Source organism: Lactobacillus sp. ESL0246 (assembly GCF_003692965.1).
Taxonomy (GTDB): domain Bacteria; phylum Bacillota; class Bacilli; order Lactobacillales; family Lactobacillaceae; genus Lactobacillus.
Genome location: NZ_REHC01000003.1, coordinates 57,517 through 115,187, shown reverse-complemented (window position 1 = coordinate 115,187; position 57,671 = coordinate 57,517). Strand labels below are relative to the sequence as shown.

The 57,671-nt window shown below is 33.5% G+C and carries 47 protein-coding genes and 1 CRISPR repeat array (2 of these 48 only partly in view); of the genes, 7 read left to right on the top strand and 40 right to left on the bottom strand.

Annotation, left to right across the window (positions count from 1 at the left end; genetic code table 11):
- On the top strand, positions 1–399 hold the final stretch of the coding sequence (locus F5ESL0246_RS01265) for an NAD-dependent succinate-semialdehyde dehydrogenase (RefSeq protein WP_122017749.1). 978 nt of this gene lie to the left of the window's left edge; the window shows 399 of its 1,377 coding nt (coding positions 979–1,377); its start codon lies beyond the left edge, outside the window; its stop codon occupies positions 397–399.
- Positions 400–506: 107 nt separating this feature from the next.
- On the opposite strand, the gene F5ESL0246_RS01260 is transcribed toward F5ESL0246_RS01265, so the two are convergent.
- The 17 genes from F5ESL0246_RS01260 to F5ESL0246_RS01180 all read right to left on the bottom strand — a co-directional run bounded on the left by F5ESL0246_RS01260 (position 507) and on the right by F5ESL0246_RS01180 (position 19,386).
- The gene (locus F5ESL0246_RS01260) at positions 507–1,517 is read right to left on the bottom strand and encodes a zinc ribbon domain-containing protein (RefSeq protein WP_122017748.1); all 1,011 of its coding nucleotides are present in this window, start codon (positions 1,515–1,517) and stop codon (positions 507–509) included.
- Between the two features lie 112 nt (positions 1,518–1,629).
- Entirely contained in the window at positions 1,630–4,494 is a 2,865-nt protein-coding gene (locus tag F5ESL0246_RS01255; protein WP_122017747.1) for an MMPL family transporter, read from the bottom strand.
- A gap of 14 nt (positions 4,495–4,508) precedes the next feature.
- A complete protein-coding gene (locus F5ESL0246_RS01250) occupies positions 4,509–5,072 on the bottom strand; it encodes a TetR/AcrR family transcriptional regulator (protein WP_122017746.1) in 564 nt (187 codons plus the stop codon).
- A gap of 161 nt (positions 5,073–5,233) precedes the next feature.
- Positions 5,234–6,157 carry a serine hydrolase gene (locus tag F5ESL0246_RS01245; RefSeq protein WP_122017745.1) on the bottom strand — a complete coding sequence of 308 codons (924 nt, stop codon included), beginning with the start codon at positions 6,155–6,157 and terminating at the stop codon, positions 5,234–5,236.
- A gap of 15 nt (positions 6,158–6,172) precedes the next feature.
- The gene (locus tag F5ESL0246_RS01240; RefSeq protein WP_122017744.1) at positions 6,173–7,090 is read right to left on the bottom strand and encodes a magnesium transporter CorA family protein; all 918 of its coding nucleotides are present in this window, start codon (positions 7,088–7,090) and stop codon (positions 6,173–6,175) included.
- Positions 7,091–7,208: 118 nt separating this feature from the next.
- Positions 7,209–8,513, bottom strand: coding sequence for an extracellular solute-binding protein (locus F5ESL0246_RS01235; protein WP_122017743.1), 1,305 nt, complete (start codon positions 8,511–8,513; stop codon positions 7,209–7,211).
- Between the two features lie 351 nt (positions 8,514–8,864).
- Positions 8,865–10,175 (bottom strand): extracellular solute-binding protein, encoded by a 1,311-nt coding sequence (locus tag F5ESL0246_RS01230; protein ID WP_122017742.1) that lies wholly within the window; start codon positions 10,173–10,175, stop codon positions 8,865–8,867.
- 48 nt (positions 10,176–10,223) lie between these two features.
- Positions 10,224–11,519: an MBL fold metallo-hydrolase gene (locus F5ESL0246_RS01225; protein ID WP_122017741.1), complete on the bottom strand. Its 1,296-nt coding sequence runs from the start codon at positions 11,517–11,519 to the stop codon at positions 10,224–10,226.
- Positions 11,503–12,327, bottom strand: coding sequence for a carbohydrate ABC transporter permease (locus F5ESL0246_RS01220; protein WP_122017740.1), 825 nt, complete (start codon positions 12,325–12,327; stop codon positions 11,503–11,505). The genes F5ESL0246_RS01225 and F5ESL0246_RS01220 overlap by 17 nt, the downstream gene beginning before the upstream one ends.
- The gene (locus tag F5ESL0246_RS01215; protein WP_122017739.1) at positions 12,328–13,194 is read right to left on the bottom strand and encodes a carbohydrate ABC transporter permease; all 867 of its coding nucleotides are present in this window, start codon (positions 13,192–13,194) and stop codon (positions 12,328–12,330) included.
- On the bottom strand, positions 13,194–14,279 hold the full coding sequence (locus F5ESL0246_RS01210; RefSeq protein ID WP_122017738.1) for an ABC transporter ATP-binding protein: 1,086 nt from the start codon (positions 14,277–14,279) through the stop codon (positions 13,194–13,196). The genes F5ESL0246_RS01215 and F5ESL0246_RS01210 overlap by 1 nt, the downstream gene beginning before the upstream one ends.
- 333 nt (positions 14,280–14,612) lie before the next feature.
- Positions 14,613–15,485 carry a DNA/RNA non-specific endonuclease gene (locus tag F5ESL0246_RS01205; protein WP_122017737.1) on the bottom strand — a complete coding sequence of 291 codons (873 nt, stop codon included), beginning with the start codon at positions 15,483–15,485 and terminating at the stop codon, positions 14,613–14,615.
- Between the two features lie 100 nt (positions 15,486–15,585).
- Positions 15,586–16,539, bottom strand: coding sequence for an exonuclease domain-containing protein (locus F5ESL0246_RS01200; RefSeq protein WP_122017736.1), 954 nt, complete (start codon positions 16,537–16,539; stop codon positions 15,586–15,588).
- Between the two features lie 9 nt (positions 16,540–16,548).
- Entirely contained in the window at positions 16,549–17,373 is an 825-nt protein-coding gene (locus F5ESL0246_RS01195; RefSeq protein ID WP_122017735.1) for a Sir2 family NAD-dependent protein deacetylase, read from the bottom strand.
- 12 nt (positions 17,374–17,385) lie between these two features.
- Positions 17,386–18,021, bottom strand: a complete 636-nt coding sequence (locus F5ESL0246_RS01190; protein WP_122017734.1) for a DUF421 domain-containing protein — start codon at positions 18,019–18,021, stop codon at positions 17,386–17,388.
- Positions 18,022–18,032: 11 nt separating this feature from the next.
- Positions 18,033–18,482: a DUF3290 domain-containing protein gene (locus F5ESL0246_RS01185; protein WP_122017733.1), complete on the bottom strand. Its 450-nt coding sequence runs from the start codon at positions 18,480–18,482 to the stop codon at positions 18,033–18,035.
- Between the two features lie 163 nt (positions 18,483–18,645).
- Complete coding sequence (locus tag F5ESL0246_RS01180) at positions 18,646–19,386, bottom strand: PAS domain-containing protein (RefSeq protein ID WP_122017732.1); 741 nt, start codon at positions 19,384–19,386, stop codon at positions 18,646–18,648.
- 165 nt (positions 19,387–19,551) lie between these two features.
- Here F5ESL0246_RS01180 and F5ESL0246_RS01175 point away from each other — a divergent pair, with 165 nt between their 5' ends.
- Positions 19,552–20,451 (top strand): proline-specific peptidase family protein, encoded by a 900-nt coding sequence (locus tag F5ESL0246_RS01175; protein WP_122017731.1) that lies wholly within the window; start codon positions 19,552–19,554, stop codon positions 20,449–20,451.
- Positions 20,452–20,916: 465 nt separating this feature from the next.
- Positions 20,917–22,104 (top strand): glycosyltransferase family 2 protein, encoded by a 1,188-nt coding sequence (locus F5ESL0246_RS01170; RefSeq protein WP_158592780.1) that lies wholly within the window; start codon positions 20,917–20,919, stop codon positions 22,102–22,104.
- A 316-nt stretch (positions 22,105–22,420) separates the two neighbouring features.
- Positions 22,421–24,700: direct repeats of the CRISPR family, unit length 36 nt; unit sequence GTTCTAATCATCATTGATCTAACAACCATCTAAAAC.
- A gap of 32 nt (positions 24,701–24,732) precedes the next feature.
- Here the strand turns inward: F5ESL0246_RS01170 and csn2 are convergent.
- From csn2 to cas9, 4 genes are all read right to left on the bottom strand, one after another.
- Positions 24,733–25,401 (bottom strand): type II-A CRISPR-associated protein Csn2, encoded by a 669-nt coding sequence (gene csn2, locus F5ESL0246_RS01165; RefSeq protein ID WP_122017729.1) that lies wholly within the window; start codon positions 25,399–25,401, stop codon positions 24,733–24,735.
- Positions 25,398–25,703 (bottom strand): CRISPR-associated endonuclease Cas2, encoded by a 306-nt coding sequence (gene cas2 / locus F5ESL0246_RS01160; protein ID WP_305021738.1) that lies wholly within the window; start codon positions 25,701–25,703, stop codon positions 25,398–25,400. Before cas2 ends, csn2 begins: the two co-directional genes overlap by 4 nt.
- The gene (cas1, locus tag F5ESL0246_RS01155; RefSeq protein WP_122017728.1) at positions 25,681–26,592 is read right to left on the bottom strand and encodes a type II CRISPR-associated endonuclease Cas1; all 912 of its coding nucleotides are present in this window, start codon (positions 26,590–26,592) and stop codon (positions 25,681–25,683) included. The genes cas2 and cas1 overlap by 23 nt, the downstream gene beginning before the upstream one ends.
- Before the next feature lie 228 nt (positions 26,593–26,820).
- Positions 26,821–31,011, bottom strand: coding sequence for a type II CRISPR RNA-guided endonuclease Cas9 (gene cas9 / locus F5ESL0246_RS01150; RefSeq protein ID WP_122017727.1), 4,191 nt, complete (start codon positions 31,009–31,011; stop codon positions 26,821–26,823).
- 185 nt (positions 31,012–31,196) lie between these two features.
- Between cas9 and F5ESL0246_RS01145 the strand changes: the two genes are divergently transcribed.
- Positions 31,197–32,138 carry an aldo/keto reductase family oxidoreductase gene (locus F5ESL0246_RS01145; protein WP_122017726.1) on the top strand — a complete coding sequence of 314 codons (942 nt, stop codon included), beginning with the start codon at positions 31,197–31,199 and terminating at the stop codon, positions 32,136–32,138.
- A 104-nt stretch (positions 32,139–32,242) separates the two neighbouring features.
- On the opposite strand, the gene rpoN is transcribed toward F5ESL0246_RS01145, so the two are convergent.
- From rpoN to F5ESL0246_RS01110, 7 genes are all read right to left on the bottom strand, one after another.
- Entirely contained in the window at positions 32,243–33,502 is a 1,260-nt protein-coding gene (gene rpoN / locus F5ESL0246_RS01140; protein ID WP_122017725.1) for an RNA polymerase factor sigma-54, read from the bottom strand.
- An 18-nt stretch (positions 33,503–33,520) separates the two neighbouring features.
- Positions 33,521–34,225 (bottom strand): MgtC/SapB family protein, encoded by a 705-nt coding sequence (locus F5ESL0246_RS01135; protein WP_122017724.1) that lies wholly within the window; start codon positions 34,223–34,225, stop codon positions 33,521–33,523.
- Positions 34,226–35,053: a PTS system mannose/fructose/sorbose family transporter subunit IID gene (locus tag F5ESL0246_RS01130; protein ID WP_122017723.1), complete on the bottom strand. Its 828-nt coding sequence runs from the start codon at positions 35,051–35,053 to the stop codon at positions 34,226–34,228. It lies immediately after the preceding gene.
- The gene (locus tag F5ESL0246_RS01125; protein ID WP_122017722.1) at positions 35,050–35,889 is read right to left on the bottom strand and encodes a PTS sugar transporter subunit IIC; all 840 of its coding nucleotides are present in this window, start codon (positions 35,887–35,889) and stop codon (positions 35,050–35,052) included. The genes F5ESL0246_RS01130 and F5ESL0246_RS01125 overlap by 4 nt, the downstream gene beginning before the upstream one ends.
- Positions 35,890–35,910: 21 nt before the next feature.
- Entirely contained in the window at positions 35,911–36,402 is a 492-nt protein-coding gene (locus F5ESL0246_RS01120; RefSeq protein ID WP_122017721.1) for a PTS sugar transporter subunit IIB, read from the bottom strand.
- An 11-nt stretch (positions 36,403–36,413) separates the two neighbouring features.
- The gene (locus F5ESL0246_RS01115) at positions 36,414–36,830 is read right to left on the bottom strand and encodes a PTS fructose transporter subunit IIA (protein ID WP_122017720.1); all 417 of its coding nucleotides are present in this window, start codon (positions 36,828–36,830) and stop codon (positions 36,414–36,416) included.
- A gap of 136 nt (positions 36,831–36,966) precedes the next feature.
- A complete protein-coding gene (locus F5ESL0246_RS01110) occupies positions 36,967–39,534 on the bottom strand; it encodes a sigma 54-interacting transcriptional regulator (protein WP_122017719.1) in 2,568 nt (855 codons plus the stop codon).
- Positions 39,535–39,978: 444 nt separating this feature from the next.
- Between F5ESL0246_RS01110 and F5ESL0246_RS01105 the strand changes: the two genes are divergently transcribed.
- Genes F5ESL0246_RS01105 through F5ESL0246_RS01095 form a run of 3 tightly spaced genes read left to right on the top strand, consistent with a single transcriptional unit; the run spans position 39,979 to position 42,673 of the window.
- Entirely contained in the window at positions 39,979–40,947 is a 969-nt protein-coding gene (locus F5ESL0246_RS01105; RefSeq protein WP_122017718.1) for an ABC transporter substrate-binding protein, read from the top strand.
- Positions 40,948–40,977: 30 nt separating this feature from the next.
- A complete protein-coding gene (locus tag F5ESL0246_RS01100) occupies positions 40,978–41,868 on the top strand; it encodes an ABC transporter permease (RefSeq protein WP_122017756.1) in 891 nt (296 codons plus the stop codon).
- Position 41,869: 1 nt separating this feature from the next.
- On the top strand, positions 41,870–42,673 hold the full coding sequence (locus F5ESL0246_RS01095; RefSeq protein ID WP_122017717.1) for an ABC transporter ATP-binding protein: 804 nt from the start codon (positions 41,870–41,872) through the stop codon (positions 42,671–42,673).
- A gap of 692 nt (positions 42,674–43,365) precedes the next feature.
- On the opposite strand, the gene F5ESL0246_RS01090 is transcribed toward F5ESL0246_RS01095, so the two are convergent.
- The 12 genes from F5ESL0246_RS01090 to F5ESL0246_RS01040 form a co-directional block, all read right to left on the bottom strand.
- Complete coding sequence (locus F5ESL0246_RS01090) at positions 43,366–44,994, bottom strand: ABC transporter ATP-binding protein (RefSeq protein ID WP_158592779.1); 1,629 nt, start codon at positions 44,992–44,994, stop codon at positions 43,366–43,368.
- Positions 44,995–46,536: 1,542 nt separating this feature from the next.
- Complete coding sequence (locus tag F5ESL0246_RS08175; protein WP_158592778.1) at positions 46,537–46,692, bottom strand: hypothetical protein; 156 nt, start codon at positions 46,690–46,692, stop codon at positions 46,537–46,539.
- A 70-nt stretch (positions 46,693–46,762) separates the two neighbouring features.
- A complete protein-coding gene (locus F5ESL0246_RS01085; protein WP_122017715.1) occupies positions 46,763–47,509 on the bottom strand; it encodes an aspartate/glutamate racemase family protein in 747 nt (248 codons plus the stop codon).
- Positions 47,510–47,520: 11 nt separating this feature from the next.
- Entirely contained in the window at positions 47,521–49,092 is a 1,572-nt protein-coding gene (locus F5ESL0246_RS01080; protein ID WP_122017714.1) for a UDP-N-acetylmuramoyl-L-alanyl-D-glutamate--2,6-diaminopimelate ligase, read from the bottom strand.
- Between the two features lie 44 nt (positions 49,093–49,136).
- Positions 49,137–50,291, bottom strand: a complete 1,155-nt coding sequence (locus tag F5ESL0246_RS01075) for a cell wall metabolism sensor histidine kinase WalK (RefSeq protein WP_122017713.1) — start codon at positions 50,289–50,291, stop codon at positions 49,137–49,139.
- Positions 50,292–50,294: 3 nt separating this feature from the next.
- On the bottom strand, positions 50,295–50,981 hold the full coding sequence (locus tag F5ESL0246_RS01070) for a response regulator transcription factor (protein ID WP_122017712.1): 687 nt from the start codon (positions 50,979–50,981) through the stop codon (positions 50,295–50,297).
- A gap of 558 nt (positions 50,982–51,539) precedes the next feature.
- Positions 51,540–53,369 (bottom strand): ABC transporter ATP-binding protein, encoded by a 1,830-nt coding sequence (locus F5ESL0246_RS01065; protein WP_369916896.1) that lies wholly within the window; start codon positions 53,367–53,369, stop codon positions 51,540–51,542.
- A gap of 42 nt (positions 53,370–53,411) precedes the next feature.
- The gene (locus tag F5ESL0246_RS01060; RefSeq protein WP_122017710.1) at positions 53,412–55,136 is read right to left on the bottom strand and encodes an ABC transporter ATP-binding protein; all 1,725 of its coding nucleotides are present in this window, start codon (positions 55,134–55,136) and stop codon (positions 53,412–53,414) included.
- 147 nt (positions 55,137–55,283) lie between these two features.
- A complete protein-coding gene (locus F5ESL0246_RS01055) occupies positions 55,284–56,066 on the bottom strand; it encodes a DUF1129 family protein (RefSeq protein WP_122017709.1) in 783 nt (260 codons plus the stop codon).
- Positions 56,067–56,075: 9 nt separating this feature from the next.
- Entirely contained in the window at positions 56,076–57,176 is a 1,101-nt protein-coding gene (gene ychF, locus F5ESL0246_RS01050) for a redox-regulated ATPase YchF (protein WP_122017708.1), read from the bottom strand.
- A 22-nt stretch (positions 57,177–57,198) separates the two neighbouring features.
- On the bottom strand, positions 57,199–57,474 hold the full coding sequence (locus F5ESL0246_RS01045; RefSeq protein ID WP_122017707.1) for a DUF951 domain-containing protein: 276 nt from the start codon (positions 57,472–57,474) through the stop codon (positions 57,199–57,201).
- Positions 57,467–57,671, bottom strand: partial view of a ParB/RepB/Spo0J family partition protein gene (locus F5ESL0246_RS01040; protein WP_122017706.1) — the 3' end only. 683 nt of this gene lie beyond the right edge of the window; only the last 205 of its 888 coding nucleotides appear in the window; the start codon falls outside the window, past its right edge; the stop codon is at positions 57,467–57,469. The genes F5ESL0246_RS01045 and F5ESL0246_RS01040 overlap by 8 nt, the downstream gene beginning before the upstream one ends.

The window sequence follows — 57,671 nt, the reverse complement described above, 5'->3', positions numbered from 1 at the left end:
AAAGTTTACTATCAGTATCCTGAAATCAATTCAGATGGTGCTTTCTTCCGCCCAATGATTTTAACCAATATTACTAAGGATAATCCAGCTTATGATCAAGAATTCTTCGGACCAGTTGCAATCGTTTATGCAGTTGAGGATGAAGATGAGGCAATTACTTTAGCCAATGATTCTAGTTATGGATTAGGCTCTTCCGTCATCAGCAGCAATATTGCACATGCAGAAAAAGTGGCTGCTCAAATTGAAACGGGGATGACCGTTATTAACGGAACTTGGATTACTTCAGGTGAATTACCTTTCGGCGGTATTAAAAAGTCTGGCTACGGCCGTGAATTAAGCGACTTAGGTATGATGGCTTTTGTCAATGAGCATCTAATAATCGATCCGTCAATGAAATAATTGCAAAGCCAAAAAGCTAGGCCAACTGAGGTCTAGCTTTTTTGTATAAAACCAACTAGTAAATCAAACAATTTACTGAGTTCGCATTATTCAATATCTCATTAAAATTAATGAGTCTGTTTCTTTTCTTTAAATAGGTTATAGCCAGTCAATATAGTTGTCATAATGCTTGATAAAACTAAAAAGTAAGTTGATGCTCCAATCGAAACAGCATATAAAAGAATTTCATTTGAAATGTTTTTAAGAATTCCACCCTTAGTCAGTGTCAATGTTGGTAGTTTGAAAATTAAATAAATTAAGAAAACTGATTCTATTAAAGATAACACAAAGGCAACAAAACGACGATTATTACCATCTTTCAATGTGTTATAAATAATAACCAATGGCAAAATTACAATAAGCGCCCATAAAAAACATAATAGCACTCCCGATAATTGCGTTGCACTAGAAGAAAACAAGTGCCCTGCCAACCTAAATGTTACCCGTGTTAACGACATTTTACCCGTGTAGGTGACATCAGAAACCGATGCACCTGAACCTGTAAAAATAACCACTAAATTAATTACAGCCATCAATAAAACTAACAATTGAACATAACTAAAATGTTTTCTCACTGCATGTTCTTCTATATGATCATGGGTTTTGCTTTTTGAATGCACCTTTTGACTAGATTCTTCAACGCTATTAAACATATTTGAACAAATTTGATTAACTTTTTCTGTCAAGCGTTTATCTACCGTATATCGTTCAATTTTTCCATCTTTTACACAAACTAGATAAAGCCAAATTAATAATGCAAAAAAGCAGACCCAGCCAATACTTCGAGAAAAACTCATAACAAGTAATAGAGCAATTCCCAATAAAAAAACAATCATACTATTGTTATGCATCCATTGGAGCATTTTTTTAACAGTTGGATTTTGTTTTTCTGGGTAAAACTGCTGACGATAAAGTTTACGATTTACTATACTTTCGCCGGTTTTTTCATTTTCATAATTGCCTTTCTGATATTGATCGGTAAAAAAAGTGTCCCTATATTTTTGTAAATCAAAGTGACATTTTGGACAAATTTCATCATTATCGGATATCAGGCGGCCACAATTTGGACAAGTAGTCATAAAAACCATCCTTTTAATCATTTTATATTTGGTATCCTAATCATAAAACAAAAAGTACGAGAAAGAAAATCTCTTTATCGTACTTTTTCGTTTAACTTAATAATTTACCTTGTTAATCTTTAACTCGACGATTCTTTTTCAGGTGTATTCCCTCATATGTCAACTTAACTGCGGCTGTTAGAGTAATTGGCATAATAAAGACAAGAATAATCAAGCCGATGATCACCGTTAACGCCACTTCAATCAAAGTTGGAATACCCGAAGGAATTAATGCGGCAAATGTACCACCAAGGATTATTGCTGCTGAAATAACAACAGTTCCAATAATACCACACGCCTTCAGAATTCGATCACTAGGACTTGAGCCTTCCAGTTCACGATAACGAGTCATCAAGAAAATACTATAGTCAACACCTAATGCAATCAATAATATAAAGCCGAAAAATGGTGTATTCCAAGCGAGCATATTATTGCCCATTACTGCTTTCACAATCCATTCACTAATCGACAACGAACTAAAGTAAGCTAATAAAAGTGTCCCTAAAATATATATTGGTTGAAGAAGCGACCTAGTAACAAAAATTAAGGCAATGCCAATACCGACTAACATAATAGCAGCGGTTCTAATAAAGTCTTTGTTAGCTACTTCTTTAATATCTGCTATCTTAGCACTTTGTCCTCCCATAGCTATTGTTGCATTGGCTAATCGTGTACCTTCCAGCGATTTTTGGGCCATCACACTTAAATCTTGTGCCTTTTTAGTCGCTTTAATGCTACTTGGATTGGTATTAAAAACAATCATCAGCATTGCCGATTTTTTATCTGGACTCAAATAATTTTCAATTGAGGTTTGGAAAGTATCGTCTTTGATGAATTCTTTAGGAATATAGAAAGTATCCGCAGCTGACGAATTTGCTAATCCTGTCAAATAGGAAGCACCTTGACCCAAGCCACTATTAACTTTATCTACTCCAGCGGTAATCTTCGGCGTATTATTTGCAAGTTGACCTGCACCTGAATTTAATTGACCAACACTAGAATTGAGCTGACCGATTCCTCCATTTAAACTTGTGGCACCAGAATGCAATTGGTTAGAAGCTGACGCCAAGCGCCCAACACCAGATTGTAATTGTCCCATCTGACTAGCTACATCTGGTAAAGAAGCTGACGCTTGTGACCATGACTTTTCAAGAGCAATTCCGGCTGCCTGCATTGCGGCCATTTTTTGCTGAGGTGATAGTCCGGGTAAAGCACCAATTGTTTTAGCTAAATTGGCTTTGTAGCTACTTTCAAGTGTTGCTTTCATACTTTGTTGTGCTCCAGCAAGTCCTTGAGTACCACTATTTATGCTTGAGTTAAGCCGATTCAGCCCATTACTCATCTGAGCAGTACCACTCTGCAATTGACCAGCACCACTTTGCAGTTGACCTGTACCACTTTGCAATTGTCCTGTACCAGTAGCTAGTTGGCTAGCACCATTTGCTACACTTTTACTTGCTTGACTAAGCTTATTTAGGCCAATCCGAGCCTGATCAACTCCTTGATTAACTGTATTCAACTGATTCTTAACGTATAACTTTTGAATACTTTCTCCATAAGGTTGCGTGACTGAAGTTACCATTGACACATTCTTTGAAGACTGTAATTGTCGGGTCAACTGATCAATTAACCGCAAATCCGCCTCATTATCAAGCCGATGGTTACTCTTGATATAAAGAATAGATGGTTCGGCCATTCCTTTTGAAAAATGTTGCTCAACTATCTTCATTCCGGCTTTAGCAGGTACATCATTACCAATTTCATCAGTATCATCGTAATTTAAATGACCTGAATACATTAAACCAAATGGCACGATTATTACAGCTAAAACAATCAAATAAATTATTGGGTGTGCTAAAGTGCCCTTAGAAATTCCATGCCATAATTTATCTTCTTTTTCACCAGTAAATTTCTTGACTGGCCAGAACATTTTTTCACCCAAGACGGCCATAAAAAATGGATTCAAAGTCAATAAAACAATTAATAAAACAGCTACACCAACAGCTACACCAACAGCTGATTGGTAAATTGAAAATTTAGCTAGGCTCAGAGCGGTAAATCCAATTAAAATCGATGATCCTGAATACAGAATTGTTTTCCCTGCTATCTTTTGAGCATTTTTCATTGCCTGATAGCGATCCATACCCAGTCCTAAATTCTCTTTAAATTTATCGTAAAGTAGAATATTGTAATCCGTTCCAATTCCAAATAACACAATAATCATAAATACTTGGGTGAAATTTGAAAACGGAAAGTTCTGATACTTAACTAGATTTGTTACAATCGCAAACGATGTAATAAAGGAAATCCCCACTGTTAATAATGAAATCAAAGGGACAATTGGTGATCTAAAAACAATAACCAAAACAATAAAAATAAAGACAATTGTAATAGCTTCAGTTTTCTTAATACCCTCTTGAATCGAATTGGAGAAAGCATTTTGCAAAACATCTGCTCCAGTAACATAAGTTCTGATCCCAGCTGTCTTCACGGCTGAATTAATCTGTTCTTCCACTTCATTAATTGGAGCATGATGTTTGGCAACATTTACTTGTGCAATCCATGTTGTATTATCATCTGACTGTAATTTTTTCTTGGTTGCAATATTATCATTGGGTCCCAATATTTGTTTTATGCCATACTTATCTTCATTATCCTTCAAACTAGTAATAGTTTGGTTGATGGCATTTTTATCATCAGCCGTTAACTTGCCATTCTTTTTGTTAAAGACAACTGCAAGTTGATAAGTATTTCTTTGCTTTGGTCCCCAATCATTTTGAATTGATTGCGCAACCTCACTTTGCACATCTTGTGGCAAGGAAATATTTGAGTGCTCTCTAGTTAACCCAGTAACATCCGGCAAAACCACAACAGAAATAATTAAAATTATTACCCATGCAATTAATGAAAAAATATGATTCTTTAATAATTTTTGCACTCTACTTTTCCTTTCTATTTTTGCAAAAAATCTTTTGGCCGAACTAGTTGTAAAATTAGTTCATGGTAGCCTATATCAGCTTCGGTGCCAGTTTCATCCGCAAAGGAATCAGATACATCTAAAAAGACATATCCTAAAACAGCGCCAATTAAAGAATGAAGTGAAACGGTACTATCACTACGTAAATTCAACTTATCAGCCAGCGCAATTATATTCATAATTTCTTGAGTAATTGCATCATCTTTTTGATATTCATTTAAATGATACAAAATACTTATCAATGCTGGATCATTTAGAATAAATTTACGTATAATATCAGCAAACTTAAGTAATGCCTCTTGGCCAGATAATCCAATTATGCTATCCGTTAACTTTTTGATTAAAATTTTGATTCTACTTGCACCTACAAGCGACAATAATTGTTTACGACCAGAAACATAATGATAAAGTGACTGAGAACGCACTCCCAACTCACTTGCCAAACTAGGCAAGGTTGTTTCTGATAATCCATTTCGGCCTATCATTTCTGTTGCCTTTGCAATTACTTTATCTAAGTCAAGACTTCTTTTTTTAACCATTTACTTCCCTTCTTTAAACAGCATACTGAACAATATAACACTACAATCAGAAGAATACAATCTACAATATGTAAATTGTTATCGATTATTTGTCGATTACTACTAACGCATAGTTTTATATACAAAAAAAGGAGTTCAAACTGAATTCCATACTAGTTTTATTAAAAAAAACGATTGACAGTCTGGCCTAATTCAGCCAGATTATGATCACTATTGCTCCAAACACTCACACAGTATGAATTTCCATGTGTTTGAACCAATTCAACGCTTGCTTTACTATCACCAATTGTATAAATAGACCCACTAATACTTTTTGCGATTTTAGGTTTAGCAGAAGATGTATGAAGAGCATTTAAAACTTGATTAGAATTTTGCCGATTTAAAGTTTTATTCCGATACAAGTTAGCCAGCACAAGTGCCATGTCTTTAGCCGTCGTTTGAATATTAAGTGTGTTTTTGCCAACTTTACCAAAAGTTGTGTGTGTTGCACCCATTTTTCGTGCTACTAAAATGACTTGTGTAGGTTTAATTTTACGTAATAATGCTTTAGCTGCCGTCTGACTATTATTCATCATTGCTTGCTCCAGATAAGTAATCCCATACCCTATTCCTGGTTGAAGTAATCTTTCTGACTTCACTTGATCGGCTTTTTTAATTTTAATAACAGACTTACCTGATAGGTTACCATACTGCTCTTGATAAAAAATTGCTGTTAGTAAAAATAACCTAGTTGATTTATTAACAACATGTGATTTAACCGTATTGCCTATGTCCGCAAATTTACCCGAATTTAAATCTTGAACATATACCTGATAAGACCGTTCTTTACCCATAATTTGTTCAATTTTATGTGTCCAAACACGATCACTTCCATGAACAACTTTTATTTGGTTATTATATTCTACATCAGACACATCTGGTTCATGCGAAGCTTCATTTTTATTCTTACTACTATTAAATACTTGGTGTGTTTTGGAACCCACGATTTGCAAACTAGCATTTTCCGTTCGCTTAAGATTAGCTGAATAGAGAACAAATGCGAGCAAAGTGGTAATTAATGAGCCAATTAATACTTTGTTTTTCATAAATCCATCCCCATCTTAAAAGAAATGGTGTCTTTTCATCAAAATTACTAACCAAACCATCAAAATAATTGTTAAAACCATAATTATGATCCAGTCAGATGAACTATGCCCCACTGGTAAACTGACATTCATCCCATAAAATCCGGTTAAAATAGTAGGTATTGTTAATACTAATGACCAGACCGTTAAAAACTTCATGGTATCATTCAAATTATTATTCATCATATTATTTGATGTTGCTGATAATGTCTGGGTTACTTGTTGCGAAATTTTTACCATTTCTGCCGATTGATTTGATTCAATTAACACATCATCAAGCCGTTCACATGCACGCTTAGTAAAGTCCAGTTCAGACACTTTCAAACTATGAAGCATCATTAAATTTGTTTGAATAGAACTTGATAAATATACTAAACTCTTTTCAATATTAGAAAGCTCTACAAGATCCCGATTATTGATATCTCCAGATAACTTTTTATCTAATAGATTGCGTTCATCATCCAGTTGTGTGACTGCTCGTTGAAAATATTGCGAAGAAAAAAGCAAAAATTTCATTAATAGTTCAGTAACATCCTGCGCTTTAGCAAGTTCTCGTCGCATCATAAGATCATTGAATTGATCAAAGACATAACTAGTAGACTCAGTATGAAAAGTAAAAATATTTTTTTCTGATATTAAAAAAGTAACTGGATGAGCTGTAAAATGCTTAATAACCTGCGTTGGCCAGATAGGCACGTCATATACTAGCAAGTTAATATGAGTATAAGTATCATAATCGTAGTGTGGCCGTTCATGACGATCAGAGATATAAGAAATCATATCTGGTGTAAAATTAAAATCATCTTGTAACTGATTACTATCTGTTTCACTTAAATTACTGATGTCATACCATCTATAATTAGTTATTATCGGGAATTTTTGCTCTTTAATCATTTTGGTTACCCCCAGTTGCTGGCTATTAATTTTAACATGCCAATATTATCTTACCATTCAAACAAAAAACGATAAATAAAAAACAGGCTTTGCCTGCTTTTTTATTTATTAACAAACCTTACTGCTTCCATGCAGCATCAAACTTAATATTACCAGCCTTAATTGCTTTTTCAACATTCCGATTTTTTTGAGCAGCTACTAATATTGATTGCATAATTGGTGTTAACTGACTAAAGGTTGCATTTGAATCTTTAATTACGGGAACGCTGTATAAAGAATTCGTTCTTAAAATATCATTTAATCGTGCCGGTAATTTAAATTGCTTTTCTTTCTGATAAGCAGCTTCTTGGGTTACATCAGTATTAATTGGAATATAACCAGTAGCCTGAGCCCACTTAAGCTGACTTTCTTTTGAACAAAGAAACTTTATAAATTTAAAAGCAGCAGCTTTTTGCATGGCAGTCGCTTGACTAAACATATATAGATCTGTTCCCTGTTGCATTGTATATTTACTTGGTCGCGCCGCTACATTATAAGTAAAACTCTTTCTGCTGGTCTGCTTAATCCAAGTTTCTGTTGAAGAAGATGTCAAAAACATTGCCAGTTTATTATTTGTGAATGGGATATAAAGATATTTATCTGAACCCGGCATTCTAAAATAACCCTCTTTTTCTCCACTTACATAGTAATCAATTACGCGGCGAGATTTAGTACCAGTAAAATTGATTTTGCTTGAAAAATTCTGACCCTCATTCTTCATCCCTAAAACATAATAATTATCCAGATTATCAAACCCTGCACCAGCTATCTGATGGTTGCTTTTTTGATAAATTATTTGAGAAGCTGTCTTCAATTCCGCCATTGTAGCTGGCACTTTTTTAATACCATATTGCTTAAATATTGTTGGATTATAAATTAAAACCTCAATTGATTTATTAAAAGGAATTCCATATTGTTTTCCTTGAATTTGAGCTCCAGCTAACATCTCTGGTTTAATTTCTGAAGCAGATTTATTACCCCATCCGACTTCCTTATTATTAATATACGGACTTAAATCGACCAACATTTTGTTTTCTGCTGCACTTTGAAGCCAACCAGGGTAAGCCTGAGTAATTGCTGGTAAATTTTTAGGTGATGGCAAAGTTGAGTTAATCTTAGCCTGTAAATTATCATAGTTACCTTGTTGTTCAAGTTTAATCCGAATCTTCGGATTTTTGTTTTCAAAACTTTGTACTAAACTTTTTAATGTGCTTTCCTGTTTGCCTTGCATTCCGTGCCAAAAGACAACCGTTGTCTTTTGAGTCACTTTAGGAATCTGATTTGAATCAGAAGTTGAAGACGGACTTTTATTTGAACAAGCCGTAATTCCAACAAAAGTTAGTCCTACCATTACCAGAGTAGCAAACTTTTTAGCAAAATTCATAAGATCTTTTCCCTCCCAGAATAGTGATATCGTGGACTTTGAATTATAAGCATAAATTCTTACTAATTGTAAAGCAACTCAGCTTAATACACAATTAAATAAATATAAAAATTCGCCTTTTTTTCAATATTTCTTTGCTTTTTTTGCAAAAGTTCGGCTTTATTAGGAATTACTACAGTTTTACTTTCTTTATGTAAATATGATTAGAAAGAGCTAATACTAAGATTTATGTATCAAAAAAGCGTTAAGCCTGTATCACCGTTAATTACAGGGTACAACTTAACGCTTAATCAAAGTTTTTCAAAAAAATCTTAATTGGACTTAATTTCAAACTTTCAATTGTTATTTAATTTATTGCTTCCAAGCAGCAGCAAATTTTGACTTACCGGAATCAATTGCACTATTGACATCTTGATTCTTTTGAGCGGCAGCTAAAATGTTTTGCATGATTGGATTCAGTTGACCATATGCAGCACCTGCATCCTTAACAACTGGGATACTATATAAGTTCTTCATAGCATCTTCTAACTTAGCAGGCAATTTAATCTTTTTACTGTTTTTGTACTCAGGAGATTCAGCAGCAGCATTATTAACCGGAATATAACCCGTAGCATTTGCCCACTTAAGTTGACTTGCCTTTGAAGTTAAGAACTTAATATAAATAAATGCTGCTGCCTTTTGATCAGCTGTTGCATGTTTAAACATGTAAATGTCAGTTCCTTGTGACATAGTGTATTTACCTGGACGCGGGGCAACATCATAGGTGAACTTATTTCCAACACCTTGCTTTACAAAGCCTTCACCAGCAGACGTACCGATAAACATTGCAACTTTTTGATTAGCAAATGGTCCTGAAAGATAATGTTCTGAACCAGCTACTCTAAAGTAACCAGCTTTGATACCATCGGCATAGTAATTAATAACTTTCTTAGATGCAGCGCCATTAAAATCAATTTTGTTTGAAAAATCATTACCTTCATTCTTCATCCCTAAGACATAATAATTGGAAAGGGAATCAAAACCTGCACCAACCACTTTATGATTACTCTTAGTATAAATAATCTGCGCATCCTTTTTCAATTCGTCCATTGTTGATGGTGCTTTTTTAATACCATATTTCTTAAAGATGTTTGCATTGTAAGTTAATGATTCTATCGACTTATTGAATGGAATTCCGTATTGAACACCAGCAATCTTTGAACCATCAAGTAAGGCTGGCTTGATATCAGAAGCTTTGCTACTACCCCAACCAACATCTTTGTTATTAATGTACGGCGTTAAATCAACCAACATTTTATTTTTGGCAGCTGTATAAAGCCAATCCGGATAAGCCTGTGTAATTGTTGGCAAGTTATTTGGCGACTGCAAGGTAGAATTAATCTTAGCTTGCAAGTCATTATATGCTCCTTGATTTTCCAATTTTACCTTAATCTTCGGATTTTCTTTTTCAAACTCCTGTGTCAATTCTTTTAGCGTTTCCTGCTGTACACCTGGCATTCCGTGCCAAAAGACAATTTCAGTCTTTTTAGTCACTTTGGCAATTTTTTCAGTGCTTTTAGAACTAGACGAAGAAGACTGGTTGCCGCCATTAGAACAAGCAGCAGTTCCGATCAAAGTCAAACCAACAGCAAATACTGCGGTAAGTTTTTTACTAAGCTTCATTTGGTAAACCTCCCAAAAATTAAAAACTAAACAACAATTTTTGATTAACTAAAGCGTAATTGTTTCATTACGCTTAGGTAAAATCCGTTCTCCGAATGGATTCTCTTCCAGCTCCGGATGCAATGTGTGCACCGGAATAAGTGCCTGTGGCTGAACCTCGCCAATAATTTCATTGAGCTCTTTCTCGTCAGCATGACCAGAACAACGCAAAGTTTTAAACTCAATCTGGTTATTTACTAATGCTTGCATGAACAGACCATACGCTGGATCAAAATCACCAAGCGGTTCGGCATTAGAATGGATATATAATCCCCCACATTGCAAGTTATCATAGTTACTATCCACCTGCCAAAAGTAATCACAATCATCAGTTAGCAATTTTTGATAAGGAATTGCTAACTCCGACTTCAAATCGGCAAATTGTTTTTCTTTTGGCAAATAATAGTATGGCGTATCCAAGTCCAAACTCCTTTTTAATAGGTGCGCTCGCGGTGCGTGAAGTACAACTTGCCGCGGTGATTCTGCAATAATCCGTAGCAAACGCTCTACATTGGTTGGATAGGTATTAAAAGTTATTTGCCGCTTAGGGTTCTCTTGCTCAAGCTGAACAATCCGATTTATTAATTCAATTTCATTTTTCGGACCAGTAAATTCCTCACTACTTGGTTCATGTCTCTCTTCTGGCCAAGAGACACCAGTACCTTCAATAATTAGAGCATCACAGCCTTTTGCAGCCTGCAAAAATTGATGAACCCAATCAGGATGATAACCATGAAGGCGAATATCGCCTGTATAAGCAATTTTTTTATCTGGTGTTGTAATTATCAAACCCGTTGCTCCATAAGCATCATGATCACTTGGCCAAATTTCCAAAGTGATCTTTCCCACCTTAATTTGCTCTTTATAATTAGCAGCTATAATTGGTCTAGTATAACTTATATCGTGACCAGCTGCTGGTAACAGAAAATCACCATGCTCATTTAAAACTGGCAACAATTGCGCCGTTAGTTTTCCTGCATAAAGTGGAATTTCGGGTGCCAAAAAGTTTATGGCTTTGCTGTGATCTAAATGTAAATGTGATATATATGCAGCGGCATGTTTCCATTTAACATGATCAAGTGGTTTTCCCGTCAGTAGCGGATCGTAAAAATCGGGCACATCACCAATTAAATGGTGACTTAGTAAAGTTGGATATTTTTCATCAGGTAAAGTTAACTCTGGACGATAAACCTCACCCAAGTCGAAAAGCACATGCGATTTATCATAGGCAACCTCAATCATGGGTCCCCCAATTGTCGTCAATCCATTATAAAAAGTAATGGATGTCCTAGCCCTTGAGATCATTGCGCACTACCCCCTTGATTATTTGTTTTCTAAAAATCAAATACAAAACCAAAATTGGCAAAACCGTTAAGGTTGCTGCAGCAAGTTGCAATTGTGTTTCACTTCCAGCATCTGAAGCAAATGAAGACAATCCATTATTCAATAAGCGCATAGTATCTTCATTAGTTACTAACAGAGGCCAAAGAAAAGAATTCCAACCCGAAATGAAACTAAGCAAACCTACGGTAAATAGACCTCCCTTAGACATTGGAACCAGAATTTTCCAGATGTAGTCCCAATCACTAGCCCCATCAATCATCGCTGCTTTGTAAATTGTCGTAGAAATGGAGCCAAAATAGCTCTGCAAGTAATACATATAGAAAATTGATGTCAAAAACGGCAAAACTAGACCAATATAAGTATTTAGCAATCCCATGTGTGCAATGGTATTGTAGTTAGTAAAAATTATTGCCTCCCCAGGAACCATCAAAAGAGATAATAGAACCAGCTGCACAATTTTCTTACCTTTAAAGTTTAAATTGACCATGGCAAACGCACCCAAAAGTGAGTTAAATAAACTAATTATCGTTGTAATGCTTGCCGTTAAAATCGTATTAAAAAAGTACCGAGCAAAGGGAGCTCTAGCAAAAACCTTCGCATAGTTTGACCATTCAAAGTGATGGGGAAACAATGTCGGCGGAATTGAAGTGGTTTCTTGAAAACTCATTAAGCCACCCAAAATCATATAAATAAAAGGAAAGACAGTAACAATTGCAAAGATGAATAGGATAATATAACTAAGCAAGACGCCCAAGCGAATTCGTTTCATTTAATTTTCTCCTATCTTCTTCATCATTTTCCGTTGCAAAAAAGTTGCAAACAAAATAATTAAAAATAAAATTACTGTTGCAGCCATCGCAACACCAGGTGTCCCAACAATTTGAAATTTATTATAAATATAAAAAACAGCAGTTGTTCCAGAATTACCCACTCCAGCTTGTCCGTTGAAAAGTGCGTAAACCGATGTATAAATCTTAAATGCACCAATGATGTTCATCGTTAACAAAAAAGCAAGCGTTGGAACAAGCTCTGGCATCGTAATCCGCCAAAATTTATCTCTGCCACTAGCGCCATACATATCGGCAATCGTATAAAAACTAGGGTCAATATTTCTCAGCGCCCCCATCAATATGACAATATTAAATGCTAATGACGTCCATATCCCAAAAATAATAATTGTTGTCAATGACATTGCCGGATCATCAATCCAATCAGGTGCTGGTAAATGAATGCTCCTGAGCAAAAAATTGAGCATCCCGTAATCACCGTTGAAGATATAGCGAAAGACAATTCCAATCGCAATCGTTGAGGTAACATATGGCATAAAAAAGGTGGTCTCAAAGAAAGATTTGTGTTTTACCTTGGCAAAAATAATCCACGCCAACATGATAGAAATTGCTAACCCTATCGGAACTGAAATTACCGCATAAAGAACAGTATTCTTAATTGCTAACCAAAATTCAGGATCTTTAAAAATATATTGATAATTATTAAAGCCTGCCCAAGTCAAATTAATTAGTGGACCATTCTGAAAACTCATGCTAAAAGCCCGCAAAATAGGATAAATACTAAACAAAGTTACAAAAATTATTGTTGGTGCTAAGAAAAGCCATGCCTTTTTTTGATTAGTTTTCATTAGTAGACGCGCTCCCCATCAGTTGTAAAAATAAATGCCCGATCTAATCTTATCTTAAGATCAATCTCGTCTCCTCGTTTGATTGAAGATTCCAAGCTCACTAATGAACGGCCTTGGACTTGATCATAATTAAATTTCAAAATTCGCTCACGACCAATTAGTTCAACATCCGCCACTTTTGTATGAAAAACGCCTCCTTCTTCAGGTATAATATTTTCCGGTCTAACAGATAATATATAATCACCATCAACTAACTGGCGTTTAAAACGTTGCTGATTAAGTTTAGCCAAATCCAAAGTAAAGTATTTAGTACGTAATTCATTGGCACTTTTTGTTATCTTGAAATTATTAATTACTGGATTACCAACAAAGTTTGCTACAAAATAATTATTTGGCTCTAAATAGAAGTTTTCACCCAAATCATCCTGTTGGATTACACCATCATTGAACAAAATAATTTTATCCCCAATCGAAAGAGCTTCTTCTTGATCATGAGTCACAAATAAAGTTGTAATTCCAACGGATTTAACCAATGAGCGAATTTCTTCACGGATTTTTAGTCTTAGTCTTGCATCAAGATTGCTTAACGGTTCATCCATTAAGAGGATTTTTGGTTCTTGAACCAGTGCTCGTGCAATTGCTACACGTTGCTGCTGTCCACCAGATAAGTTGCCTGGTTTTTGATCAGCAATATCCATAATTTGAGTTAATTTCATATATTTTTGAGCAATTTCACGTGCCTGAGCTTTTGACTTTTTATTTTTACCCACTGTTAACGGAAACATGACATTCTGAAGTACATTCATATGCGGATATAATGCATAATTTTGAAAAACATAACCAATTTGACGATCCTTTGATGCAACTTCTACTACTGATTTTCCATCAAATAGAATTTCGCCCGACGTTGGATTAAGTAAACCAGCTAAAATATTTAAAATGGTTGTTTTCCCACAGCCTGATGGCCCTAACAAACAAACTAAATCACCTTTTTTAACTGAAAAGCTTACATTCTTAATAGCTTCATGGCCATTATCATATACTTTTCTTAGATTTTTAACTTCGACAAATTTGTTGTTATCCATAAAATTGCACCACTATATCTTGTATCTAACATGTTTTCAATTTTAATTTTAAAATAAATTTGTTATAAACACAACTTTATTTGCCTAATTAAATATTCGGTCTTTGCATAGAATTAAATATCTTAAATCTCAAATATTCGTAATTTTACCTACATTTATTAATTATTATAACTTTTTTTTATATAATGTTCTTATTTTTAAGTATAATCATCATAAGATAAACTCCTGACTTTTCTTACTACTATTACCATATCTAGTATAATTCAATAATAAATCGAATTATCCGAACATTTAGTTATAAAAAGCCACTGCAATAGCAGTGGCTTTTTATAACTAATATTCTTCTTTAACTTGCAGTTCATGATCAATTCGTGCACGACCATTATTATAATCAAAAGAGAATCCTGGCTGTACATTAAACAAGTAAACGTTAAAATCCAAACCCCCATCGGTTGAAATTGCCTGTAAATTTATTCCGCGAGCCATTAATTCATTATTACGAAAAATCGGTGTTGCCTGATAGATCACTCGTTGATTTTGCCGCAATGCTCGACGCACCCTGCTTTCAAAAATTGTCTGAATTTTTTGATTACAAAAAGCCGATTGCGTAAATAAATTTTTGGGATTATTTTGATCACCTGAAAGATTCCTCGGATTATAATTACCCTCTAAATCAATTCCGGCGGAAACTGAGTAGGCTATCATATGACCACGATTATAAATTTGTGTATCATTATGACGGTTATAGTGCCAAGCTGTAGGCTCAACAAATTGACGAACCCTTAATTCGTCGCTAGCAACATTTCTTTTTTCCAAAAAAGCCGTATTTGAATGTGACGTTCTATTTAAATTATCCAAATTTGAATAGATAACTCGATTGACTCTCCAAGCACTTTTAATTAATGTTGAATGATCATTATTTACCGTAATATAAGCTGAATCACCACTTTTAAAATCAAGTTGAGCCAATTTTTTGTAGTCTGACTTTGATAATCCTCCATATACTTTTTCTGCTGGCTTTGCCTGTTCAATTTGATTGTTAATGGAATTATGCTGGTTTTGAGTTATTCGATTGATAACTTGATGACCATTAGGATCGCTTCCACCTTTAGTGGAAATAAACCAAAACAGAAATAAGATGATAATGACAACTGTCCAAAAATTATTGTTACTCTTTCTGTTAGTTCTTCTACGTCTGCGTGCCATCCAATATGCTCCTTGATTAATAATAATCAAGTATAATCAATCGAACTACTGTTTGCAACTAATACAAAATAGCCTACCAGCCAAGCTCACTTTTCAATTATTAATTTCTGGCCCATTCATCAAGTAAATTTAAAAAATAACGTTCAGTTAAACGTTTAATTTTACTACCAGCAAGATTATATTTTTGGGCTTGTAGCCAAATTGGATTATTCTTCTTAAAGAAGTCATGATCGCCCATGACCAAGTAATCTGTATCTGCTTGAACTAAATCTTGAAATTGTCCCCCAAGATTATTTATCATTATAGTAGCTTCAGATTGATCCATATTCAGTTTACCATTTAAAACAACCTTTTTATTACTAATGGGATTATGAAAACCTCTTTCCCATGATTGCAATGGTCGTTCTAATAAATCAATATTTTTAATTTTGGTCTGCGCTTTTTGAAGTAAATCAATTGTAAAGTGATTACGAAAATCATCATACACTTTTTTAGTGGCAATCGAATCTGCTAAGCCATGATGTTCTTCAGTTTCGGCAATCCCCGCTCGTTGCATACAGTCGAGCAGCCGATTATGCTTATAAGGATAATATACTCTAGCCAATCGTAAAACATCAACGTAATCATTATTTAAGATGGGTAGCTTGAATTTTTTAGTAAGATCATACAAAAAATTCAAATCAAAATTTACGTTATAGCCAATAATAATATCTTTTCCAATAAATTGACGAAATAATGTCATTGCTTCTTTAATAGGCATTCCTTGTTCAAGCAATTGCTCTTCTGTAATTCCATTAAGCTTAGTTATAAAAGCAGGGACATGATTTGAACGCGGGTAGACAACTAACTGGCTAAATTGATCAACAATCTCATTATCACGTACCTTAATCGCTCCCAATTCAGTCACATGATCACGATATGGATTTAGACCCGTCGTCTCAATATCAAGCAAGGTATAGTCAGCAATAAAACGTGGTCGTTCTTGACCTTTAGCCCGTATTTGATCTTGTGCACCTGAGACATGTAATATACCGTTTTTAATAAAAATACTCATTACAATTTATTATCCTTTAACTAGGGCTGCCAGTAAGCTTTTACTATCAGCATTAAATGCCACGCTTCGCTTATTGATACTCTCGGGAAGACGCTCTTTCTTTAAATCAGCAGCAACATACGACCACTGCTCATATTCTTCTACCAGGTGTAAAACCGGGTTAAGCAATTGTGGACTCGTTTCATCAACGCCCAGTTCCAAAAAGACAGTTCTTTTATTTTCACTTCCGGTTAAAAACCAACGAAAACGGGCATTGTCATCAGTATCTGGATAAAAATGATCATTCAATGGCAAATGAATTTCCATTGGCTGACCACAAACTGTACATTGAGGAACTAAAGACGCAAGCTCCCTCGTATTATCTTTAACGGATAAAAACTGTTGAACTACCGCAGTATCATCTTGTAAGCCATGATTAACACCACTGGAGCACTGCATTTTAGTCCAATTTCCAAAAATATTAAAAAGGCGTTTTTTATTAAAACCTGCTTTTTCAAAGAAATTAGCAAACGTAGATGTAGCTATGAAATATTCTTTATTTCCCAGAAGTTGTTTTAACTGCCTCATTGTGACACTTGGTTCATAAGTTAGAGAATACTTCTGGATAAATTCACTCCATATTGACCAGCGCTGCTTCCATGATAACTTTTTCAAATCTAGTGCAGTCCCAACTGAAAGAACACCATAGTTTTTAAAAATTTCCGGAAATTCTTGGGAAAAGTTTGTCTGTCCCAGTAAATCCAGGCCTTCAATTTTTGCTAGACCATTGCCCGCTGTAACGACAACTACATCAGCATCGTCAATTAATTGATATGCTTTATTCAAATTATCCATTAATACCTTTTTCTACTTTCGATCATAACCAGTAAAGGAAACTTGACCATCATCGACATCAGCTAAAAAAACATCACTAACATCTTGGTAACCAGCTTTTTTAATCTCTTCTTGTAACCAGTCCTCATCCTTATTCAGGAATTCAAGTGCATCTTGATTAATTTGACCATCATTGATTAATGGAAAATGTAAATTCTTTTCATCCTTTTTGATTACAGTCAATTGGCCATTTTTTTCAAAAATACAGTTCTTAACCTTCTCAACGGAATAAATTCCTTGGCTACGCAACTTAAACATCAACTCATTAGCAGAAATACCAACAGAAAGACAATTTTTAACTAAAACCTTACCATTTTTAATAATTTGAATCGGTTTGCCATCAATCAATGTTCGAATCACATTGCTATGCTCACGTGCATATTTCAAAATAAAGACTACTAAGGTCCAAACTATCAAAACTAATAAAAACTGTAAAACATTAATATTAGCATTGTAGATAACACCACCAATAATGCCACCAAGAACATAGTTTTGTAATTGATCTAGTGCAGTTGTCGGGGCAATATTACTTTTACCAAAAACATTAATCTGAAAAATTAATGTTACCACACCTAAAACAAATTTGATAAAGAGCTGTGTATAATCCATTCTTGTACCTCCTAATTTTTAATATCTACTTGATGGTTAATCACATGTGCCTGTTTTAATGAATAACTATTGTTATCATTATTCAATTCCAATTGATAATCTTTATCTTTTGAGTCAATCCGGACAATAATGCCATTTTCTAAAGTAGTTGAATTTACTAAGACATCCGAGTTAGCCACTTGATAGTCCTTAGCAATTGATTTAATAAACGGTGCGATCTGTTCTGAACGTGACTCAACTAAATTTGTTTGAACATATTTTTCATATTGCGTACCAACAAATAGTAACAAGAATAATAAAGCAATAATTCCCAAATCACGGTATCTTGTGTCAAAACGATGGCGAAGATAAAGAACCGTAAAAGCAATCAATGTCAACGCGGCAATTGCAATTAAAGCATACAGAATTGTTTTATTGGTATTTTGATTTCGCTCAATATACTTAAGTGTGTAAAAAGTCATAATATGTCACCCTTACTAAAAAAACTAGCATCGTTCATATGAGCGGTGTTTAATGAATTAATTTACGACTAGACGCAAAATTACTGAATGATATTTATGCGCTAATAATTATATATAATAATAGTATAACAAAAAGTGAGTAGAATTGAACTACTCACTACTTCTAATCTTTACTTGATGATGCACCAGTTTGAATATCAGACTTCTGCTTTTCTAGTTCTGATTCTGCTTTAGTTGAAGCACCAGAAATTGAATCTGAATTAGAATTTCTTCGATAGGTTGCACCCGAAGTTGCATCAGGATCCATTACTAATTTTTGACCCGTTGTTTCGCAAAAATATTTAACTAGTGGATATAAATCTTGCACCCATTCATAGATACCTGCATAATTGCCTTCATCGTCTTCAACTCGTTTGTAATAATGTAAAACCAGTTCATGTAAGTTTCCTGTTGGGACAGGCATAAAAACTTCATTATGACCATCCTGCTTTTTGCGCAAGGCATGCGCAACTTTTTTAGCTGATGGAATTACATCACGGACATCAGGATGAACTTCTCCCATTGAATCACCAACTTGTTCAGGAATTCTTTTAGCTTTCATTTTAGTTTGAGGATCAACTGGGCGATTATACCATAAAAATTGATTATTATTATCAACAAAAGTTAACTCTCCAATTGTATTACGTAACATCCAATTTAATTGATTAACTGTCAGCAAACCACTATCTAACTTGACGTAATCATCACCACTAGCCGCATGAGTCTTATTCGCAGCTTGCTCAAGCCAGTTAGGGTCATTCTTATCAATTCCTGCAATAGTATACCGACCCTGTCCACTAGCCGTAAAATCTTCTTTTAAATATTCTTCAGCATCCATTTGCCGTAACCAATCTGGTTCTGCCATAATTTCCCTCCTAAAAATTAAACTTCTTCCCTTAAATTTTAGCACGATAACTTTTAATAAAATATGCTATAACTAAATATAAAATTATAATTGATCATTCCATGTTTTCTTTCATCTATGATAAGCTAAAAGAGAAACTGAGATTAATTAATAAAGGAGAAAAATATGAAAACAGGTACCCAAATAATCACATTAAACAATGGTTACCATCTATGGACTAATACCCAAGGACATGGAGACATCCATTTATTAGCACTTCATGGCGGACCTGGTGGCAATCACGAATATTGGGAAGACACCGCAGAACAGTTAGAAAAGCAAGGCTTAAATGTTCAAGTTACGATGTATGATCAATTAGGTTCGCTCTATTCTGATCAGCCAGATTATTCTGATCCTAAGATTGCTGCTAAATATCTTACCTATGACTACTTCTTAGATGAAGTAGACGAGGTTCGTGCTAAATTAGGTCTAGATAATTTTTACTTAATTGGTCAAAGTTGGGGTGGATTACTTGTCCAAGAATATGCTGTTAAATATGGGCAGCATTTAAAAGGAGCAATTATTTCATCAATGGTTGATGAGATCGATGATTACGTTAAAGCTGTCAATCGTCGCCGTCAAGAAATCTTGTCGCAAACTGAAATCGATTTTATGCACGAATGCGAAAAAAATAATGATTACGCTAATCCCCGCTACCAAGAAGATGTTACTATCTTAAATATCAACTTTGTTGATCGGCGCCAACCATCTAAGCTATATCATTTAAAAGATCTTGGTGGCAATGCTGTTTATAACACTTTTCAAGGTGATAATGAATTCGTTATCACTGGCAAACTAAAAGATTGGCATTTTAGAGATCAGCTTAAAAATATTAAAGTACCAACTTTAATAACTTTTGGTGAAAATGAAACGATGCCAATTGCCACAGCAAAAATTATGCAAAAAGAAATCCCTAACTCTAAATTAGTAACTACTCCAGATGGTGGCCATCACCACATGGTTGATAATCCGAATGTTTATTATAAGCATCTAGCTGACTTTATCCGTGAAGTCGAAAGAAATTAAGTTAAAGGTAATAATTCTAAATAACAGCATCACATTTAAATTTTAAATTAGTGAAGTAATACTCAACTTTGATAATTATCAAAGTTGAGTATTTTCGTTTAAACTACAAGCACACACAAATCAGGTTAAATAGCAATAATTTTTATAAAAACATTTTATAATTTTTAATCTATAGAAGTTTATACACGCACATATATAAGTATATATCTATTTATAACTTATTAAAAAACATTCTGTCAAAAATTGCATAAATCAAAATAAATCTGTATAATTACTTATATATCGCTAATATTTAAGTCGTAATTTATAATTTGTAGTATGAACACGCTTTCAAAAAACAACAAATTATTCAAAGCTAATAGTAGTATAAACAAGCATTTGTCTTCACAAAAATTGGAGATGAAAAAAATAAACATTTTTATAAAAATCATATTATTAATTAGCTTTATAGCATTTACTTTAAGTATGGCTTGGAGTATCTATTTATCATTTAACCCCCATATAAAACAAGAAAAATATACTACAAAGCAACGATCATTTAATACAATGCTACTAATAATTCCAGCAATGAATGAATATCATGTTTTACAAAAAAATATGGATGCATTACTTAGTCTTCACGATCAATGCAAAAATAATTTTAATCTTAAATTGGTTTTCATTGATGATGATTCTAATGATGGTACCACAGAATTATTGCAGAAATACTCCTTCATAAATAATGTTTTTGTTATTCATCGAGTTAAGCCCCATGCTCAAGAAGGCAAAGGACCTGCTCTAGAAGATGCTATTAAAAGAATTTCTCATATTGACACTCCCCAAAGTACACTCATAGGAATTGTTGATGCCGATAGTCATTTAAACAGTAATTATTTAATAAAAGTTTGGCATGCTTTTGAATATTCGAACTATGACTTAGTACAAACACGAGTAGACATCTTTAATACTGATTCTAATTTAATCAATATGCAGAATTTTGAACTATCAATTTACAACGGGTTACTACAGATGATTCGTACCAATTGGGGATCAGCATTGGCATCTGGCAATGGACAATTTGTTACTATGTCGATGGCAAAGGACATTGGTTGGTCAACTTCATTACTGGAAGATTGTGAATTTTCATTAAGAGGATTACTTAAAGGATATTTTGGCACTTTCATCAATATTGATAGTGTTCAACAAGAAGGTGTCAAAACTATTAAAAAACTAATTAGACAACGTATACGCTGGTGTCAAGGCGGTTTGCAATGTTTAAACAAATATGGTTTTAAAATCATTAAATCCAATAAAATACCGATTATGATTAAAGTTGATATTATTTTATTTTTAACAATGCCTTATTTGTCGATTATAATTACGCCAGCCTCTATTATTTCCTTTCTTGTCTTAATTTTTTATGCAAATACAAATTTCGTACTTAGTTTCAGTATATTACTTGCGTTGCTATGTATCGAATATACAACTAATACTTTAATGGTTTTAAAACAATTAAAGGCCTCCGAAGGCAATATTAAATTGAGTTTTAATCAAATTATAAAAAGTGTTTTCAGTTTTAGTTTATATCGCTGGGTATTGGCTATTGTTCCCTTTTGTTCAATTGTGAGACAATTAAGTGGACACAATTCATGGGATAAAACCAGCCATTCTTAATTAATACAATACTAGAAAAGCGCTAAACCGGACGTGGTTTAGTGCTTTTCTAGTATCATTAGTTTGTATCAAATAAGATATATAATTTTATAATTAGTCCTTTAAATGTGAATATTACAATATAACTGTAGCTAAAACATCAAGGAAATAATATCCTTTATTTTGTTTTACAACGTCTTTAACTGAAATAGGTTGATGAACAATTTCTACATAATATTTACAATTAAAACATATATTTTTTTCTTTAGTTAATAATACATTAAGTTTTGCATCTTTTCTAAACAACTGGTTAAAACACTATCCACACCATTTTTTGGATTTGATCATCATTGATCTAACAACCATCTAAAACTTGATGCGATTATATCTATCAGCTCTTTTTGTTCTAATCATCATTGATCTAACAACCATCTAAAACAGTTTAGCAACAACGATTATAAGGCTGTGCGTTCTAATCATCATTGATCTAACAACCATCTAAAACGATTAACTTTGGCGGTATACATATTCTTAAGTTCTAATCATCATTGATCTAACAACCATCTAAAACTAGCTAGTTTAAAATCTATTTCATTTTCTGGTTCTAATCATCATTGATCTAACAACCATCTAAAACAAGCTTTCTCGCCTTTTTTCTAGCTTTTTTGTTCTAATCATCATTGATCTAACAACCATCTAAAACTAATTAATACAGAATGCTTCAACCAGTGGTGTTCTAATCATCATTGATCTAACAACCATCTAAAACCCAATTTCGTTCTACCAGATCACGTAGATCGTTCTAATCATCATTGATCTAACAACCATCTAAAACTGGTGACTCTGCATAACCATGACAACATAAGTTCTAATCATCATTGATCTAACAACCATCTAAAACATGGAAATCAGCCAATCAGGCAAAGGTATTGTTCTAATCATCATTGATCTAACAACCATCTAAAACATTTTAAGGTTATTATATATTAGTAAATTAAGTTCTAATCATCATTGATCTAACAACCATCTAAAACTTCACTTACCACGTATATCACTCCTTAACTGTTCTAATCATCATTGATCTAACAACCATCTAAAACCACCGGATTGCAGTTTGCAATTCAAAAATTGTTCTAATCATCATTGATCTAACAACCATCTAAAACATGTTTTTTTCTAATACCTTGAAGTTCGAGGTTCTAATCATCATTGATCTAACAACCATCTAAAACAATTATCAAGTTTTAAAGTACCCTCGGAATGTTCTAATCATCATTGATCTAACAACCATCTAAAACAGTCGAGGTATCAATCTCAGATTGCTGCTTGTTCTAATCATCATTGATCTAACAACCATCTAAAACTTCCGTCTAAATTAATGCGCAAACTAGTAAGTTCTAATCATCATTGATCTAACAACCATCTAAAACAGGAGATATACAAAAAATGATTAATTACGGGTTCTAATCATCATTGATCTAACAACCATCTAAAACATTTTTTGTAATTTTTTATTATCATCAGGCGTTCTAATCATCATTGATCTAACAACCATCTAAAACTGGCTGGATAGCCCAGCTTGCTAAAAACTAGTTCTAATCATCATTGATCTAACAACCATCTAAAACATTGTCATAAGCCGTACTGATTGCAATCGTGTTCTAATCATCATTGATCTAACAACCATCTAAAACGTTTTGCTATTGGGGGCATTCTCAATCCAAGTTCTAATCATCATTGATCTAACAACCATCTAAAACATGTTTGTTGTCCAGTGTTTGTGTCGACAAGTTCTAATCATCATTGATCTAACAACCATCTAAAACATCAATCATTTAACTTAGTATTTTTAACTTGTTCTAATCATCATTGATCTAACAACCATCTAAAACAAGTTTGATTGCTCTATGGGTGGTATTTTTGTTCTAATCATCATTGATCTAACAGCCATCTAAAACAATAAATAAATTTAATTTTTCGTTCAATCAGTTCTAATCATCATTGATCTAACAACCATCTAAAACGCCGATTGTTGATGTTTTAATACTGCTATGGTTCTAATCATCATGATCTAACAACCATCTAAAACCTGTTGCAAGGCAAGTACTTAATCAAGCACGTTCTAATCATCATTGATCTAACAACCATCTAAAACATGAACATGAAAAAGAATTAGATCAGACAAGTTCTAATCATCATTGATCTAACAACCATCTAAAACTGACAAAGTAAGTAATTGCTTGTTTAGTAAGTTCTAATCATCATTGATCTAACAACCATCTAAAACCTATTATTAGTATATCACAATAGACTAATTGTTCTAATCATCATTGATCTAACAACCATCTAAAACAGCAGGAGGTGGGAAAAGATGAACAGATTAGTTCTAATCATCATTGATCTAACAACCATCTAAAACCAGAATAACCCCAATTTACAGGTTTACAATGTTCTAATCATCATTGATCTAACAACCATCTAAAACATAAGATATACTGCTTAATTCTAAAAATGCGTTCTAATCATCATTGATCTAACAACCATCTAAAACTAAACATTAACGCTATTATATTGATATAGAGTTCTAATCATCATTGATCTAACAACCATCTAAAACCGATATTTTATAATAAAGTTTTAATATAGATGTCAGTACAAATCGATTAGATCCTGATCAATATAATAAAATTGCACACCCTCAGGTACAACCAATAAATCTGGGGATGTAAATTCTAAAAGGACTACCATCCTATTCATTTGTTGAGCTAAACTTGATAACTCTATCAATTGATCCCGTTCTAAATAGTGTGTCAAATTACACATCACAGGGATCGATTTCAAGTTACATGATTGATGAATTTTCAGAACCAGATCTATTATAGCATATGGATTCTTAGTAAATTTAGAATCTATGTGTAAATCAACAAATTTTAAAAGTTTTTTCAAATCATCATCAAACTCAATTATTAATGGTAAATCTTCCAGCATTAATGAATCATCAATAGCTCCCTCTAAATTTTGCAATGCAACAAAAATTTGATTTCGATTATTTTCGTTAATATTAGCAATATAACTATTTAAAATATTTGACATGTATTTTTTAATTATATTATCACTCAAAAGTGGATCACCAACAAAATCAAATGTTTTAGCAATATCAAGTGAATCATAACTGTCATCTGCACAAATTAGCATTTCATTCTGACACTGAAATGCCTGCACTAAATTACGAAAAGCAATTGGACTTTGCGTGGCAATAATTTTTATTCCAGAGTTAGTCAGTACCCATTTCTTGTGAGTCAAATACGATAAAATCATAAAATCACTGTCCTATCCGACATATTGCGTACATCTTCTATAGGTTTCCCTACCAAAAAGTGCATATCGTTATATTGCTTTTCCGTGACCATTAATGACTGTACTATACCGCCTTTAGGCAAAAACTTTTTGACTCTCTTTTCTAAAAATTGTGCCGTCTGTCGCGTCACACAAACGCGAACATAAACAGAATACTGCATCATCAAAAATCCCTCATTAATTAACTTCTTACGAAATTGTCTATATTCCTTTCTTTGTTGTGCTGTTTCCGTTGGCAAATCAAACATTATCATTAAACGCATTATTCGGTACCTCATTTGTTAAATTCATCTCCATTTCTGGTAACCCGCAATTATCATTACTTAGAAAAGTTAAACAATGGCGTGTGTAGTCTGCAATCGCATTAGTTAACAACGTCTTTTTACCATTAAAATTAATTTCCAAACTCAATAGTTCAACTAATCCATACTTAATATCTGGCGTTAACTCCTTGATTTTCTCATTAGCCTTAACCCAATAATCGACAAATGGTCTAAATGGTTCCATTAAATCTGATGCCAAATTAAATTGATTTTCTTCAGAGCAGTGATGAATTCCTAAATAAGTAGAATAACCATTAATTGCAATTTCACGGTTAAAACTCGACAGTAGAATTGCATAACCATAATCAAGAGCAGCATTAATTGCACATGGATTACGGCGAACAAAGGTCTTGTCAAACAATATCATAAAATATTTTCTTGCAGCAGCCGCTTCACGATTACTGCAATCATTTAATTCCAATTGATTCAGTTCATCATAAACAGTTTGGGTATTCAAGTGATAATTTTCTAAAACCTTTATCTGATTGGTGATTTTTTTATTAACAATCTTCGTCCAAAGTTTTTCTTTACTATCCTGATCCCAATTGACTTGTTTAATCAACTTCTCCTCTTTCCTAGCACCTGGATAATAATCAACCGTCTCAGTTACTGGATTACTCTTTTCATCCACAAAGATTACTTTTGTCTGATTTTGCGCTAGTTTACTAATCAATGCACTCGAAATTACTGCTTGTGTCGTTGAAACTAGTAGTAGATTAATATCTGCAATTGGTATTTGATTAATACCATCACGCGTTTGTACAACCATCATGTTCATTGTATAAGTTAATTTCGCATGTTGGGTAATAATTACAGAACGCCATCCCATAGAATTCCTCCTTGCATCTTTTACTAAAAATGTTATAATGTAGTCGTCAGGTAGCTCCTGACAGATGATTTCTGATCATCATTGATCTAACAACCAAATTTTAAAATCAAACAAGCATCGTTAGATGTAAGTTTTAACGCGATATTTATCGTCCTACCTCAGCTCTATAGCGGAGGCTTTTTTATACACAAAAAAGGGAACCGGATTTTTCGGTTCCCTTTTTTTACTTTATAAATCCGTAACTTTAACTCTCTTTTCAAATAAACCAGTTGGTGATTGAAAAATCAGCTTAGCATTAGATGAAAGTATAATACCATTCGCTATTTGCATCATACCAAATGGAGTTTTAATTCCAATTGCTTTAAGATTACCAAATTGAGAATTGTCATGTAATCCATTCAACAATTCTTTCAAAATTTTCGCTTTATCGTTAGTTTCGAGATTAATAAATTTTTCGCGCCCCTGGTCTAAACCTTCTATAAACTTATTAATATTATACAATGGTAAATATTTATGAACTTTTGCTAAAATTTCATCATAAGCAGAGATAAATAGTGTATCTTTGTCTTCAGTTTTCTCAATGTGGCCGGAAACAATCCGCATTGTCTCTTGCGATAAGGTCAATTGTTTTGCATTATACATATATGCCGAACTTGACAGTGCAAATTTTCGATCACCATCAATGACTACTTGTTTATTTAATAAATGCCCAGCAAGAATTGTAAAGCTTTTCACACCACGTTTAGGTTTTCCTTTTTTGTCATACATTATTAAGGGCTCTAAGATTTGCTTAAGAACCCCATTATAATTTCCAACTTTTTTAGCCTTCTTAAGATCCGCAAGACCGCGCATTGGTACTCCTACTACCCGATAGATAGTATCTTTTATACTAGTAATTTTAACAAGAGCCATGTAGGCATCAGTATTTCCACTATAACCACCATAAATTTTAGTATCTAATCCTTCACCTTTCGGAATTAGGCTTCTAGTTTTAGCAGTATCGCGCTCAGCACGTGGATAAATAGTCATATTAAACATTGCTTGATCTTCTGAAGTGGTTTCACGTGATACTAACATATATTTATAATTATAAGCTTTTCGTAATTTGTCAAAAATATCTGGATGTTTATAAAAGACGATCTGATTGCTGTTGTTTTCTCGAATCTCTTCCGGTGCTTTTCGCTCTTTAGTATCTTTTTGCAATAATGGCCAAATGAAACTAAAAGTCTTTACCTGTTCAATAGTTTCATCTTGTACTTTTTCACTTTCTTTAAACTTTTTGAATTTTCCATAAACAAAGAACGGTCGTAATTTTGGATAAACTTGATACAAGAAGTTAGCGCAAATAACTGACAGATAAGCATCAAGTGCATGATGATAATCATTAACCGCTCTACTCTTATATAACTGTAACCTTTTACGTAAAGCAGAATTATAACTGGCCTTAACCACAACAATTTCAGAATCAGGATATTTGCTTTGCAATATAACTGAAACCAGTTTAATAATTTGGCTTGTTTCAACTAATTGTCTATTAATAAATCCAGAACGTTGGTATTTACTTATATGGTCAGGATCTAGTAAAAGGTTCCCTAGCTTACGTTTAGTAATTAAGCCATCTTCCTGCCATTTTTTCCACATTTCACCTACGGTCATATTAATATCGGCTATACTTTTATTAGCAAAATGCTTATATGGCACATCATCAGATTTTGCTGCATTTAGTGCCTTAGAAGTTAAAACACGATTATCTAATGAATCATCTTTGACAAATGACTGCGGTAAAATATGATCTATTTCATATCGTGATGTAATTTCATCAATATTAATTTTTTTACCAGTGTATGCATCCCTGCCACCCTGCATGAAATAGAGGAAATACTTATCTTGATCTAGTTTTCGAGCAGTCATGTTATTCTTCAAAGAATTAACTAGGTCTTTATCTACAATTTCCTTTGCAGTATCTTGATAAGCTTTGAGTAATTTACTACCTCTTAATTGGGACAACTTTGGATTTTTATCAGGCTCACGTGTAAATTCAATTGCAAATTGTGCCGGAGCCTTGCCATCAGCTGCTTTGACAACATCATCAACTACTTTTATTACTTGCCTAATTGCCTTCTTATTAGCAGGTGAAGTATATGCATCAGCTAAAATAGCTTCAATTCCATTATCTTCAGTAACTTGGGCATTTTCTTTAGTAATTGCTGCTTTAAAGTCTGGCTGTGTAACAATTTGCATAAAGTTATTTTCACTAGCCCACAACAATTCAATAATATTTTTCTTATTGCTATCATGTAGTTCTTGCAATAATTTCTTTGATAAACGCCCCCAACCTTTTAGATGCCAATTGGCTAAAGCTTTAATTTGTTCTTCTGTTAACCACTTAATTGTATGCAATTCTGCTTGACGTATCTTTTTATCTTCAAAAATCGAAGATAATTCGATTATTTTTTCAAAATCTGCTTGATAATTAGGATCATCAAGTTGCTTATCAAAAAGCTTCATTTTTTTAAGCTTATGATAACTAGATAAACTAGAATTAAATTTTTTAGGATCGGCTAAGCCTTTAATTTCAATGTATTCAAGATGTTGATTTTGTTTTAAATAATTAGTTAATTCTTCAACTTTAACTATTTTGTTTTGCATAAACAAATCATTATAAATAGCCTGCTTTAGTTGGGGATCAAGTCGCTTTTTATTGATTTTAACATTATTAAGTTCATTCAAAACTTCATATTTTTGGTACAACAAACTATTAGCAGGTAAAACATCTTCACCAAGTAAATAGGTATCCTTAATTGTCATGCGTGTGATGAATTTTCTGGCCGATTGATGAGTATCTACTACTTGTTCAAAGTTCCACGGTGTTATCGCGTCATCGCTTTTGCGAATCATCCATGCAAAATTTTTATTTGATGTTTCTTTTTGTTGATCAGTAGTGATCATTGGGCCAACATAATATGGCACTCTGAATCTTACTAACTCATCAAGTTTATAAGGAGCCTGCTTTAAATGCCCTTCAACTGGATTTGATTCAGCCAAAAATGGATAGTATTTACTCTGCATTGCAATAATTTGATCAAGCTCAATTTGATGAAGCTGATAAGGAATTACACCATTACTGTTAATTCGCTGTTTAGGCATAAACTTATCCTGTTCAATTTCTTGGATAATTTGGGTAGATGCTTCAGAATCATCGAGATTATCTTGGACTATTTTATAAAATTCCTCTTTACTTAAAACACCACTACCCTTATGCCATTTTTTTAATGTTGTTTTAGCTTCAAGTAATCGTCCATGACGATAATTAACGTATAAATCATAGGCAAGTCTTAGATTTTCAGCTTTTTGCTTATCATGATGATTCTTATCCACACTTTTAAGTAGCTTGTAATCATTACCATGCTGGTTATATTTTTCCACCATGGATTCTGATAAAGTCATCCCTTCATAAACAATGTTACTTAATGTAATTGCGCCAAACAACTTACGAATTTCGGCAATAATTGTTTCCTCTTGCTCATTTAGCTCAGTTAAAAACGATTCCAATTTGTCATCTGCATCTGCGTCGGTTAGTTTAAATTCCCAACTTCCTTTATCGATTTTATCAATTTCTTTATTTAAAATTGTCTCAAATTGTGTCTTGTAACCCATTATGGCATTGGCAACTTGCTTAGCAACATTCTTAGCTGCTTTGTCACTTGAATCAACTAATAACTGTGCGATCTTCTTAACCTTATCTGACTTATACAGAGTACGCTCATCATCTTGACCGCGAATCACAGCTTCAATTTGTCCTGCATTTTCAATTTTAAACTGAATTGAATCCAGATTCTCATCTGTTAATTGACGATAACTATTATTTAAATCACTTAAAACAGGACCCACATCAATCTTTGAAGCATTAAAGTTATTAATAGACGTGTCTTGCAAGAAATTACCACGATATTTAACAATATGATGAATCGCTAAGAAAATCTCACGCAAATCAAAGCGCTTATCCTCAGTCATTAAAGCATGTCGTAAATGATAAATCGTCGGATATTTCTTATAAAACTCGCTATCTTCCTCTGCCGTTGGAAAAACAATTGCTGGGTACTTGGTACGCATTTTATCTAATGGTGAAATCCAAGATTTATGTAATCGTACAAAAAAGCTCGGATCTACTTGTGCCATTTCCTCAGCAAAAATTTCTTCTAATAGTCCTAAACGCCACTTTCTACGTTTAAGTCGTCTTCTGGTTGTTCTAAAACCACGCCGGTCAGCTGCTGAATGACCTTCCTCAAATAAGTGCGAACCCAAAGCAGTTTTGCCGCGCAATTTCAATAAGTTATTTTTTTTATCAGTAACAGCCCAACCACAAGAATTTGTCCCGATATCGAGACCTAAAATATAATCATCATTTAATTTAGTCATTACAAGACCCCCTTCTAAAAACACATTTAATTTATTTGTTTTTATTATAATAACTCTAAAAGATAACGCATTCACTATTAATTTTTGAAAAACAGCAATTATTTTTACTTTACTTGATAGTTGTTTGCAATCGTTTCCAAATGATTTAAGCAAATTTGGCGTATACTTAAGAAAGGAGGTAAATTATGAAACAAATTAAGATTGGTAACACGAGTTTTACTAGTTCAGCGATTGCGCTAGGAATTATGCGGATGAACAAATTAACTATTGATAGCGCGGTCAAGACCTTAGAAACAGCGCATGATGTTGGCATTAATTATATTGATTCAGCCGATGTTTATGGTCATGGAAAGTCCGAAGAAGTTTTTGGAGATGCCTTAAAGAAGTCCTCACTTAAACGAGAAGATTTTTATATTCAATCAAAGACAGGGATTTATGAAGATCCGACACTTGATTACAAAACAACCCGGTATGACTTTTCTAAGCAATATATTATTAATGCAGTTGATGGCATACTTAAGCGGATGAATATTGATTACCTAGACAGCTTACTTTTACACCGTCCTGATGCACTAATGGATCCTGCAGAAGTCGGTGCTGCATTTGACGAATTGCAAAAAGATGGCAAAGTTCGCCATTTTGGGGTTTCAAATTTCAATCCCTGTCAAGTTGACTTGTTACAAGCTGGCATCAGCCAAAAACTACTGATCAACCAATTACAGTTCAGTGTTATGCATACTGGACCGATTGATTTTAATATTCATACTAATATGACCGACAATCGTAGTATTGACCACGATCGTGGTATCTTTGACTATTCAAAACTGCATCAAATGACTGTTCAAGCTTGGTCACCATTTCAATACGGTCAAATCGAGGGTAACTTTATTGGTAATCCAAAATTTCCGCAAGTTAACGATACCTTAGAAAAATTAGCCAAGCTAAAAGGGAGCTCTAAAAATGCAATCGCAGCCGCCTGGATTTTACGCTATCCAGCTAATATTCAAGTAATTATTGGTACCATGACACCAGAACATATTATTGATAGTGCAAAAGGTGCCAATATTGAATTGAGTGCTCAAGATTGGTATGACATTTATTTAGCTGCAGGAAATGATTTGCCATAAAAATTGGGGAGTACAAAAAACAAATAAAAAGCTGATAATCTTTGTTAAATAAACATAGATTTGTCAGCTTTTCTTTTTTCAGGCACTTTTATATTATTAAAATTTTAGGATTTACGATTATAACTATTAGGAATCCCTAGCTTTTGGCGATACTTTGAAATTACACGCCGGCTCAGATGGACATCTTGCTTGTTAAAAAGATCCACTATTTGTTGATCACTTAAAGGATTTTGGGGATTTTCATTTTTAAATATTTTGGTTAGATTATACTCTATCTGTTCTTGAGATATATTTTCAGTAACTGAACGTGGAAAAAGTAATTTTAAACTAAAAATTTGATTTTGACACTGAAGATATTTATCCTTAATTGCCCTACTTATTGTACTTTGAGCTAATCCTAAGGCTTGGGAAACTTCTCTTAGACTCAATGGCTTTAAGTCTTGTTTATGCAAGGTTAATAAAAACTTATGTTGGTATTGCCCAACATACTGTCCCAGTCTTATGATGGTCCGCTGCCTTTCTTCAATAGCATGTTTCATTTCCAGATATTGTCGCTTTTGCGCAGAAAAATATTCCTTTTCACCAGACTGTGACTGCATTATAATAAATGCCTTTTCGTCAAACAATAATTCTGGCAATTGCGACTGAGCACTTTCAATAGTTAAACGGCCATCTTCCACTTTATAAATTAAATCAGGTACTAAGTATTGAGAATTATCATTATTCACATACTCACTAGCAGGAATCGGGTTTAGAGACTGAATACTAGTCAATGCATTAGTTAGTTCAATACGAGAAAAAGCAGAGCAGCTCCATTTTTCAGGACTGGCTAGTAATTGTAGTTGATTATTACGTAAAATTTGCAAAGCGATAGGATTAAAAGCATTAATTTCAAGTGCTTGGATTAATAAACATTCACTTAGGTTGGTTGCACCAATTCCTAGCGGATCAAGTGTTTGTAACAATGTGCGAGCTTTTTCTAATTCTGGTAATGAAAATTCATTCATTCTTGCGATCTCGCTCAGAGAAATTCGCAAATAACCATCCTGATCTAGATTATAAATTAGTAACTTAACGGCTTGCTTATCCTTACTTTTCCAGTTATTCAAATTTACTTGCCAAAGCAAATGATCAATTAAGTTCTCTTTTACAGGTGATCTAATCCAATCTAAATTTTGCATTTCGGCCTTTGCTCCACGTAAACTAGCAAAGGGATTGCTAATACACAAATCCTTCATGGCGTTTACTAAATCACGCCTACTATATGATAAGACTTTTAAATTTTGTTTTAACCTAGGTGACAAGAAAAGTCGTGTTACTAGTTGTTCCTGCGGCTTTAAAACCATTTTAGGCTTTTGATACATCACCTTATCTCCTATAAATCAAATACTTACTAGCTGAACTTCTACCACATTTTTATTCATGGAAAGATCTTCGATTACGCTTGCATAATCAATTGACCGTGGCATCTCAATATCATATATATTAACATAAACGATATTATTCATTGCCTGCCTTACTTTAAAATCAACGTTTACCACAGTGATACCTTGCTTAGTAAAGTAATCGTTAATGAATTCTTTTGTTTCAACTTTATGTTTGTACTCTATTTCCAGCTTTTTCATAGGATGAATATTAATCAATTTTTTTGAAAAAACTAAAACAACAATAACGACTATTGAACCGGCAATTCCGATACTGTAGTCCCCCATTCCAAAAGCTAATCCAACACCAGCAACTGCCCATAAACTAGCCGCTGTTGTTAAACCCAAAATTGTTCGATGTTGAACCAAAATTGTTCCTGCTCCTAGAAATCCAATTCCTGAAACAACTTGTGCAATTAATCTTGCTTCATCGGCCCGAACAACTCCTGCTAATCTAGGCTTTGCTAGAGCAATTTGTAAGGCATCAAATCCAATTTTTTTCTGGATTAGAGCAATTATACATGCACCAACACAAACTAGAACATGTGTCTTGATTCCAGCAGGTCTATTTTTATGTTCACGATCAAAACCGATAACACTTGCAGTTATCACGGATAGTAATAGTCTGATAATAATTTCTGGTAGTGTTACCGCAACATTCACTCAAACCACTCCTATTAACCCTAAAATAATTGCTAAAATCAAAACACCAAGTAAAATCCAATTAACATTAACTTTTTTCGATAGTAACCAGTAGCAGCAGAGCGTTAAAAGTAAAGGAATTAGTCCCTTCCATAACTGATCAAAATAAGTTTGAATCAAAATCGGTTTACCACCAGTAATTGGAATACTCAGTTTTGATTTAAATTGAACCATTGTTGCTGTCATACAACCAATCATCATTAATCCCAATGTTGACGCAGCTTTATTCAATAATTGCATACTTCCACTTTTATACATGTCTTGAATAAAAGTGTCGCCCAGTGTAAACCCCATGTAAGTAAGATAATAACGTGCCAAAATGGATGGAACATTATAAATAATCAAAAATAACAAGGGACCCAAAACTGAACCTTGACTGGCTAAGCTAATACCTATACCAGCAGCAATTACACGTAGAACACCCCAAAAAATTGAATCGCCAATTCCAGACAGTGGTCCCATTAAAGAAGTTTTAATAGCAACCGTTGTTTCAGGATCAAAGTTCGGATCCTGAGCCGTTTTCTTTTCCATCGAAGCAACAAGTCCCATTACGAACGTACCAACATTCTGAGTAATGTTATACCAAGTAGTATGTCTCATCATAGCTTCACGATGTCCAGCTTTATCTTTTTCATAATATTTATCCAGTGCTGGCATGATTGAATACATGAATCCCGGTGCATGTGCTTTTGTTGCACCTACTCGACTTGCAAATACCGTAAATGATCTCCAAAAAATACGATTAATAATCTTTTTGTCTTGAGGTGAAACGCTTTTAGTTAATTTCATGAGAAAAAGTCCTCCTCTTCTTGCGTTGCTGTTGTTTCAGAATTATTGTTTGCAATTATTGCATCAGATTTAGCCAAGGTTTGCTTCTGCCTATTTTCTAGATCCATTAGTTGTTTATCACGCATCCATTGAATAGCAACGATAATAATACCCACAGCTGCTACTGCTACAGATGGAAGATTTAAATAGGCTGCTAAAACAAATCCTAAAAAGTAATATGGGGATAACTGCTTACTCCATAACATCCTCATCAAAATAGCAAAACCAACAGCTGGAAGAAGACCACCTGTTGCAGCTAATCCAGACATAAGATTAGCTGGGATTCGTGCAACTAACTGCTGAACAGGACGAGCACCAGCTAAAACAGCAAAAAAAGTTACTAACGAAAAAACAAAATAATTTAAAAACCACATGCCAAAATGGAGCCAGGTCAAACCTCTGACATTATCATCATTGGCTACTTTATCAACCATTGGAGCAAAGATGTTCATAACAACGTTTTTCATGAACATCAAAATAAATGCAGCAAATACGCCAATTGGAACAGCCAATGCAAGCGCCGCTTTTGTATTTACTCCTAAAGTAATAGCAAAAGTCGTTGCTAAGACGGTAGCTGTAACTGGTTCAGCCGAAAGTGCCCCACCAATATCAACCGCTCCCATAAAAATAGCTTCAAGAGAAGCGCCAATTAAAATACCAGTTTGCATATTACCCATAATTAAACCGGTAATTGTACCGACAATTAATGGACGTTCTATCATTGTCTGACCCCAGAGCCAATTACCACCGAGACAGACAAATACACATAACGCTGCCAAAAAAGCTGTTTGTATCATAGTTATCCTCCTTTACAGTAATTATTTTCCTTTCAATAAAGACTTAATTGGTGTTTTTACGTTACTAGGAACAACTTGATTAAATACTGGAATATCTAATTCAGCTAATTCCTTTAATGAAGTTAATTCTTGTTCAGATAGCATCAAAGTGGATGATAACTGAACTCCTTTATTTGCATCATTAGCAAAACGACCTACATTGGCAACATTAATCCCATCAATTTCTTTAACATTTTTAGCAATTTTAAGTGCATCTTCAATGTTATTAGTTAACGCAAAAATTCTCATATCACTTCCCTTAGGATTATTGAACACCTTAATTGCATCATCAACTGTTCGAATCAATAACTTCTTTCCCGTAGGAGTAGCCATTTTCAAAGTCATTTGAACCATGGTATTATTTGCCGCATTATCATTTGCAACAACAATTCCTGGCGTATTTAATTCTTTGGTCCACACTAGTGCAACCTGACCATGAATTAAACGGTCGTCTACTCTTAATTGTGCAATCATTTTTCTTCTCCCTATTCAAAAAAATCTCCATCTGAATCATTCGATTCAGTTTGACTATCATCAATTTGACACAATTCTACTTGGCTTTGATTAATTAAATCCTGTATGTGATCTCTGGTTAATTTCTCATTATCAAGTAAAACTGCCATTACGATCGCAAGATTAGTTTGAGTTACTACAAAAATATTTTTTTTATTAACTGCTTCTAAGACTACTTTTTGATTAACACTTCCTCCCTTTAAATCTGTGAAAATAACTGCTGGGTGTTGTGCATTTTCAATAAATCTTATAATTTGCTTTGTATAATCAGACTGATCGACATATGCATCAATTGTCTGTATCTTATCTCCCATGCCCGTTAAAATTTCAATTGAATTTTTTAAACCACTAGCAAAGTGGCCATGACTTGCTACTAATATTTCTGTCATATTCTCTCCTTTTATATCTTTGTGTTTCATTTCCTTATTAGCAATAATCATGCCAACTGCTAAAAATACATATCTATTGGTATAAAAAAAGAAGTGTTTATTTTTTAAACACTTCTTTTTTTATGGTTAAACATTCCTATATAAACTGTTTAAACAATTCGTATAAAAGCGATATTTCATAATATGATATTTGGATATTGTACTTTAACTCAACTGGTTGAAAAATACTACGTGTAACCTTAAAAAAGATTTTTTCTTTCTCTGTTTTTGGTTGAACTATACTTGAATTACCCTTGCGCATCATTGTACGTTCAATCATTAATGCTATATGCATATAAAGATTTAATTTAACTTTGCCATCTAATTTTAAATTGTAAAAATCTTCGTATTTTTTATTAATTGTTTCTACTTCTTTTAATACCACTTCTGGATTCAAAAAACTTAAACGTTCAGAAATTCCTTCCTTAGAAAAGAAACGCAATAATTGATCATTAAAACTTATCAATTGTTTCTTGGTTAAGTATGGGGCTAACCAATGATTTAGTTTATTTTCCCCCGTAGAATCCAATATATTATAGAGATTCATATGGTTAAATTCGACTTTTTCGCTAATATCAATCGTTGTTAAAACAAATAATGTCTGTTTAAAATACGACCAACTTTTACTAGATATTTTTTCTTTTAACTTATTATAGCCAATTGGGATAACCATAATATTATCTGGTAAATATTTCTGCATAATATCGCTAATCTTTTCTGCAATTCCTAAACCAGAAATACAAGAAACCAGAATATTGGTCGATTGAGAAAATCCTTCATAATATTTAGTATTGATCTGATAATCTTTTTCTGCTTCCTGCGCTATTTGCTTAAATGATAGATTTTGTTTCATTTTTAGAGCTAAGTCAAGAGCTGTCAAGGTTGTTAAATTATTAACTACTAGTAAATCGCCATTTAATTGTGAACTAATTTGGGTATAAAGCTGACTTAATGACCCCATATCAACCATTAAAATAAAACCATTAGATGTATTATAACTAGCAATCAATTTTTTTGTCTCTTCGATAATCGATGAAATGTTAGCTTCTATCGGCATATCAATTGCATCAAATAGATAATTATTACAAAGTGAATTAACAACAGTTTGAATACTGGTGGCTGTATTTTCACCATGAGCTACCATTAATCCACGTAATTGAATTTGCTCATCCACATAATCACTTAGTAAAATAGCCAAAATATTTGTTAATCCTTTATGACTTTGTATATCTAAAATTGGAAGCATATTATAAAAATTCTTGGCCACATGAAAGGCTCGTGGAAAATGATTTAAGATAATTGTACGTAATTTAGTACTATTACAAATTGGTGTAAAATGATGCTCATAAAGTTCATATACAATTGTCTCTAAGTAATCTGCCGTTTTTAAACCAAACTGTTTTTTAATTACTTTTTCAAAAACTCTTTTATGCTGTAAATGTAATCCAGTTATTGATCCATCCCTTATAATAAATTTACTAATATTTTGAATCTGTAGCTTACACCTAGTTAGATTATCCTTAGAATAATTTGTACTTAAGTCTTTCAAGGAATTATTAATAAACATTAGTTCTTGGCTTAAACTAATGTTTGATGTAAAAATTGGTTCTTGGCTAGGATTAACAGTAATTGTTCCGTAATCCTTAAATGGTTGCAAATTATTTAATACCACATCTTTTAATGTTAAGTTGATAATATGATAATTGGACCAATCATGATATGCTGTGGCGCATGAAACTTTAATAATATTTTTTAAATAACCAATATTTCCTGCATGATCAATTTGCATTAATGCAGAAACAACTTCTTTATCTACCACTATCTTTTTGCTAAGTCGCTGTGCTTCTGTATAAAATAGTTCATTTAAAAGTTCTAATCGCTCGTCAACTGGCCTTGAAATCAGATTTGGTAGTTTAACCTGGACCGGTACTCTGCGTAAAAAAGTATCAAGTAAAACATTTTCTGGTTTTTCTGTAGTTGCCATTATTAGCCGAACATTAGCTTTAATTGGATGAACATTGTCTCCTACTTTATAAAACTGTCCTGAATCAATAAAGTTAAATAATTTTTCTTGATTTTCACTATTTAACCGATGAACTTCATCTAAGAAAAGATAACCATTATCAGCTTCTTTAAGTAGACCATTTTTTTCAGAATCTGCACCTGTAAAAGCTCCCCTCACATAACCAAATAGCATACTGGAAATTAATTCCGGATTATTAGCGTAATTAGCACAATTTAAAACAATATATGGCGACTTATCGGAAATAGCACCTTTACTTTTAGCATAATCATATAACTTATTAGCTAAAAAGCTTTTACCAGAACCCGATTTCCCTGTAATCAAAACATTTAGTCCATTGGGAGGATAAATGGCTGCTGCACATAACTGATCGATAATTTTCTTTAATGATCCATGATTTCCTATCACATTTTTAAAAACACCAGTAGCTGTTGGAGTAGTATCACCAACAGAAATTTTTCGCCATTTTACAGGTCGCTCTTCGATTTTTTGAACCTTATTTTCTTTAACAAGCTGATTAAGGTAATGACTGACGACAGATCTAGATAGATTTAATTTTCTCGCTAAATCACTTGTACAAATTTCTTCATCATCAGCTAATTCTTCTATTTGGTTTAAAACTATCTTTTGCGCCGTCTTCATGTTTTTACTCTCCTCAACTATGTATAGCTTTAGACTCAATTATATTCAACTATAGTTAATTTGTGAATTCGTTTTCTTAAGTCGTTTTTAAAAGCACTATAGAATAAATATTTATTTAAAATACGGCTTGACATTATCTTTTTCATATTTTATAATTTTTGTCATTAAGGTTGGAGGTAAATTTTAATGAATATCAATTTAAAACCTAACTTACAACTGAATAACCGCTATTACTTTAGCTATTTTAGATAAAGTTTGGGTTCATCATAGATGAATTCGAACATATTCTAGTTTGAATTTATCTATGATGGCTAAAGCCCTTTAAATTACGGTTAGCCACATAGTATCTGAGTGGTTAACCGCAATTATTGTTTAATATCAATTTGTGTACCCACTCAGAAATGAGTGGGTATTTTTGTCGTTACAGAATATGGAGGAAACACGATGAATATTAAAAAAATAATTGCAGGTATTAGTTTAGCCAGCTTATTAGTATTAGGTGGTTGTAGTAACAAAAAAGCTAATAGCACCTCAAGCGTAAAGCATGTTGGAGTTTTACAAGTTGTACAACATCCTTCTTTAGATAAAGCCTACCAAGGTTTTAAAGAAGGACTAAAAGAAGGTGGCTACACGGAAGGCAAAAATCTTAAAATTGATTACCAAAACGCGCAAAATAGTCAAGATAATTTAAAAAGTATGAGCGAAAAATTAGTTAACGAAAAATCCGATTTAATACTAGGAATTGCTACACCGGCTGCTCAAAGCATTGCTAGTGCTACTCAAGATATTCCAACAGTGGTTACTGCAGTTACAGATTTAAAGGCAGCTAAACTAGTCAACTCGAACAAAAAACCCGGTCGCAATATTACAGGAACGACAGATATGGTTTCAATTGATAAACAAATCAGTTTACTTCTATCAATTGTTCCAAAGGCAAAAACAATCGGTGTTATGTACAATGCCGGAGAAGCAAATTCTAAAATTCAAGCCGATTTAGCTATCGCTGCTTTAAAGAAAGCTGGTGTAAAAGTCTTAGTTAAAACGGCTAATACGACAAATGACGTTCAACAAGTTACGGAAACACTTGCAGAAAAGGTTCAGGGAATTTACGTTCCAACTGATAATACTTTTGCCTCAGCAGCCTCAATTATTGGCAAAGTCGTCAAAGAAAAGAAGATCCCATTAGTAGCTGGTTCAACTGACCAAATTAAGACTGGTGGTTTAGCCTCGATTGGTATTGACTATGAAGAACTAGGAAAGCAAACTGGAAAAATGGCGGCCAAAATTTTAGATGGTAAAGCTAAACCAGCTGAGATGCCTGTTGAAAAAGCAAATCAATTAAAATTAGTCGTTAATAAAGAAATGGCCAAAGCTTTAGACATTAACCCCCACTCAATTAAGGCACCCAAGTAAGATAGAAAGGTAATGTGAACGTTAATTATGATGAATACTTTTTGGGATCTATTTCTTTCAGCTACTTCACAAGGATTGCTATGGTCATTAATGGCGATCGGCGTTTATTTAACTTTTCGAATCTTAGATCTAGCCGATATGACTGCTGAGGGAAGTTTTCCTTTAGGTGGTGCTATTACCACAATGTGCTTAATTCAAGGTATTAATCCGATCTTAGCTACCCTATCTGCATTTGGCGGGGGCTTAATTGCCGGTTTTGTCACAGGCTTTTTAAACACCAAGTTAAAAATCCCGTCATTACTAGCAGGAATTATTACAATGACCGGATTGTACTCCATTACTTCGCGAGTAATGAATAACGCAGCCAATGTTTCACTTTTAGGTAAACAAACAATTTTTACAATTGCCCAAAATTGGGGGTTATCACGTAATAATGCTGTCATTATAATGGGGTTATTCATTGCCTTATTAGCTATTGGACTATTAGTCGTCTTTTTTAAAACCGAAATTGGTTTGGCAATGCGGGCAACTGGCGATAATTCCGAAATGAGTGCTGCTAATGGAATCAATACTCAAGCAATGAAAATTCTTGGTTATATGATCTCCAATGCCTGTATTGCTCTCTCAGGTGGACTCTTAGCACAAAATAATGGCTTTGCTGATCTTAATTCTGGCGTAGGTACAATTGTTATTGGATTAGCCGCTATTATTATTGCAGAAGTTTTAATTCGCCACTTATCAATTGGAGCCAGATTACTGACCTTAGTCTTAGGTGCTATTATTTATCGATTAATATTAGCTCTAGTCTTTCAAATGAATGTTGAACCATCCGATGCTAAACTAGCTTCTGCACTAGTTCTGGTTGTTTGTTTGATACTGCCTAATTTTCATTTACCACATAATTTAAAGGGAAGGAAATAAAATGCCTAAAGTATTATCAATTAATAATCTTCATCAAACCTTTGAACAAGGGACAGTTAATGAAAATCGTGTCTTAAGAGGAATTGATCTTGAACTAGAGACGGGCGATTTCGTGACTATTATCGGTAGTAACGGTGCTGGTAAATCAACCTTATTAAATAGCATTGCTGGCACAATTCCCGTTCAAGAGGGACAAATCATTTTAAATGATACTGATATCAGTAAGTTGCCTGTAACAAAGCGCGCCAAAAAGATCAGTCGTGTTTTTCAAGATCCTAAAATGGGAACCGCTGTGAGACTAACTGTAGAAGAAAACTTGGCACTTGCAATGAAACGTGGTCAACATCGTGGTTTTCGTAGCGGCGTTAAAAAACACGATCGGCAATTTTTTAAAAAACAATTAGCCCAACTCAATTTAAACTTAGAAAATCGTTTGGAAACCGAAATAGGTTTGCTATCAGGAGGTCAAAGGCAAGCAATTACATTATTGATGGCAACATTAAAGCGTCCTGATTTAATTTTACTTGATGAGCATACTGCAGCCTTAGATCCTAAAACTTCCATTACCGTAATGGAATTAACCCAAAAACTGATTAGTGAGCAAAATTTAACAGCTTTTATGGTAACTCACAATATGGAGGACGCTATTCATTATGGCAATCGTTTAATCATGCTCCATCAAGGTCGTGTCGCTTTAAATTTAGCTGGAAAAGAAAAGAAAAATTTAACAGTAACTAAATTAATGGAACTATTTCAAAAGCAAGTCGGTACTGAATTGGAAGATGATGCAATGCTACTTAGGTAATTAGAACTTTATAGACAGATTGTTTAACTTAGGACTGATTTTCGATATTCTATCGGAGTCAGCCCTTTTAATTTAATTATTCTTTTTAACATTTTTTTGCACCAAAAAGCTGCCCTCATTTTAAGATGCAAAAACTTTACCATTACCCATTGATCTACGGGTTAATGTTGATGAAATTTCTAAAAAAATATTTAAACACAATCAAAAAGCCACCTAGATTAATTTCTAGACGGCTTTTTAATATAAAGTAAAGATTCAAAAAGGAATAATTTTATTATACATTTTTTAGATTTTTTTGCAAAATATAGTTTACTTAGAAACCATTAAGAAGTATGTAGTGCAACACGAAAATGAGTTGCCAAAAATGCCAAATTACATTCTTAATGATAATGCGATTCATAGATTATTACATACTAATAAAAGGCAAACCTCTAAAGCTGAGATTTGCCTTCTATATTTATTAATCAAAAGTATTATTTTCTCCTGAGACGCAATATATTATAAAAAATATAAACTTTGATCGTTCCTATAAAAACATATATATTTGGTTTATAAAAATTAAAATAGTTCGTATCACTTTATTTTTTTTGCTTTTGGGTAATATCCTATATCTGTTACATTTGCCTAGTACATGTTACAACCAGTTAACTTACACTACATACTTAGGTTACAAATTTTGTTAATTATGAATATTAACGAGCTTGGTAATTTTCAATATCTAATTTTCCATTGTCTAAATTCCAATGCTGAAGCTTAAGCTGTTTTGCATGCTTAGAGTCCATATGATGTGAAATCATAATAACTGTTTTATTAATGTTAGTAAGCAAGTTCTCGATTTGAAGGACATTTTGGGGATCTAAATTAGCATCAATTTCATCCGCTAAAATCACCTGCCGATTAAACACAAGTGCACGAGCAATTTCTAAACGCGCACGTTGTCCTCCAGAAAGATTGCTACCACCATTTTCACATAGATAATCTAAGGGGGCATTACCTAATTCCTGATCAAGGCCAACTTCTTTTAATGAATTAAGTAGTATATCATCAGAGAAATTAAGTCCTAAGCCTAGATTAAAGCGAATAGTTTCATTAAAAATATATGGATCTTGTTGAATTAGTGCAAACATATTTGGATCAACTTGACTTTGATACTGCCCATTAACTTGATAAACAAGCTGACCATCTGTTGGTAGAAGTGTTCCCATCAATAAATTAAAAATCGTACTCTTTCCCATTCCTGAGGCACCGGTTAGAAGGATTTTATCATTGTGCTTAATAGTAAACGAAGTATTTTTAAGAATTTGTTTGTTGCCAAAGGAAAAGCTAAGCTGTTTTCCTAAAATCTGTTGCAAAACCGCCGGTTTATCAGCAACTGTTTTATTATGACTATCAAGGTTACTGTCTTTTTCAAAAATATTTTCGATTTCTTGGCGTAATGAACTAGTAGTTTTTACAGAAGCAAAATCATCAATTGCTTCTCTTAGTGGCATCATTACTTGGTTGCTGGCTAAGTAGATAGCTAAAATAGTCGCAGCAGTGATCCCTTGATGATTAACCATCAAATAAAATCCTACGCTAATTGGTACAAATAAAGAAATAAGGGACCACAACCATGAAACCAATTTTGCACTAATTTTCGAATCATTTAGGGCCTGATATGAAGCTTCAGTCAAAAATAACTGTTGCTTGATTTTTTTATAGGCGGGGGTGAAAGCATGATAGCGCAACAATATATCTCTACCACCCATTAAGTCACGTAATTTTTTAACAAACTCACTATTATTCTTAGACCAAGTGGTAGAGCGCCTAGTTAAAAAGGATTGGTAAATATTAGGAATAAATACTTGTGGAATGGCAAAAAGAATAAAGACAATACCCAGAAGAAAGTTAAGCTTTAAAATAAAAAGCGTTGAAACTAAAGACATACAAATATCAGAGATAATCTGAACGATTAAAGTAAAATAATTAGTTTCAATTAACTTGAAATCATTAATTAAAGTCGAAATCTCTTTATTAGTATCAATTCTTTGAAAAGTTGCTTTTTCAATATATTCTGCTTTCAGTTTGGTGTTAATTATATAAACAATTTTATTTTGAATTTTAGAAAATAGCCAAACTGAAGAATAAATAATTATATAAGCAATCACTGAAACTATGACGAACTTAATAAACTCAGTCACTGAGCTTTTTTGATTGAAAACCGGTAAGTACCCAATGATTGCAGAATTGACAACCCCTTCAAATGAGCTAACTAATAAAGTGATAAAAAGTAAGAATAATAACCATTTTGGAATAAACGAAAATAATTTTTTTAAAGACATTATGGAACCCTCCATAAACTATCATATACTCCTGACGGCAAATAAAAATAATTTTTTCTACTATCACTTATATTATTATTCATGCCGTCTTTTATTGTGTAAAAGTGTTCATTATTTCAATTTATTTTCCATTTAGCAACTATCACACCATAACGATAAGAAACAATATTAGAATTGGGAAAGTTTTTATCGGTCAATACCTTTATTCCTTTAAAATGTTTAAGAATTTGTGATAAATCTTCTCCTACTTTTCTTGTTGTCGTTTAATCACAGGTGTATATAGTAATATATTTACCAAATTGCATTTTAGGAAAATCTTTTCTTGTAGTTTTTAGCAATTCTGTCATATTGGTAATAAATTTAAACATTATCTTTTTTACCTAAGTATGAAGAAACTAAAGACAAAATTTTACCGAAATTATAAATATCAGTTGATACATGTATTTTCCAACCATGTTCAGGATATTTTTTGGTATTTTCAAAAAAATGTTTGTAAACATTCCTTTTCGTCTAATAAGACAATGAAATTCTTGTTGATATGCAGCTAAATTGATAAAACTTCCAACAGAATAATTATATTTATTAAGGCCTAAGATAATCTTATAAAGATTATCTAATTCCACCTACTTGGCAAGGACAGCTACCTGTAGACCAGGAGTAAACAACTGATTACTCATTGTCTATACTCATATTTTCTACTTTTTTCTGTAAAATTTGTTTAAAACTCATGATTTCCTCCTTTAATAGCTCTATTTAATTAGATCATTATGATAATAATATACCATAAAATTAAAATTGTACCAATAAACCCATAAATATATTATTTTTTATTTATAATTTAGTTTTATCGACTGTGAATTGATAAATTACGGGACAATGAGGCTTATGCTCGAATTTATTTTTGGTGCTGGTGTCACATTTCCAATAAAACCTAAAAATTAAAAAGCTAATCAAAATGCTATTGTTTATGTGACTTAAGAATAATTTTGATCGATTAAAAATCAATAATTATGACTATTGACACACCAAGATTTTGGAACTATTACCAAGATTACTTCGCTGACGCAAACGAAAGCAATTGTTGCTGAATGCGTTTACTGATCTAACTATATTAGAAGATAAAACAAACTAATATACGCAACTTCGGTCAAGTATCGGAATCGCATATTGAGCTGTAATTAATAATTTAAATGTCTAACTTTTTCATTTCACTTCATTGTCTATGAAAAAAGCAACAATAATTGAAGTTACCCCCTAGAATTGGATGTTAACATTAATTCATATTCACCAAGGCCGTATTCTGATATTCAATCAGGGTACGGTCTTTTAGCGTATGCCTAATTCTAGTTTGATTGTAGTGTATTTTGGTCTACTTTTCATCGCTTCCTGCAACGCATTCTTGGTAGGATAGGTATAAGTGTAGTAGTCCAGTTCAATTTTCATGATATGGAAGAAGAAACTCTTCATTATCATGACAGGTAGCCTGGACGCGACATGCTTTGAAAAATACGGTGCTATTTTTTTGGTGTGTGCGTTTATTTTTTAAGCCCTGTATCCCAAAGTACTGGTATGCACGGTCCAAATGTCGATTATTTGATGTGAACCAGCACCAATTATTTGTGCCACATAGCATCTAGCGTAATCTGCTTTAAGTAAGTTAAGTGCCTGTAATTTTTGTTCAATAATAAATTTAACCATATTAAAACCCTCCAGATTGATTTTTGGTCCAATCTAGAGGGTTAACTTCAGCCAACTGCTGCTTTTTTAATTAATATAAATATTTTTGAATAACCTTTTTAGGATCCTTACCTGAACGAATTTTCATTTCTAATTCAATGGCAACATCAGCCATAATTGACTGCGGATCAATCACATGATAAGGATGATGCGGTGCTTTTTCTTGTGCTAAAGATAGTTCTGTACAACCAAGTAAAATCACATTGCATTTATATTGATCATGCATAATTCGTAAAATGCGATGATATAATTTCGCATCTACAACACCTTTTTCTTTAATATTGGAATATATGAGTTTAGTCACTAAAGGTTGCACCTCTGGCCCACCCAATTCTACATGCCGGCCTACTTTTTGTAGCTCATCAACATAAAGATGATCATAAATTGAACCTTCAGTTGCAATTAATCCTATTTTCTTTTCCTGTGGATACTCATCTACAAATTTATGCACTGCAATTCTCATCATATGCAAAAATGGTATTTCCGTTAAACTTGCCAGCTCATCATAAAAATAATGTGCGGTATTGCAAGGCATTACAAAAAAATCGGGATTCAACTTTGCTTGCTGCAATACATCATCATGCAAATCACCAAAAAAATTAGGCTGACAATGATCTTTGATATAGGCTGTTCTATCTGGAATTTGAGCATCATTTACTAGAATGTAGTTTAAATAATCTTGATCTTTTGTAATTTTTATATGGTGATTAAGCAGATGGACATAACTTTCTGTCGCAATCGTTCCCATCCCACCAATAATACTAAAAAAATGTTTCATTTTTTGTTTTTCTAACTATTAAAATGTCCTTCTTGATCTTCAAGCTTATTAATTGCCTGCTGAGCTACAGTAATGTCAGAAGGGTACGGTGTGTTGATACCACGAACCTTTTGAAAACCATCTTCACCTTTACCACAAATTAGAACGATATCGTCTTTAGATGCCATACTAATAGCATCATAAATGGCTTTTTGTCGATCCAATTCAATTGTGACATCAACTTTTGAATGATCAATTCCCGTATCAATTTCTTGGGCAATTTTTTGGGGATCTTCAAAACCAGGATCATCAGTAGTCAAGAAAACTTTGGTAGCATATGCATTTAAACTATGACTAAAGCCTGGTCGACGTGATACACCTTTGTCTCCCGGTGCGCCAACAACAACAATAATTTTAGGATTATTAAACTCACGTTGCATGAACCCCATTAGAGCCATCATTGAGGCTTCATTATGTGCATAATCAACTACAACAGTTCCATGCTTTTTTGTGATTTCAGTCTGCATTCTTCCAGGAACAGTAACTTCACCAATTCCCTTTGCAGCGATAGCATAATCTAATCCTGCCAACCCAGCACCAATTACAGCGGCAGTACCATTAGATTCATTAAAATCGCCCAACATCTTTAACTTATAACTACCAGCAATTGGCAATTTTTTAGCTTTCGGACTAACGCAAAGAAGCTGGAAACAAGTTTGAATCATATCAATTTCTTGAGTTGAATAGCGAAAATCAATTGTTTGCTTCAAGGCAGGATTAGAAAACTTTTCATCAGCAAATAAATATATGCTATCAGGAGCTGTTGTTGTCGTTGCTGCTGCATAAACTTCCTCAAAGTGATCAGTTTGAGCATTAATAATGCATTTACGGGCATTAACAAGCAATTGCAACTTACAATGTAAATAATCCGCAAAATTTGGATGTTCATTTGGTCCAATGTGGTCTGGAGAAATATTCAAGAAGAAACCTAAATCATAAGTTAAACCAAACACACGATTCTTCTTGTATGCTTGACTTGAAACTTCCATTACCAAATGCGTCATCCCGTTATCAACAGCAGTCCGCATATCGCGAAATAGATCCAGTGATTCTGGTGTCGTTAAGCTAGACTTAAATGTATCTGCTTCATTTTGTCCCACAACATTATTTACAGAAGAAATTAGGGCAGTTTTCCCACCATTAAATTGATCTAACATCCCTTTTAAAAAGTATGCTGTCGTTGTTTTACCTTTGGTTCCCGTAATTGCTACAACGTATAGGTCATCTTGCGGGAACCGGAAAAATGCTGCCGACAATAAAGCCATTGCCTTAGATACATCACGTACGATTAAGGCATGCATTCCTTTTCCTTCTGGATATGGTTGTTCAGCTACATAACAATTTGCGCCATTATCCTTAGCCATCGACAAATAAGTTGGACGAAATCCTGCTCCCTTACAGAAGAACAAGGTGTTAGTTTGGATATCACGCGAATCATATGAAACATACTCCATCCTTGCCGTAACTGTGTCCTGAACTGCACTTGATTTAAGCAAATGATGTTCTTTTAAAATTAAAATACAGGTATTTAAAGAAATACTCATGTTATACCCCTCTATTGTTGATCTTAGTCAAAATTATAACATAGCTAGCCATTAATTTTTGCATTCTTGGGATTTAATGGTAAACAAATGATAAAACTAGTCCAATCTGTCCCAGATTCGCAACTGATTGTACCATGATGTAATTCAACAATACTCTTAGTAATTGATAATCCCAAACCGGTTCCACCCGTTTCAGTGTTACGTGATGGTTCTACCCGGTAAAAGCGTTCAAAGATTTTTTTAAGTGAAGATGAGGGAATTGGGGCTCCGTTGTTTTCAACTCTTAATTCAACTTCATTATTATTCACTAAATTAGCTATTAACTTAATTTGAGTTGCACCTTTACCATATTTTAAAGCATTGGTAATTAAATTATTATACACTCGCACTAATTTCTCTGGATCAGCTTGAATCATTAACTCCTTTGGTCTAGTCTCAATGCTAAAAGTAATTCCCTTTTCATGTGCTTCAAATTCAAATCCAGCAGCAACTTGTTCTAACATTGAGAAAATGTGTAGAGACGTCAAACTAAGTTTCGTACTAGTTGATTTTAGAGTGGTATAATCTAGCAAATCATGAGCTAAAGATTTCATCTGTTCAGCTTTCATATAAGCAATATCGAGATACTTTTGTTGATCTTTAGGATCAGCAACACCTGATTTCAACAATCCCAAATAACCAATAATTGATGTCAATGGTGTTCTAATGTCATGCGAGACATTACTAATTAACTCATCTTTTGAACGTTCAATTGCTTTTTCTTCATTAATTGCATTAACTGTACTAGCAACCAAAGAATTAATTGAATCTATCACCTTTTGCAGATCTGTTTTTACTTTAAAAGAAATTGTGTGATCAAAATGGCCTTGGGCAATGTAATGTAATTCAGAAATAACATGACGCAATTGCATTTGATGATAACGACGAATTAAACGCCAATAAAGCACAATTAGGTCAGCAATTCCCATCATAATCAAAAAAGTATTTTGCCATGACCATAAGTGACGGCCCCCAGCAAAGGTAATCGTTTTTTTTAAAAAATAAATTCCATTGACTAAATTTTGGTTCTGTAAAATTGTTAGATAAATTAGAATAACAATCGATAAATTTAATAACAGTAACAATACTACTGTTATTACGCCTTCAGCAAACAACTCGCTCTTTTCTGCAGCTGTGAGCTTTACACGTTCCTTTTTCATTAATTAAGCCTCAACTTTATAGCCGACGCCCCAAACTGTTTGAATAACATCTTCGCCCCCAGTGGCTTTTTGAATCTTGTCACGCAAATGTGACACATGAACCATTACAGTTTTTGCTGAAACAATTGATTCTTGCTGCCAAACCCGCTCAAAAATTTCATCAGCAGAAAAAACACGATTAGGATGACTTGCGAGTAAGTACAAAATACCAAATTCCAAAGCTGTCAGCTGAATATCTGTACCATCAATCGTTTTTACTTCATGCGAATCACGGTTAATAACCAATGGTCCAATTTCTAAAATATCAGGTTCATCATCTTTAACTTGTCTTTGACTTCGACGAAGAAGTGAACGAACTCGTGCCATTACTTCAAGTGGGTTAAATGGTTTAGAAACATAGTCGTCAGCACCAGTGATTAGACCTTGAATTTTATCCATATCTCCAGTTTTAGCAGAAACAATAATAATTGGAATATCCGAGTCTTTCCGGACTTCCTTAATTACATCAATTCCACTCATATTTGGCATCATCACATCTAAAATCATTAATGCAATATCTGGACTTGTTGTAAGTTTAGTAATTGCTTCTTTGCCGCTATAAGCCACGACGGGTGTGTAACCTTCATTTTTAAGGTAAATACTTAATAATTCAACGATTTCTTTGTCATCATCAACTACCAAAATTTTCATTAGGTTCTTCCCTTCTTTTTGTTTTGTTGAATCCTTCATATATAGTGTAGCAGAACTTATGTCTCATATTTTAGCTAATTTAACTGTAATCACCTAATATTCGAACTCATCTTATCTTTTTATTAAAAAAAGCCAGGACGTTTTGTAATGAGTGACAAAAGTTAGATAACTTGCGCCACTCATTATACTTCCCAGCTAAAATATTATTTATTAATTCTAATTATATTTAAATATTCAATGCGCCACTGATGATCAATATAGCTCTGACATTTATTATTCTGATCTTGAATTCGAATTTCTTTAGCCTTACATGAGAGCCTTAACATTTGAACTAAATTTTTTCATCAATCGTAATTAAGTTGTCAGATAAATTATGAGGCTACGAATTTAATTTAAGCAATAAACAAGCCTGAGATACAGGTGTTTCATAAAAATTATTTACCATACTACCATGAAAGAAGTCCTCTACAAAACTATTAGCCGGATGACTCAAAATAACTTGGGGCAAGCTTAAGTGAAAACAAAAATGATGGTTTAATTAAATTAAAAGTTTTTCAGTTATTCAATTTCTTTTTTACCAGTATACAATTCGTAGTAGTATCCCTTTTGCTTTAGCAATTGGTCATGGTTACCTGCTTCAATAATATGACCATGATCAAGAACTAAAATCAAATCAGAATTAACAATTGTGGATAAACGGTGCGCAATCACAAAACTAGTCCGACCAGCAAGTAGGTTATCCATTCCAGACTGAATTAATTTTTCTGTTTGAGTATCAATACTTGAAGTTGCTTCGTCTAAAATCATTACCGGTTCATCAGCTACCATTGCTCGAGCAATACTCAGTAATTGCATTTGACCTTGTGAAAGATCGCCACCATTACCATCAATGATAGTTTGATAGCCTTCATCCAAATGATGAATAAATTCATCTGCATGTGACAGATGAGCAGCTTGATAAATATCGTCATCACTAGCACTTCTATTACCAAAGCGAATATTATCCATAACAGTTCCAGTAAACATATGTGTTTCTTGCAAAACAATTGATAAGGATTGCCGTAAATCATCTTTTTTAATTCGCTTCAATGGGATCCCATCATAAGTGATTGTACCGGAATCTATTTCATAAAACCTATTCAACATATTAGAAATAGTAGTTTTCCCCGCACCGGTTTCGCCAACTAGAGCCACTTTCATTCCTGGTCTGGCATCAAGAGAAATATTATATAAGATTTGCTTATCAGGAGAATAACTAAAATTGACATTATCAAAAACAATGTGACCCTTTACCGTAATCTTTTTTATTGTTCCATCTGCTTGGGGCACATTCCAGTGCCACATTCCCTTAACATTTTCATCTTTTGAAATTGTTACATCGCCATCATCGATCTCAATAGGTTGATCTTCTAAATCAAAAATTCTCTTAGCACCAGCTAAAGCCATTACAATTGAGTTTAATTGTTGCGATATTTGGGCAATCGGCATTGCAAATTGTTTCGATAACTGCAAGAAAGCACCAATGACTCCAAGCGATATTGGTGCAATGCGATTAATCGCCACTGCACCGCCTAAAATAGCAATTAAAACATAAAGTAAATTCCCCATGTTTCCCATAATTGGAAATAAAATGGTGGCATAAGTATGAGCCTTACCTGATGCAGCTTCCAATGCCCGATTATAGCCTTCAAAATCTTCTTCTACCTCGGGTTCATGACTAAATACTTTAATTACTTTCAAACCATTCAACATTTCTTCATTATAACCATTGACTTGGCCAAGTTCTTTTTGCTGTTTTTGAAAGTAGTAAGCCGATTTAGATGTTAAGAACCGTACGATCCCGATTGATAAGACAAAAACAATCAGAGTAAATATTGTCAATTGCCAACTTAAACTAAGCATAGCCCCCAAAACAAAGATAATATTAAGTCCTGAATTGACAAATTGGGGAATTGATTGCGAAATCATCTGCATCAATGTATCAATATCATTTGTATAACGACTCATTATATCGCCGTAATCATTCTCATCAAAGTATGCAATAGGCAACTGCTCCATGTGTTCGAACATCTCGTTACGTACACGGTATTGTACTTTCTGGGCTAACACAGCCATCAACATGGCAAACAGATAGCTGGAAATAAAACCGATTGCGTACATACCAAACATTACCATTATTGCACGCCAAAGTGGCCCAAAGTCTGGATGAGCTTGCTTAGTTAACGGAATAATATAAACATTGATTAACCGTTCAATGAACAATGATCCAGCAACTGTTGAACCTGCCGCTAAAATTATTGCAATAATTGATGTGATGAGCATCCATGGACTAGTATTTACCACTAATTTTAGCAGACGATATAAAGTTTGAGACTTCTTCTCCTTCATACTTGTATTCTTATTTTTTCCTGCTTTATCCAACTTCATCACCTACTTCTTCTGTTCTTCTTGGAACTCAGCAATTGAACTGTACAAATCGTTACGCTTCATCAATTCATCATGTGTACCAATATCCTGAATTTTACCATCATCCATCACAACAATTCGATCCGCATCTTTAATTGAAACAATTCGTTGTGAGATGATAATTTTTGTTGTATCCGGCATATTTTTAGACAATGATTCTCGAATTTCACGTTCAGTTTGAGTATCAACTGCAGAAGTTGAGTCATCTAAAATTAGAATTTTAGGGTTCTTAAGGAGGGCTCGTGCAATTGTAATTCTTTGCTTTTGTCCACCAGAAACATTTGCTCCACCTTGTTCAACCATTGTGTCATATTGATTAGGCATTTCACGGATAAAGTCATCTGCATGTGCAACTTTAGCTGCCGCTACAACTTGATCGTCGGTAGCATTTTCATTTCCCCATTTTAAATTTTCTTTGATTGTACCTGAAAATAGCACATTATTTTGTAAAACCATTGCTACATTATCACGCAATGTTTTTAAATCATATGATTTAACATTATGTCCAGAAACACGTACCGCACCTGATACAGTATCATACAAACGAGGAATCATCGCCACCAAGGTTGATTTAGACGATCCAGTTTTACCAATTATCCCCAAGGTTTCACCTGCATTGATATGCAAATTAATATTACTTAAGGCTAGCGCTTTATCTTCTTGGTCATACTTAAAATTGACATGATCAAAAATCACTTCACCATTATTCAAATGAGTCAATGGCTTACGTGGATTTTCAATTGAAGGCTCTTCGTTAATTACGTCCGCTATTCTTCGACCACTGGCAGATGAAAGAACTAGTTGCGTGAAAATCATTGCCAAAATATTTAAACTATTCAAAACTGAATTTGAATAAGAAAACATTGAAATCAGTTGACCTGTTTGTAAAGTGCCACCCACGATTTCTTTAGCTCCAAACCAGCAGATGGCTAAATTAGAAATATTTAAAACTGCAATTACAATCATCGAATTAAGTGACATAATCTTCTGCGCAGTTGAAAATAATTTGTAAATAAATCCTGAAGCTTTATTGAATTTTACCGTTTGTGGTTTTTCCTGAACAAAAGTCTTTACTTCACGTATTCCACGAACATTCTCTCGAACAACTTCGTTCATTTGGTCATAACCCTTAAAGATTTTAGGAAAATACGGACTGACGCTTTTGATTACTAATGCTAACAGCAATATAAAAACCGGTGCCAAAACCACAAAAATAAGCGATAATCGTGGACTAATAATGAGTGACATGATTATCGAAACAATCAGCATCATTGGGGCTCTAACAGCAATTCTAATCAATATTTGATACGCCATCTGAACGTTATTAACGTCTGTTGTCATTCGCGTAACTAAACTTGCACTGGAAAACTTGTCAATGTTTTCAAATGAGTAATCCTGAACATGATAAAACATATCCTTACGCAAATTCGCAGCAAATCCTGCCGCAGCGTGAGCGGAAACATAACTAGCTCCTGCTCCCAATACTAAGGAAATAACAGTAATAACTAGTAGAATCAAGCCCCATTTTGTAATATAAGACATGTTGCCTTTCATGATTCCATTATCAATTAAAATACCAACCAGATATGGAATTAACATTTCAATGATAACTTCACCTGTAACAAGTAATGGCGACAACAATGATAAATTCTTATACTGCCTAATTGATTTACGCAGTGTGTTAATCATTAAATACCTCTTTCTATTCAATACAAAATGTTGTTTCTTTTCTACAAGTAACTTATTTTAAAAAGGATAAATAGATTATTAAACCTATTTATCCCCTTTTAAATATAGAGTTCTTTTAGTATAGCTCTTTTCTTGACAAAAAGCACTTTATTTGTTTTTGGCAGCCGGTGAGAAAACGGAACCAACAATTTCAAAGTGTCGCCGAAATAACCACCGAATGCCGTAGGCAATAAGAGCAATAATAATATTGGTCATACCAGGTAAAACCGGATTAACTACTTGCAGCGCTGGAATTGATAACACCATTATCCAGCCATATAAAACCACTATTATTCCTGCCATACCCAAAATAATTTTGGTCCAAGGAATTTTTTTATTCTTGCCATTATCTGGTAGAAGCCAAGTATTATACTTGGTCATAAAAATTCCCATTAATGCCCCAATGCTAATTAAAGTTAAAATTCCCATTTGTGAATTATTTTTAGAATTTGGCTGGAACAATGCTATTAACCCAAATATACCCACAAAAATTGCAACATAAAGTAATGCACTATCAACTGCATACTGCCAAAACGGAATGTCTGCTGCAGTTTTGAGCTTAGGTTTTAAAATATCAGCCGCTTTGATTTTAGGTGACATATTATAAAAATTGTTAGCTGGTTGCCCATGGCGCTGGGCAATGAGTAAATCTGGCAAAAGCTTATTGATTTTGCTTATTGCAGTTTCTTGACTCAGCTTACCTTGATTTTCTAATTCTTTTTGCAAACGAAAAATATAGTCAGCATTCTTCTTACTTAATTGTTTGCGTAATTCTGCAGGTGCCATTTGTCTGACTTGCTCTTCCATATTCTGATTAGCAACTTTATCTTTCAGTTTTGTTTGCTGATCAGCATCTATTTTTACTTGTTCTTCTTGTTTATTTTCTGCCATTATTTTTTCCTAAACGTTAAATCTAAATTCAATAATGTCACCGTCTTGAACTTCATAATCTTTACCTTCAAGACGTAATCTACCAGCTTCTTTAACTTTTTGCATGGTTTCATACTTATTTAAATCGGCAAAAGAGACAACTTCAGCTCGAATAAAGCCACGTTCAAAATCGGAATGGATTACTCCAGCTACTTGTGGTGCCTTCATCCCTTCATGAAAAGTCCACGCACGCGTCTCAGGACCACCAGCTGTAAAGAAAGTTCGCAGCCCCAATAGATGATATGCAGCCCTAATCAAACGATCAAGTCCAGATTCAGTTACTCCTTCTGCCTCCAGAAATTCAGCTTTTTCATCATCATCAAGACCGGCAATTTCTTCCTCAGTCGCTGCAGAAATTCCTAAACATTCAGCATGCTCTTTGTCAGCGTGCTTTTTAACAATTTGATAATAATGATCATTTTCTGCATCTGCCATTGATTCTTCAGCAATATTCGCAACATAAATAACCGGTTTAGCTGTTAAAAGAAATAGGCCCCTAACAATCTTCAGTTCATCATCATTAAAAGTAATTGAGCGAACAGCCTTACCTTCTTCTAAAACTGGCTTAATCTTTTGTAAAACTTGTAATTCAGCCTTGGCATCCTTGTCATTTTGTTGAGCTAGTTTCTTTACTTTATTAATTCTTCTGTTTACTGCGTCCAGATCAGAAATTGCTAATTCTAAATTTATCGTATTAATATCTTCTTCTGGATCAACCTTGCCAGTTACGGATGTTATATTATCATCTTCAAACGCTCTTACAACGTGAATAATTGCGTCAGTTTGCCGTATATTTTCTAAAAATTTGTTACCAAGTCCTTCACCTTTAGAAGCCCCCTTAACCAATCCTGCAATATCGGTAAATTCAAAAGTTGTGTGCACTATTTTTTTGGCCGGAATCAATTCTTGGATTCTACCCAAGCGTTTATCCGGAACTTCCACCATTCCAACATTCGGCTCAATCGTAGCAAACGGATAATTGGCCATTTCGGCTCCAGCTTTGGTAATCGCATTAAACAACGTTGACTTTCCAACATTTGGCAAACCTACAATTCCAGCAGTTAATGACATCTTCAACCTCTTCTTATAAAAATTATTTATTATCTTGATTAAAATCTGGTAACGCAATTGATGCTTTAGGAATATATAGCTCATTTTTACTATTTACCGGATCATTAGCTTTAGTTAAAACTTTCTTTAAATTATGAACAAATTTTGCTCGTGAAATTAGCACGATATGCCCACATCCCATACACTTTAAACGAATGTCTGCACCTAAGCGCAGGATTTCCCAATTGTTTGTTTTGCAAGCATGCGGTTTTTTCATCAATACCGTATCTGCTAAATTATAAGAAATATCCTTATTCATCTAAATCAACACCTAATATTTCAAGAATTCTGTTTAGCTCATCGACAGAAGAAAAACCTATCGACAAATGTCCATTACCTTTTTTACTTTCAGAAATATTAACACTTGAGCCTAACTTGTTAGCTAGCTGGTGTTCGCTTGCTTTAATAAAGGCAGATTTCTGAATTACCTTTTTCTGCGGTTTTTGCGAATTTAAA

Coding starts and splice junctions, on each gene's coding strand:
- F5ESL0246_RS01070 (WP_122017712.1), bottom strand. CDS start 50,981: ATGAAAATTTTGGTAGTTGATGATGACAAAGAAATCGTTGAATTATTA.
- F5ESL0246_RS01060 (WP_122017710.1), bottom strand. CDS start 55,136: ATGATTAACACACTGCGTAAATCAATTAGGCAGTATAAGAATTTATCA.
- F5ESL0246_RS01245 (WP_122017745.1), bottom strand. CDS start 6,157: ATGAAAAACAAAGTATTAATTGGCTCATTAATTACCACTTTGCTCGCA.
- F5ESL0246_RS01095 (WP_122017717.1), top strand. CDS start 41,870: ATGCCTAAAGTATTATCAATTAATAATCTTCATCAAACCTTTGAACAA.
- F5ESL0246_RS01105 (WP_122017718.1), top strand. CDS start 39,979: ATGAATATTAAAAAAATAATTGCAGGTATTAGTTTAGCCAGCTTATTA.
- cas1 (WP_122017728.1), bottom strand. CDS start 26,592: ATGGGATGGCGTTCTGTAATTATTACCCAACATGCGAAATTAACTTAT.
- F5ESL0246_RS01110 (WP_122017719.1), bottom strand. CDS start 39,534: ATGAAGACGGCGCAAAAGATAGTTTTAAACCAAATAGAAGAATTAGCT.
- F5ESL0246_RS01230 (WP_122017742.1), bottom strand. CDS start 10,175: ATGAAGCTTAGTAAAAAACTTACCGCAGTATTTGCTGTTGGTTTGACT.
- F5ESL0246_RS01045 (WP_122017707.1), bottom strand. CDS start 57,474: ATGAATAAGGATATTTCTTATAATTTAGCAGATACGGTATTGATGAAA.
- F5ESL0246_RS01210 (WP_122017738.1), bottom strand. CDS start 14,279: ATGGATAACAACAAATTTGTCGAAGTTAAAAATCTAAGAAAAGTATAT.
- F5ESL0246_RS01225 (WP_122017741.1), bottom strand. CDS start 11,519: ATGATCTCAAGGGCTAGGACATCCATTACTTTTTATAATGGATTGACG.
- F5ESL0246_RS01175 (WP_122017731.1), top strand. CDS start 19,552: ATGAAAACAGGTACCCAAATAATCACATTAAACAATGGTTACCATCTA.
- F5ESL0246_RS01195 (WP_122017735.1), bottom strand. CDS start 17,373: ATGGATAATTTGAATAAAGCATATCAATTAATTGACGATGCTGATGTA.
- F5ESL0246_RS01145 (WP_122017726.1), top strand. CDS start 31,197: ATGAAACAAATTAAGATTGGTAACACGAGTTTTACTAGTTCAGCGATT.
- F5ESL0246_RS01240 (WP_122017744.1), bottom strand. CDS start 7,090: ATGATTAAAGAGCAAAAATTCCCGATAATAACTAATTATAGATGGTAT.
- F5ESL0246_RS01115 (WP_122017720.1), bottom strand. CDS start 36,830: ATGACAGAAATATTAGTAGCAAGTCATGGCCACTTTGCTAGTGGTTTA.
- F5ESL0246_RS01065 (WP_369916896.1), bottom strand. CDS start 53,369: ATGAAGGAGAAGAAGTCTCAAACTTTATATCGTCTGCTAAAATTAGTG.
- F5ESL0246_RS01185 (WP_122017733.1), bottom strand. CDS start 18,482: ATGACTTTTTACACACTTAAGTATATTGAGCGAAATCAAAATACCAAT.
- F5ESL0246_RS01125 (WP_122017722.1), bottom strand. CDS start 35,889: ATGATACAAACAGCTTTTTTGGCAGCGTTATGTGTATTTGTCTGTCTC.
- F5ESL0246_RS01200 (WP_122017736.1), bottom strand. CDS start 16,539: ATGAGTATTTTTATTAAAAACGGTATATTACATGTCTCAGGTGCACAA.
- F5ESL0246_RS01080 (WP_122017714.1), bottom strand. CDS start 49,092: ATGAGTATTTCTTTAAATACCTGTATTTTAATTTTAAAAGAACATCAT.
- F5ESL0246_RS01170 (WP_158592780.1), top strand. CDS start 20,917: ATGGCTTGGAGTATCTATTTATCATTTAACCCCCATATAAAACAAGAA.
- F5ESL0246_RS01130 (WP_122017723.1), bottom strand. CDS start 35,053: ATGAAATTAACTAAAAGCGTTTCACCTCAAGACAAAAAGATTATTAAT.
- F5ESL0246_RS01120 (WP_122017721.1), bottom strand. CDS start 36,402: ATGATTGCACAATTAAGAGTAGACGACCGTTTAATTCATGGTCAGGTT.
- F5ESL0246_RS01250 (WP_122017746.1), bottom strand. CDS start 5,072: ATGGTTAAAAAAAGAAGTCTTGACTTAGATAAAGTAATTGCAAAGGCA.
- cas2 (WP_305021738.1), bottom strand. CDS start 25,703: ATGCGTTTAATGATAATGTTTGATTTGCCAACGGAAACAGCACAACAA.
- F5ESL0246_RS01190 (WP_122017734.1), bottom strand. CDS start 18,021: ATGGATTATACACAGCTCTTTATCAAATTTGTTTTAGGTGTGGTAACA.
- F5ESL0246_RS01180 (WP_122017732.1), bottom strand. CDS start 19,386: ATGGCAGAACCAGATTGGTTACGGCAAATGGATGCTGAAGAATATTTA.
- F5ESL0246_RS08175 (WP_158592778.1), bottom strand. CDS start 46,692: ATGGTTAAATTTATTATTGAACAAAAATTACAGGCACTTAACTTACTT.
- rpoN (WP_122017725.1), bottom strand. CDS start 33,502: ATGTATCAAAAGCCTAAAATGGTTTTAAAGCCGCAGGAACAACTAGTA.
- F5ESL0246_RS01090 (WP_158592779.1), bottom strand. CDS start 44,994: ATGTCTTTAAAAAAATTATTTTCGTTTATTCCAAAATGGTTATTATTC.
- F5ESL0246_RS01075 (WP_122017713.1), bottom strand. CDS start 50,291: ATGAAAAAGGAACGTGTAAAGCTCACAGCTGCAGAAAAGAGCGAGTTG.
- F5ESL0246_RS01260 (WP_122017748.1), bottom strand. CDS start 1,517: ATGACTACTTGTCCAAATTGTGGCCGCCTGATATCCGATAATGATGAA.
- F5ESL0246_RS01085 (WP_122017715.1), bottom strand. CDS start 47,509: ATGAAACATTTTTTTAGTATTATTGGTGGGATGGGAACGATTGCGACA.
- csn2 (WP_122017729.1), bottom strand. CDS start 25,401: ATGATTTTATCGTATTTGACTCACAAGAAATGGGTACTGACTAACTCT.
- F5ESL0246_RS01205 (WP_122017737.1), bottom strand. CDS start 15,485: ATGGCACGCAGACGTAGAAGAACTAACAGAAAGAGTAACAATAATTTT.
- ychF (WP_122017708.1), bottom strand. CDS start 57,176: ATGTCATTAACTGCTGGAATTGTAGGTTTGCCAAATGTTGGAAAGTCA.
- cas9 (WP_122017727.1), bottom strand. CDS start 31,011: ATGACTAAATTAAATGATGATTATATTTTAGGTCTCGATATCGGGACA.
- F5ESL0246_RS01235 (WP_122017743.1), bottom strand. CDS start 8,513: ATGAATTTTGCTAAAAAGTTTGCTACTCTGGTAATGGTAGGACTAACT.
- F5ESL0246_RS01055 (WP_122017709.1), bottom strand. CDS start 56,066: ATGGCAGAAAATAAACAAGAAGAACAAGTAAAAATAGATGCTGATCAG.
- F5ESL0246_RS01215 (WP_122017739.1), bottom strand. CDS start 13,194: ATGAAAACTAATCAAAAAAAGGCATGGCTTTTCTTAGCACCAACAATA.
- F5ESL0246_RS01100 (WP_122017756.1), top strand. CDS start 40,978: ATGAATACTTTTTGGGATCTATTTCTTTCAGCTACTTCACAAGGATTG.
- F5ESL0246_RS01220 (WP_122017740.1), bottom strand. CDS start 12,327: ATGAAACGAATTCGCTTGGGCGTCTTGCTTAGTTATATTATCCTATTC.